This window comes from Rhodopseudomonas infernalis, assembly GCF_022271405.1.
Classification (GTDB): Bacteria; Pseudomonadota; Alphaproteobacteria; order Rhizobiales; family Xanthobacteraceae; genus Rhodopseudomonas; species Rhodopseudomonas infernalis.
Map to the genome: position 1 here is coordinate 55,988 of NZ_JAJNAL010000018.1, position 47,155 is coordinate 103,142.

General features: G+C 65.3%; 48 protein-coding genes and 1 tRNA gene (1 of these 49 only partly in view). 26 read left to right on the top strand and 23 right to left on the bottom strand.

Going from position 1 to position 47,155, the window contains the following annotated elements:
• Window positions 1-1,401, top strand: the 3' portion of a protein-coding gene (leuC, locus tag LPW26_RS13875) for a 3-isopropylmalate dehydratase large subunit (RefSeq protein ID WP_238735970.1). It extends 9 nt beyond the left edge of the window; only the last 1,401 of its 1,410 coding nucleotides appear in the window; the start codon falls outside the window, past its left edge; the stop codon is at window positions 1,399-1,401.
• A gap of 162 nt (window positions 1,402-1,563) precedes the next feature.
• Here the strand turns inward: leuC and LPW26_RS13880 are convergent, their stop codons facing one another.
• The 3 genes from LPW26_RS13880 to LPW26_RS13890 all read right to left on the bottom strand — a co-directional run bounded on the left by LPW26_RS13880 (window position 1,564) and on the right by LPW26_RS13890 (window position 3,076).
• The gene (locus tag LPW26_RS13880) at window positions 1,564-2,178 is read right to left on the bottom strand and encodes a hypothetical protein (RefSeq protein WP_238735972.1); all 615 of its coding nucleotides are present in this window, start codon (window positions 2,176-2,178) and stop codon (window positions 1,564-1,566) included.
• Window positions 2,179-2,337: 159 nt separating this feature from the next.
• Window positions 2,338-2,664 (bottom strand): hypothetical protein, encoded by a 327-nt coding sequence (locus tag LPW26_RS13885; RefSeq protein WP_238735974.1) that lies wholly within the window; start codon window positions 2,662-2,664, stop codon window positions 2,338-2,340.
• Between the two features lie 121 nt (window positions 2,665-2,785).
• The gene (locus LPW26_RS13890; protein ID WP_238735976.1) at window positions 2,786-3,076 is read right to left on the bottom strand and encodes a hypothetical protein; all 291 of its coding nucleotides are present in this window, start codon (window positions 3,074-3,076) and stop codon (window positions 2,786-2,788) included.
• A gap of 251 nt (window positions 3,077-3,327) precedes the next feature.
• Between LPW26_RS13890 and LPW26_RS13895 the strand changes: the two genes are divergently transcribed.
• Window positions 3,328-3,537: a hypothetical protein gene (locus LPW26_RS13895; RefSeq protein WP_238735978.1), complete on the top strand. Its 210-nt coding sequence runs from the start codon at window positions 3,328-3,330 to the stop codon at window positions 3,535-3,537.
• Window positions 3,538-3,546: 9 nt separating this feature from the next.
• On the opposite strand, the gene LPW26_RS13900 is transcribed toward LPW26_RS13895, so the two are convergent.
• Window positions 3,547-3,867, bottom strand: a complete 321-nt coding sequence (locus LPW26_RS13900) for a hypothetical protein (protein ID WP_238736044.1) — start codon at window positions 3,865-3,867, stop codon at window positions 3,547-3,549.
• A gap of 114 nt (window positions 3,868-3,981) precedes the next feature.
• Here LPW26_RS13900 and LPW26_RS13905 point away from each other — a divergent pair, with 114 nt between their 5' ends.
• Window positions 3,982-4,383 (top strand): metallopeptidase family protein, encoded by a 402-nt coding sequence (locus LPW26_RS13905; protein WP_238735980.1) that lies wholly within the window; start codon window positions 3,982-3,984, stop codon window positions 4,381-4,383.
• Between the two features lie 98 nt (window positions 4,384-4,481).
• Window positions 4,482-5,087 (top strand): 3-isopropylmalate dehydratase small subunit, encoded by a 606-nt coding sequence (gene leuD / locus LPW26_RS13910; RefSeq protein ID WP_238735981.1) that lies wholly within the window; start codon window positions 4,482-4,484, stop codon window positions 5,085-5,087.
• Between the two features lie 223 nt (window positions 5,088-5,310).
• On the opposite strand, the gene LPW26_RS13915 is transcribed toward leuD, so the two are convergent.
• A complete protein-coding gene (locus LPW26_RS13915; RefSeq protein WP_238735983.1) occupies window positions 5,311-6,189 on the bottom strand; it encodes an HpcH/HpaI aldolase/citrate lyase family protein in 879 nt (292 codons plus the stop codon).
• Between the two features lie 192 nt (window positions 6,190-6,381).
• Here LPW26_RS13915 and LPW26_RS13920 point away from each other — a divergent pair, with 192 nt between their 5' ends.
• Window positions 6,382-7,026, top strand: coding sequence for a carbonic anhydrase (locus tag LPW26_RS13920; RefSeq protein ID WP_238735985.1), 645 nt, complete (start codon window positions 6,382-6,384; stop codon window positions 7,024-7,026).
• Window positions 7,027-7,209: 183 nt separating this feature from the next.
• On the opposite strand, the gene LPW26_RS13925 is transcribed toward LPW26_RS13920, so the two are convergent.
• From LPW26_RS13925 to LPW26_RS13935, 3 genes are read right to left on the bottom strand one after another with little or no spacing between them, the layout of a single operon-like run.
• On the bottom strand, window positions 7,210-8,766 hold the full coding sequence (locus LPW26_RS13925) for a DHA2 family efflux MFS transporter permease subunit (protein WP_238735987.1): 1,557 nt from the start codon (window positions 8,764-8,766) through the stop codon (window positions 7,210-7,212).
• A gap of 3 nt (window positions 8,767-8,769) precedes the next feature.
• Window positions 8,770-9,966, bottom strand: a complete 1,197-nt coding sequence (locus LPW26_RS13930) for an HlyD family secretion protein (protein WP_238735989.1) — start codon at window positions 9,964-9,966, stop codon at window positions 8,770-8,772.
• Window positions 9,959-10,438, bottom strand: coding sequence for a MarR family winged helix-turn-helix transcriptional regulator (locus LPW26_RS13935; protein ID WP_238735991.1), 480 nt, complete (start codon window positions 10,436-10,438; stop codon window positions 9,959-9,961). The genes LPW26_RS13930 and LPW26_RS13935 overlap by 8 nt, the downstream gene beginning before the upstream one ends.
• 210 nt (window positions 10,439-10,648) lie before the next feature.
• Here LPW26_RS13935 and LPW26_RS13940 point away from each other — a divergent pair, with 210 nt between their 5' ends.
• The 3 genes from LPW26_RS13940 (at window position 10,649) to ispG (ending at window position 13,553) form a co-directional block, all read left to right on the top strand.
• On the top strand, window positions 10,649-11,134 hold the full coding sequence (locus LPW26_RS13940) for a Fur family transcriptional regulator (protein WP_238735993.1): 486 nt from the start codon (window positions 10,649-10,651) through the stop codon (window positions 11,132-11,134).
• A gap of 129 nt (window positions 11,135-11,263) precedes the next feature.
• Window positions 11,264-12,175: a DMT family transporter gene (locus LPW26_RS13945; RefSeq protein WP_238735995.1), complete on the top strand. Its 912-nt coding sequence runs from the start codon at window positions 11,264-11,266 to the stop codon at window positions 12,173-12,175.
• Between the two features lie 82 nt (window positions 12,176-12,257).
• On the top strand, window positions 12,258-13,553 hold the full coding sequence (gene ispG, locus LPW26_RS13950; protein ID WP_238735997.1) for a flavodoxin-dependent (E)-4-hydroxy-3-methylbut-2-enyl-diphosphate synthase: 1,296 nt from the start codon (window positions 12,258-12,260) through the stop codon (window positions 13,551-13,553).
• 24 nt (window positions 13,554-13,577) lie between these two features.
• Here the strand turns inward: ispG and LPW26_RS13955 are convergent, their stop codons facing one another.
• The 3 genes from LPW26_RS13955 to LPW26_RS13965 form a co-directional block, all read right to left on the bottom strand.
• Window positions 13,578-14,132, bottom strand: a complete 555-nt coding sequence (locus LPW26_RS13955; RefSeq protein WP_238735999.1) for a cytidine deaminase — start codon at window positions 14,130-14,132, stop codon at window positions 13,578-13,580.
• 118 nt (window positions 14,133-14,250) lie between these two features.
• Window positions 14,251-14,742 (bottom strand): hypothetical protein, encoded by a 492-nt coding sequence (locus LPW26_RS13960; RefSeq protein ID WP_238736001.1) that lies wholly within the window; start codon window positions 14,740-14,742, stop codon window positions 14,251-14,253.
• A 116-nt stretch (window positions 14,743-14,858) separates the two neighbouring features.
• The gene (locus LPW26_RS13965) at window positions 14,859-16,466 is read right to left on the bottom strand and encodes a Na+/H+ antiporter (protein WP_238736002.1); all 1,608 of its coding nucleotides are present in this window, start codon (window positions 16,464-16,466) and stop codon (window positions 14,859-14,861) included.
• A gap of 301 nt (window positions 16,467-16,767) precedes the next feature.
• On the opposite strand from LPW26_RS13965, the gene LPW26_RS13970 reads away from it, so the two are divergent.
• Window positions 16,768-18,399: a putative bifunctional diguanylate cyclase/phosphodiesterase gene (locus LPW26_RS13970; protein ID WP_238736003.1), complete on the top strand. Its 1,632-nt coding sequence runs from the start codon at window positions 16,768-16,770 to the stop codon at window positions 18,397-18,399.
• Window positions 18,399-18,842, top strand: coding sequence for a BLUF domain-containing protein (locus LPW26_RS13975; RefSeq protein WP_238736005.1), 444 nt, complete (start codon window positions 18,399-18,401; stop codon window positions 18,840-18,842). The genes LPW26_RS13970 and LPW26_RS13975 overlap by 1 nt, the downstream gene beginning before the upstream one ends.
• A gap of 3 nt (window positions 18,843-18,845) precedes the next feature.
• On the opposite strand, the gene LPW26_RS13980 is transcribed toward LPW26_RS13975, so the two are convergent.
• On the bottom strand, window positions 18,846-19,532 hold the full coding sequence (locus LPW26_RS13980; RefSeq protein WP_238736007.1) for a DUF1345 domain-containing protein: 687 nt from the start codon (window positions 19,530-19,532) through the stop codon (window positions 18,846-18,848).
• Between the two features lie 7 nt (window positions 19,533-19,539).
• On the bottom strand, window positions 19,540-20,466 hold the full coding sequence (locus LPW26_RS13985; protein ID WP_238736008.1) for a polyprenyl synthetase family protein: 927 nt from the start codon (window positions 20,464-20,466) through the stop codon (window positions 19,540-19,542).
• A gap of 161 nt (window positions 20,467-20,627) precedes the next feature.
• Here LPW26_RS13985 and mtgA point away from each other — a divergent pair, with 161 nt between their 5' ends.
• The 3 genes from mtgA (at window position 20,628) to LPW26_RS14000 (ending at window position 22,551) form a co-directional block, all read left to right on the top strand.
• Window positions 20,628-21,308, top strand: a complete 681-nt coding sequence (gene mtgA, locus LPW26_RS13990; RefSeq protein WP_238736010.1) for a monofunctional biosynthetic peptidoglycan transglycosylase — start codon at window positions 20,628-20,630, stop codon at window positions 21,306-21,308.
• A 137-nt stretch (window positions 21,309-21,445) separates the two neighbouring features.
• Entirely contained in the window at window positions 21,446-21,628 is a 183-nt protein-coding gene (gene rpmF, locus LPW26_RS13995) for a 50S ribosomal protein L32 (protein WP_011439415.1), read from the top strand.
• Between the two features lie 263 nt (window positions 21,629-21,891).
• Window positions 21,892-22,551 (top strand): hypothetical protein, encoded by a 660-nt coding sequence (locus LPW26_RS14000; RefSeq protein ID WP_238736011.1) that lies wholly within the window; start codon window positions 21,892-21,894, stop codon window positions 22,549-22,551.
• A 14-nt stretch (window positions 22,552-22,565) separates the two neighbouring features.
• Here the strand turns inward: LPW26_RS14000 and LPW26_RS14005 are convergent, their stop codons facing one another.
• Window positions 22,566-22,853: a hypothetical protein gene (locus LPW26_RS14005; protein WP_238736013.1), complete on the bottom strand. Its 288-nt coding sequence runs from the start codon at window positions 22,851-22,853 to the stop codon at window positions 22,566-22,568.
• A 206-nt stretch (window positions 22,854-23,059) separates the two neighbouring features.
• Here LPW26_RS14005 and LPW26_RS14010 point away from each other — a divergent pair, with 206 nt between their 5' ends.
• The gene (locus LPW26_RS14010; protein ID WP_238736014.1) at window positions 23,060-24,811 is read left to right on the top strand and encodes an EAL domain-containing protein; all 1,752 of its coding nucleotides are present in this window, start codon (window positions 23,060-23,062) and stop codon (window positions 24,809-24,811) included.
• Window positions 24,812-25,063: 252 nt separating this feature from the next.
• Here the strand turns inward: LPW26_RS14010 and phaR are convergent, their stop codons facing one another.
• Window positions 25,064-25,657 (bottom strand): polyhydroxyalkanoate synthesis repressor PhaR, encoded by a 594-nt coding sequence (gene phaR / locus LPW26_RS14015; RefSeq protein ID WP_238736019.1) that lies wholly within the window; start codon window positions 25,655-25,657, stop codon window positions 25,064-25,066.
• A gap of 298 nt (window positions 25,658-25,955) precedes the next feature.
• Here phaR and LPW26_RS14020 point away from each other — a divergent pair, with 298 nt between their 5' ends.
• From LPW26_RS14020 to yddG, 3 genes are all read left to right on the top strand, one after another.
• Window positions 25,956-27,134, top strand: coding sequence for an acetyl-CoA C-acetyltransferase (locus LPW26_RS14020; RefSeq protein ID WP_238736020.1), 1,179 nt, complete (start codon window positions 25,956-25,958; stop codon window positions 27,132-27,134).
• 188 nt (window positions 27,135-27,322) lie between these two features.
• Window positions 27,323-28,048, top strand: coding sequence for an acetoacetyl-CoA reductase (phbB, locus tag LPW26_RS14025; RefSeq protein ID WP_238736021.1), 726 nt, complete (start codon window positions 27,323-27,325; stop codon window positions 28,046-28,048).
• An 85-nt stretch (window positions 28,049-28,133) separates the two neighbouring features.
• Window positions 28,134-29,009 carry an aromatic amino acid exporter YddG gene (yddG, locus tag LPW26_RS14030; RefSeq protein WP_238736022.1) on the top strand — a complete coding sequence of 292 codons (876 nt, stop codon included), beginning with the start codon at window positions 28,134-28,136 and terminating at the stop codon, window positions 29,007-29,009.
• A 33-nt stretch (window positions 29,010-29,042) separates the two neighbouring features.
• On the opposite strand, the gene LPW26_RS14035 is transcribed toward yddG, so the two are convergent.
• Complete coding sequence (locus LPW26_RS14035; RefSeq protein WP_238736025.1) at window positions 29,043-29,555, bottom strand: TIGR02281 family clan AA aspartic protease; 513 nt, start codon at window positions 29,553-29,555, stop codon at window positions 29,043-29,045.
• 146 nt (window positions 29,556-29,701) lie between these two features.
• Window positions 29,702-32,305 (bottom strand): ATP-dependent helicase HrpB, encoded by a 2,604-nt coding sequence (gene hrpB, locus LPW26_RS14040; protein ID WP_238736026.1) that lies wholly within the window; start codon window positions 32,303-32,305, stop codon window positions 29,702-29,704.
• Window positions 32,306-32,477: 172 nt separating this feature from the next.
• Here hrpB and LPW26_RS14045 point away from each other — a divergent pair, with 172 nt between their 5' ends.
• Window positions 32,478-33,533 (top strand): acyltransferase family protein, encoded by a 1,056-nt coding sequence (locus LPW26_RS14045; RefSeq protein WP_238736027.1) that lies wholly within the window; start codon window positions 32,478-32,480, stop codon window positions 33,531-33,533.
• Window positions 33,534-33,575: 42 nt separating this feature from the next.
• On the opposite strand, the gene LPW26_RS14050 is transcribed toward LPW26_RS14045, so the two are convergent.
• The 3 genes from LPW26_RS14050 to LPW26_RS14060 form a co-directional block, all read right to left on the bottom strand.
• Entirely contained in the window at window positions 33,576-34,553 is a 978-nt protein-coding gene (locus tag LPW26_RS14050) for a DUF4268 domain-containing protein (protein WP_238736028.1), read from the bottom strand.
• Window positions 34,554-34,651: 98 nt separating this feature from the next.
• Entirely contained in the window at window positions 34,652-36,214 is a 1,563-nt protein-coding gene (locus LPW26_RS14055) for an acetyl-CoA hydrolase/transferase family protein (protein ID WP_238736029.1), read from the bottom strand.
• A 791-nt stretch (window positions 36,215-37,005) separates the two neighbouring features.
• Window positions 37,006-38,502 carry a porin gene (locus tag LPW26_RS14060; protein ID WP_238736030.1) on the bottom strand — a complete coding sequence of 499 codons (1,497 nt, stop codon included), beginning with the start codon at window positions 38,500-38,502 and terminating at the stop codon, window positions 37,006-37,008.
• Window positions 38,503-39,010: 508 nt separating this feature from the next.
• Between LPW26_RS14060 and LPW26_RS14065 the strand changes: the two genes are divergently transcribed.
• Complete coding sequence (locus LPW26_RS14065) at window positions 39,011-39,520, top strand: MarR family winged helix-turn-helix transcriptional regulator (RefSeq protein ID WP_238736031.1); 510 nt, start codon at window positions 39,011-39,013, stop codon at window positions 39,518-39,520.
• Window positions 39,521-39,535: 15 nt separating this feature from the next.
• Here the strand turns inward: LPW26_RS14065 and LPW26_RS14070 are convergent, their stop codons facing one another.
• Both LPW26_RS14070 and LPW26_RS14075 read right to left on the bottom strand, forming a co-directional pair.
• Window positions 39,536-40,285, bottom strand: a complete 750-nt coding sequence (locus LPW26_RS14070; protein WP_238736032.1) for an alpha/beta hydrolase family protein — start codon at window positions 40,283-40,285, stop codon at window positions 39,536-39,538.
• Between the two features lie 301 nt (window positions 40,286-40,586).
• A tRNA-Leu gene (locus LPW26_RS14075) sits at window positions 40,587-40,671 on the bottom strand.
• 199 nt (window positions 40,672-40,870) lie between these two features.
• Between LPW26_RS14075 and LPW26_RS14080 the strand changes: the two genes are divergently transcribed.
• The 4 genes from LPW26_RS14080 to LPW26_RS14095 all read left to right on the top strand — a co-directional run bounded on the left by LPW26_RS14080 (window position 40,871) and on the right by LPW26_RS14095 (window position 44,030).
• A complete protein-coding gene (locus LPW26_RS14080; RefSeq protein WP_238736045.1) occupies window positions 40,871-41,386 on the top strand; it encodes a disulfide bond formation protein B in 516 nt (171 codons plus the stop codon).
• Window positions 41,387-41,554: 168 nt separating this feature from the next.
• Complete coding sequence (locus LPW26_RS14085) at window positions 41,555-42,760, top strand: sensor histidine kinase (RefSeq protein WP_238736033.1); 1,206 nt, start codon at window positions 41,555-41,557, stop codon at window positions 42,758-42,760.
• Between the two features lie 75 nt (window positions 42,761-42,835).
• Window positions 42,836-43,234 (top strand): response regulator, encoded by a 399-nt coding sequence (locus tag LPW26_RS14090; protein WP_238736034.1) that lies wholly within the window; start codon window positions 42,836-42,838, stop codon window positions 43,232-43,234.
• Window positions 43,235-43,298: 64 nt separating this feature from the next.
• Window positions 43,299-44,030 carry a PRC-barrel domain-containing protein gene (locus LPW26_RS14095; protein WP_238736035.1) on the top strand — a complete coding sequence of 244 codons (732 nt, stop codon included), beginning with the start codon at window positions 43,299-43,301 and terminating at the stop codon, window positions 44,028-44,030.
• Window positions 44,031-44,072: 42 nt separating this feature from the next.
• Here LPW26_RS14095 and LPW26_RS14100 read toward each other — a convergent pair whose 3' ends face one another.
• Window positions 44,073-45,152: an AbrB family transcriptional regulator gene (locus LPW26_RS14100; RefSeq protein ID WP_238736036.1), complete on the bottom strand. Its 1,080-nt coding sequence runs from the start codon at window positions 45,150-45,152 to the stop codon at window positions 44,073-44,075.
• A gap of 168 nt (window positions 45,153-45,320) precedes the next feature.
• On the opposite strand from LPW26_RS14100, the gene LPW26_RS14105 reads away from it, so the two are divergent.
• The 3 genes from LPW26_RS14105 (at window position 45,321) to LPW26_RS14115 (ending at window position 47,039) form a co-directional block, all read left to right on the top strand.
• Window positions 45,321-45,839 carry a hypothetical protein gene (locus tag LPW26_RS14105; RefSeq protein ID WP_238736037.1) on the top strand — a complete coding sequence of 173 codons (519 nt, stop codon included), beginning with the start codon at window positions 45,321-45,323 and terminating at the stop codon, window positions 45,837-45,839.
• 97 nt (window positions 45,840-45,936) lie between these two features.
• A complete protein-coding gene (locus LPW26_RS14110; RefSeq protein ID WP_238736038.1) occupies window positions 45,937-46,320 on the top strand; it encodes a CidA/LrgA family protein in 384 nt (127 codons plus the stop codon).
• Window positions 46,317-47,039: an LrgB family protein gene (locus LPW26_RS14115; protein WP_238736039.1), complete on the top strand. Its 723-nt coding sequence runs from the start codon at window positions 46,317-46,319 to the stop codon at window positions 47,037-47,039. Before LPW26_RS14110 ends, LPW26_RS14115 begins: the two co-directional genes overlap by 4 nt.
• Window positions 47,040-47,155: the final 116 nt, after the last annotated feature.

The window sequence follows — 47,155 nt, forward strand, 5'->3', positions numbered from 1 at the left end:
AAGCCCACCACGCTGTACGACAAGATCTGGAACGACCATCTGGTCCACGAGGCCGACGACGGAACCTGCCTGCTCTACATCGATCGCCATCTGGTGCACGAAGTGACGTCGCCGCAGGCGTTCGAGGGGCTGCGCACCACCGGCCGCAAGGTCCACGCGCCGGAGAAGACGCTGGCGGTGGTCGACCACAACGTGCCGACCAGCGACCGCTCCAAGCCCAATCCCGATCCGGAAAGCGCCGAGCAGATCGCCGCGCTGGCGGAGAACGCGCGTGACTTCGGCGTCACCTACTACAACGAATTCGACAAGCGGCAGGGCGTGGTGCACGTCATCGGCCCGGAGCAGGGCTTCACCCTGCCCGGCACCACCATCGTGTGCGGCGACAGCCACACCTCGACGCACGGCGCGTTTGGCGCTCTGGCGCACGGCATCGGCACCTCCGAGGTCGAGCATGTGCTGGCGACCCAGACGCTGATCCAGAAAAAGGCCAAGAACATGCGCGTGACCGTCGACGGCAAGCTGCCGGACGGCGTCACCGCCAAGGACATCATCCTGGCGATCATCGGCGAGATCGGCACCGCGGGCGGCACCGGCTACGTGCTGGAATACGCCGGCGACGCGATCCGCGCGCTGTCGATGGAAGGCCGCATGACGGTCTGCAACATGTCGATCGAAGGCGGTGCCCGCGCCGGCCTGATCGCGCCGGACCAGCAGGCCTACGACTTCCTCAAGGGCCGTCCGATGGCGCCGAAGGGCGAGCTGTGGGACGCGGCGGTCCGCTATTGGGACACCCTGCGCTCCGACGAGGGCGCGCATTTCGACCACGAGCTGCGGCTCGACGCCGCCAAGCTGCCGCCGATCGTGACCTGGGGCACCTCGCCCGAGGACGTCATCTCGATCACCGGCAAGGTGCCGAATCCGGCCGACATCGCCGACGAGGCCAAGCGGCTCTCCAAGGAGCGGGCGCTGGCCTATATGGGCCTGACGCCGGGCACCAAGATCACCGACATCAAGATCGACCGGATGTTTATCGGCTCCTGCACCAACGGCCGCATCGAAGACCTGCGCGCCGCCGCCAAGGTGGCCGAGGGCAAGACCGTCAACGGCAACGTCAAGGCCATGATCGTGCCGGGCTCCGGTCTGGTGAAGGAGCAGGCCGAGGCCGAAGGGCTCGACAAGATCTTCATCAAGGCCGGCTTCGACTGGCGCGAGCCGGGCTGCTCGATGTGCCTGGCCATGAACCCGGACAAGCTGGCGCCGGAAGAGCGCTGCGCCTCGACCTCGAACCGCAACTTCGAAGGCCGCCAGGGCTTCAAGGGCCGCACCCATCTGGTGTCGCCCGCGATGGCCGCCGCGGCCGCAATCGCCGGCCACTTCGTCGATATCCGGGACTGGCACTAACTGCGCAGCGAATTCATCACCGTCGTCATTGCCGGGCTTGCCCCGGCAATCCATCTTCCAAAGAAGAATGGACCGCCGGGTCAAGCCCGGCGGTGACGATCGGGGATTAGCCGATGCACGACTGGCGCCCGATCGGGCGCCTGTCTGCGTTTCGGCTGCGTCTTACCAGTACACACGCCAGGCGCGGTGGTGGCGATGATGGTGGCGCCAGTGATGGCGATGCCAATGATGCCGCCAGGGACGGAACTGGCAGACGCGGCGCGGGCCGTAATGAGTGTAGATCACGCGGCAGAACCTGCGCGGACCATAATAGCGCGGGCCGTAATACACCGGCGCAATGTAGCGTCGCCCGACATAGCCATAGGAGCGCGGGCCATAAAACCGCGGGCCGTAGGCGTGCCGGCGGAAGCCGTCGTGCCGATGGCCATAGAACCTTGGACCACCGCCGAAGTGCCGGTGATGATAGATCGCCCTGCCGCCGAACTGGCCGCCGCGGAATCCGCCGCCATGAAACCCGTGGCGAAATCCGCCGCCATGGAAACCCCCACCGCGAAAGCCGCCGCCACCGTGAAAGCCGCCGCCATGATGGCCGCCGAAATGTCCACCGCGCACCTGAATAGCACGCTCGGGCACCGCCGCACGGACCGGAGCCGCGCCGACGCTCACCGGCGACAGCGCCTCGGCGCGCGGCGCCGCAACGATCGTCACAGCGAAGGCCGCGATCGCCGCGGCGCTCAGCACGCCAAGCCGGCGAACTAATCCAACGGGACGCGACATCAATCTCGTAACTGCGATGGCCATCCGTCCTCCGATCCGCCGTGAGCCGGCGATTGGATGCAAAGGATCTTGCATAGCAGCAAGGCTAGGCAGGCGATGGTGAACGCGCCATGAACGGCAGCGGGGAGCGCCACCGCGTCCGCCAACTACGCGATGCGCTTACCAGGACGGCTGGAAGCCGTAACCGCCGAAGCCGAAGGGAAAGAACGGCGCCATCCCGCCCGGGTGATAGCCGTAGGGCTGTGCGCCGTAAGCCGGGGCTGTGCGTGCGGCGCGGCGATAGCGGTGCCCGCTGCGATATTTGTGGCCGTGCACCGAGCGCTGCGCATGGGCGCGACCGCGATGCCGCGCGCTGAAATCGGTGGCCCCACGATCTTGGCCGAGCTGCGTCACGGTGCGGTGCGGCGCTTCCATCGCTTGCGCCATCATGGGAGTGAGTAGTCCGAATGCACCAGCCACGACCGCGGCGCCGATCCAGGTTCGCATCGCTTGATCCTCTCCTCGGGTGTCAACCCGCCTCGATGTTAGCGCGCCGCGCCCGCAAGCGACAGGCCAAAACAAAAACAGGCCCGCGACGCGGGCCTGTTTGCTGAACAATGCGTTGCGATCAGCGCCAGTGGCGGTGATGCGGACGCACGTGGCGGTGATACCCGTAGTGGCGGTGCGGGCGATGCATATGGCGGTACGCGCGCGGATGGTGACGATAGCCATGGTGATGGCGATAGCCGTGGCGGTGATGGCGATACTGTACTTCGCTCACGTTCGGCACGACGTCGCGCTGCACGCTGCTGGCGATGCCGGCGGCCGCGACCGGCGCAGCCTCGGCGCGCTGGGTCGGCGCTGCGATCATTAGCAGGCCGGCGATGGCGGCAAGGCCCGAAAGCTTCAGAAGGTTCATGATGAGGTTCCTCGGTTGGAGATGCGCTTCATCCGATGATGCGGACTTGTTAGTAGGGATCCGCAGAGCGACGGCGCCGCTTGTGATCATGCTGAAGCGCGGGACGTGAATGCGAAGTGAATGCGTCTGCATGCGCGAGTGAATGCAGCTGCGCAAAAGTCGTTCCCGATCGGCTGCTATTTACTTCGCACGCTGGGAAACAAACGGCGGGTTTGTGCGTATCCGCTGGCATTCGGTGAATGGAGACCAACATGACGCAGGCACGCTGGCGACGAAGCGTCGCAGCAACGGCGCTCGCGACGTGCGGCATTGTGGCGCTTGGCGTAAACGTCGCAGCCGCATCGCCGGCGATCGCGGCACCGGCCGCGGGCGAACCGGTGGAGACCGCGATGGCCTTCATGGTATACGGATCGATGGCGGTCGGAGTCGTCGCCGGCTTGATCAGCCGAGCCCAGCGCTGAGCCCGCAGCTCAGCCGCGGCGCCAGAAGCAGTTCATCCGCGGCGTGATCACGGTGCCGCTCGGCCGATATTCCTGCACATAGGTAGCGGTGCAGTCGCGCACCGCATTGGGGCCGGGATTGAAGCGCGGGTAGACGTCGTCGCCCGGCGCGACCCGCGGATAGATCCGCAGCTGCCGCGGTTTGCGGCGCTGCTGCGACGATACGTCGGTGCCGGCTGCAGAGATGGCCTGGGCGGCCGCCTGCGTCCTGGACTGCGCCTGTGCGGTAACCGGCGCCTGTGCGAGCAGCAGCGCCGCGCCGAGCCCCACCATCGTCATCCGTCCGATCATCGCCGCCGCCCCATCCAGGATCCTCGCCGGCACCGTCCCCGATCGGGCCGCTGCCGTCAACCGCAACCGCTTGCCGGCTTTGCCGAGCGCTCAATCATCCCCTACAACACGCCGATGTGGACCACCGCCAAAGCGCCCTCGCTCGACGACTTCGAAGCGATGGCTCACGACGTGTTCGGCAAGCTGCCGCAGGAGTTCCGCACCCTGTGCGAGGGCGTGATCATCCGCGTCGACGATTTCCCGACCGACGAGGTGATGGACGAACTGCAGGCGCAGACCGAGTTCGACCTGCTCGGCCTGTTTCAGGGCGTCGGCCTGCCTCAGCAATCGAGCCAGGACATCGCCCCGATGCCCAACATGATCTGGCTGTATCGCCGGCCGATCCTGGACTATTGGGCCGACCACGACGACACCCTCGGCGAGATCGTCCGCCACGTCCTGATCCACGAAATCGGCCACCATTTCGGCCTGTCAGATGCCGACATGGAAGAGATCGAGGCGCAGGGCGAGGGCTGAGCGCGGGATAAGGCCCGCGCAGAGCCACCTGCGCAACAAACGCCTTGGAACGCCGGCCCTGGCCGGCTAAAACCCGGCCTCAATCTGGGAAAATCGCCATGGACAAGTTCACCACGCTGGAAGGCGTCGCGGCGCCGCTGAAGATCATCAATGTCGACACCGACATGATCATTCCGAAGCAGTATCTGAAGACGATCAAGCGCACCGGCCTCGGCAAGGGGCTGTTCTCCGAGCAGCGCTACAACGACGACGGCAGCGAGAACCCGGACTTCGTGCTCAACAAGCCGGCCTATCGCAAGGCGTCGATCCTGGTCGCGGGCGACAATTTTGGCTGCGGGTCGAGCCGCGAGCATGCGCCGTGGGCGCTGCTCGATTTCGGCATCCGCTGCGTGATCTCGACCTCGTTCGGCGACATCTTCTACAACAACTGCTTCAAGAACGGCATTCTGCCGATCCGGGTGTCGCAGGACGAACTCGACAAGCTGTTCGACGACGCCGAGCGCGGCGCCAACGCCACCGTGACGATCGACCTCGCGGCGCAGGAAATCCGCGGCCCCGACGGCGGCACGATCAAGTTCGAGATCGACCCGTTCCGCAAGCACTGCCTGATCAACGGCCTCGACGACATCGGCCTGACGCTGGAAAAGAAGGCGTCGATCGACAGCTACGAAGACAAGCTCAAGACCGAGCGCGCCTGGGCCTAAGGCCTCCGCCCCACCGCGGTCATTCCGGTGCCTTCGCCCCACCCACCGTCATTCCGGGGCGCGAGCAGCGCGAACCCGGAATCCCGAGGGGTTCTGCGACTCCGCCGTTTCCACAACTGCGAGATTCCGGGTTCGCGAGCTGCGCCCGCGCCCCGGAATGACGTGCTTGGGCTGGCCAGCCACGAGCGCTGGCGTGACGGGGACGGCTCGCTTCGCTGTCCGTTTACTTCCCCGTGCGCTCGATCGCGTCGGCGATCGCGATGGTCTTCTTGGCGATCTCGGCGTGCAGGCGTTCGACCATGCGGCCGTCGAGCTGGATGGCGCCGCGGCCCTGATTTTCCGGACGATCGAACGCCGTGAGGATGGCGCGAGCCTGGGCGATGTCGTCGGCCGGCGGCGTGAACGCGGCGTTGCAGGCATCGATCTGGCCGGGATGGATCAGCGTCTTGCCGTCGAAACCGAGATCGCGCGACTGGGCGCATTCGGCACCGAGGCCATCCACATTGGCGATGTCGCTGTAGGGCCCGTCGAGCACCACGAGGCCGTGGACGCGCGCAGCCAGGATGCAGTGCGTCATCATCGGAATCATGGTCGAGCGGCCCGGCAGCATGCGGATGCCGGTCTCGCGCGAAATATCGTTGGGGCCGAACACGAAGCCGGCCAGCCGCGTTTCGGAATCATGCACCTGCGCGGCCAGCTCCTCGGCGTGCAGCACGCCGCGCGCGGTCTCGATCATGATCCAGACCCGGATCGCCATGTCGGCATTGAGATCCGACAGCCGGGCGGCGATCGCCGCGAGGTCTTGCACGCTGGACACCTTGGGCACCAGAATGCCGTCCGGCTTGACCTTGGCGGCCATCGCGATGTCGTCGAGCCACCACGGCGAATCCAGCGCGTTGATCCGCACCAGCACCTCGCGATGGCCGAAGCCCTTGGCCGCCACCGCCGCGGCGATCTGCTCGCGCGCCTGCGCCTTGGCGTCCGGCGCCACCGCGTCCTCGAGGTCGAGGATCAGGCCGTCGGCCGGCACCACCCGCGCCTTCTCCAGCGCACGCGCGTTCGATCCGGGCATGAATAGCAAGCTGCGGCGCGGTCGGATCATCGGGGCCCCCCAAAATCAGGAAAATCGGCCGAGCCGATAACATTTCGCCGCCCGCGCCGGAAGGCTTGTTCGTTGCGGCGACCTGTGTTTATGCGTGCGGGATCAGGCGCGCGCGGATCCTGGTCGCATCACGTCCCCGCATCCGCGCAATGTTGAAGCTCACGATCCTCCAGCCCTAGAGAGACCGCGCCGATGGCCGCCTTCCCGACCTCCCTGATCTCCGGATACGAAGCGTTTCGAACCCAGCGGCTGCCGACCGAACAAAGCCGCTTCCGCGAGCTGTCCGAGCGCGGCCAGTCGCCCGAGGTCATGCTGATCGGCTGCTGCGACTCGCGGGTGTCGCCCGAGGTGATCTTCGACGCCGGCCCGGGCGAGATGTTCGTGGTCCGCAACGTCGCCAATCTGGTGCCGGTCTACGAGCCCGACGGCGGCGCCCACGGCGTCTCGGCGGCGCTGGAGTTCGCCGTGCAGGTGCTGAAGGTGAAGCACATCGTGGTGCTCGGCCACGCCCAATGCGGCGGCATCCGCGCCTTCGTCGAAAAGCCGGCGCCGCTGACGCCGAGCGACTTCATCGGGCGCTGGATGTCGATGTTCACCAAGCCGGGCGAAGTGGTCGAGCAGCGCGCTGCCGAGACCATGCAGGAGTTCGTCACCCGGATCGAGAAGGCCGCGGTGTTCCGCAGCCTCGAGAACCTGATGACCTTCCCGTGCATCAAGATCCAGGTCGAGCGCGGCAAGATCCAGCTCCACGGCGCGTACTTCGGCGTCGCCGATGGCGAACTCTCGGTGCTTGACCAGGAAACCAAGCAGTTCGTGCCGGCCGTCAAGCCGGTGTGAGGCTCGATCGAGCCTGGCCCGAAGCCAAGCCGATCAGCACCGCTTCGGCACGCGCCCTATGAGTCGAAGAATCCGTCATTGACGGGCTCCGTCACCGCCGACATCGTCTTAGCCCAGACCACTGCTGGACGACGCGGATGCCCGGGCCAAGGCCCGCGCATCGGTCGCGCGCGACCCGGGCTGCTACTCGATCACGGCCGCATGATCCGGCGCCTGGCTTTGCTGGCGGAGCGCCGCTTTGGTGGAGCCGATGATGATCGCCATCGGCACGGCGGCGGCGGTGAGGAACATCACCAGCGCGTAGTCGTGCGAGAACGCGATGATCTGCGCCTGCATGGTGACGATCGAATCCATCATCGCCTTGCCGGTGGTGGTCGACAGATCGATCATGCCGGTGACGTTCGGCATCTGCAGCGCGTTGTTGAACGGGTTGATGTGCTCGACCAGCACCGCATGGGCCGCCCGGGTGCCGGAGGTGAGCTGCGCGATCACCACCGAGATGCCGATCGAACTCCCGACGTTGCGCACCAGCGTCAGCATCGACGTGCCGTCGGTGCGCAGATGGCCCGGCAACGTCATGAACGCCACCGTCGACAGCGGCACGAACACCAGACCGAAGCCGAAGCCCTGCACGATGCTGACCTGCACGATGGTCGCCACGCTGGTCTGGTCGGTCCAGCCGGTCATGACGTAGAGCGACCCGCAGGTCAGCGCCAGACCGGTGGCGATCAGCGTGCGCGCCTCGACGTGGCGCATGATCCGGCCGACGATCATCATCGCCACGAAGGTGCCGCAGCCGCGCGAGGCGAGCAGCAGGCCGGCCGTCATGATCGGGTAGCCGATCACGTTCTGCAGATAGGGCGACGACAGCGCCATGGTGGAGAACAGCACCAGCCCCATCACCGCCATGAACACCACGCCGCCGATGAAGTTGCGATCCTTGAAGATCGCGAACTGGATGAACGGCCGCTCCGTGGTGAACGAGTGGGCGAAGAAGTAGTAGAAGCCGACCGCCGAGATGACCGATTCGATGATGATCTCCGGCGAATTGAACCAGTCGAGCTGCTCGCCGCGGTCGAGCGCGAGCTGCATCGCGCCGATGCCGACCGCGAGCGCCGCGAAGCCGAACCAGTCGAACCGCAGCTTGTTGTTCTGTTCGGTCTCGTCCATGAAGAACGCCAGACCGAGCACCGTGAAGGCGCCGAACGGCAGGTTGACGAAGAACACCCAGTGCCACGAATAGGTCTCGGTCAGCCAGGCGCCGAGCGACGGGCCCATGATCGGCCCCATCATCACGCCCATGCCCCAGATCGACATCGCCTTGGCGCGCTCGTGCAGCGCGTAGCTGTCGAGCATCACGGCCTGCGACAGCGGCACCAGCGCGGCGCCGAACACGCCCTGCAGCAGCCGGAACGCCACCATCTGGGTGATATCCTGCGCGAGGCCGCACATCACCGACGCGACCGTGAAGCCGGCCGCACAGATGATGAAGATGCGCTTGCGGCCGAACCGGTTGGCGATCCAGCCGACCGGCGCCGTCATGATGGCGGCGGCCACGATATAGGACGTCAGCACCCAGTTGATCTGATCCTGCGAGGCCGACAGCGAACCCTGCATATAGGGCAGCGCCACATTGGCGATGGTGGTGTCGAGCGCCTGCATGATCGTCGCCGTCATGGCGCAGATCGTCACCATGGTCCGGCGCAGGCCCGGGACCGCGGCTGTAGGGGCGCTCGACATCGCTTACTTCGCCTCTGCCGCGGCTTCAGGCTGCGCAGCGTCAGGCTGCGCGGCTTTGGCCGGGCCGAGGCCGAGCAGGCCGGCGAGCGAGCGCTGGTGATGGGTGTCGATCGCGACGTTGACGCTCATGCCGGCCTTCAGCCGGCGCACCATCGGGTCGTTGTCGTCGAGCGCGATCCGCAGCGGCACGCGCTGCACCACCTTGACGAAGTTGCCGGTGGCGTTCTGCGGCGGCAGCACGGCGAACTGCGCGCCGGTGCCGGGCGACAGCGACGACACCGTGCCGGCGAACTGATGATCCGGGAAGGCGTCGACGTCGAGCGTCACCTTCTGGCCGACCGCCACATAGGTGAAGTCGCTTTCCTTCGGATTGGCGTCGACCCACGGCGCATTGGTGTCGATCACGCTGAACACCGGCGTGCCGGCGGCGACGAAGCGGCCGAGCTGAATGTTGTCGACCTGGGTGGCGGTGCCGTTCATCGGCGCCCGGATGGTCGAGAGGTCGAGATTGCGCTGCGCGTCGTCGAGCGCCGCCTTGGCCTGCATGTAGGCGGGGAATTTCTCCAGCGGCAATTCCGGATCGCCGAGCAGCTGATTGAGCGCGGTCGAGCGCTGCTGCATCACCAGCTGCAGCTGTGCCTTGGCGGTGACCAGCGCGGTGGCGGAATTGTCGAGATCGAGCTGCGAGCCGGCGCGGCTTTGTACCAGGGACGATTTGCGGTCGACGTCGCGCTGCTTGAGGTCGATGCCGGCGTTCACCAGCTCGATGGTCTGACCGTAGATCTTGACGTTGGCGACGAGGTTGTCGTGCGTGGTCTTGGCGTCGGCGAGCTTGGCCTGCGCCTGAGCCAGCGCGAGCCGGAACGGCACCGGGTCGACCTGGAACAACTGATCGCCGGTCTTGACCTGCTGGCCTTCCTTGACGGTGACGCTGACGATCTTGCCGGCGACGTCCGGCGTGATCAACACCTTCTGGGCGCCCACATAGGCGTCGTCGGTGGTCACATAGCGGCCACCCGACAGATAGAACGCAATGCCGGCGATCAGCACGACGATCGGCAGAACCACCAGCAGCAATGGTCGCCGATAACGGCGCAGCGCGCCGCCGAGGCCACGCTTCGGACCCTGGCCGACCGGCACGGGGACGTCATTCGACGCGCCTTTCTGTTCGGCAGGAAATTTGAGGACGGGATCAGCCATAACGCTGTTCCTTTCGGGTCTGGTCGGTGCAGGATTGAATGGCGGTGCGGACGTTTTCCTTGATGGTTTCCATCTGCGTCAGCAGCCGCTGCGCATCCGCCGGGCTGATTCCGGCGAGCGCGGTCGCGGTGAGTTCGGAGCGCAGCCCGGCCAGTTTTCCGAGCAGCGGGCGCGCGGCCTTGCGCAGATGCAGACGCTTGACGCGGCGATCGCTGTCGTCGCTGCGCCGCTCCAGCCAACCGTTGTCGCACAGCTTGTCGATCAGCCGCGTCAGCGTGATCGGCTGCATCTCCATCTGCTCGGCGAGCTCGGATTGCTTGAGACCTTCGCAGCGCTCCACTTTCGCCAGCACGGCCCACTGCGCGCGGGTGATGCCATGACGCGCCGCCTGGCGATCCGCATAGGCGCGCAGCAGCCGCTGCACCTCGGCCAGTGTGAACATGAAATGTTGATCGACAGACCCACGGGTCATCGGACGTCTCGCTCCCTGAGTTGGCTTAAATTAAGCTAGCTTATGAATAGGGGCAGTATCATTGTCCGCATGAGGCGTTGTGACGCGCGCATGGCTGTCCGGTCGCGGAACCCGAACTGTCCGGACGGGACTTGTCGGCGAAAGCAGCGTAGACTACCCATCATCGCGCCGCGCGGGGACAGCGGCCATGCTGCAGCGTTGAGGCCACCGATGACAGCTTTGAAGCCGGCCTTTCCGGCGCCCGGTCATGATCATGATCGTTGTGCGGCCGAAGGCCTCGAATACGCCGAGCGGATCTGCGCCGACCGGTCCCAGAACCTGACCCCGATCCGCCGCCACGTGCTGCGGGCGCTGCTGTCGAGCCACCGTCCGCTCGGCGCCTATGAGGTGATCGAGGAACTGGCGCGGGTGATGCCGCGGCCGGCGCCGATCACGGTGTATCGCGCGCTCGACTTCCTGATGCAGAACGGCCTGGTGCATCGCATCGAAAGCCGCAACGCGTTCCTCGCCTGCGGACGCGCGCACGACGACGCCGCGGTCGCATTCCTGATTTGCGAATGTTGCGGCTCGGTCGGCGAGATTTCGGCGTCCGCTGTGGCGCAGGGCCTGAGCGAGGCGGCGCGCCAGACCGGCTTCACGCCGAAGCTGTCGGTGGTGGAGATCACCGGCATCTGCGGGCATTGCCAATCCACCTGACGCGGTCTACGCCTCATTGATGGGGAGGAGCGCTGCTCGCCGCGCGAGCGCGCCCGAAGCAACACGGCGACAAGCCGGAGACGCAATGTCCATTTTGATCGATCATTTTCGCCCGCAGACCATCGTCCGATGGCGCATCCGATAGACGGCGCGGTCGCCCGGCCGCTGACAGCGGGCGCCATCCTGCTGATGCTGGTGTGCTGCTTCAGCTGGGGCTTCAACCAGATCGCCGTCAAACTGACGTTGCAGGAAATTCCGCCGTTCCTGCAGGCGGCGATCCGCTCCTGTGTCGGCCTGGTGGTGCTGCTGATCATCGCCTGGGCCCGCGGCGTCAAGATGTTCGAGCGCGACGGCACCTTGAAGGCCGGGCTGTTCGCCGGCGTGCTGTTCGGCCTGGAATTCGTGATGATCTATCGCGGCCTGATGCTGACCACCGCGACCCGCGGCGTGGTCTTCCTTTACACCGCGCCGTTCATCGTGGCGCTCGGCTCCTATCACTTCCTCGGCGAGCGGCTGAGCACCCTGCAATGGTCCGGACTGGCGCTGAGCTTCGCCGGCGTCGCGCTGGCGATCGGGGTTCCGCAGCCGGATGTCGACGCCACGGTGCTGCTCGGCGACCTGATGCTGGTCGGCGGCGGCGCGCTGTGGGGCGCCACCACCCTGATCGTCAAGGTGACCCGGTTGCAGAAGGCCCCCGCCGAGAAGGGCCTCGGCTACCAGATCGCGGTCTCGATCCCGCTGCTGTTCGGCGCGGCGCTGATTTCGGGCGAATCCCTCGACAAAATGCCTAGCCCGACCGCCGTGGGCCTGATGGCCTACCAGTCGGTCTGGGTGGTCGGCCTGACCTTTTTGCTCTGGTTCAGCCTGGTGAAGACCTATTCGGCCAGCAAATTGTCGGCTTTTTCATTCATTACCCCTTTATTCGGGGTGGTGGCGGGCTATGTCATCATGCACGACCCGCTGACCCCGGCCTTCGGCTTCGCGGCGCTGCTGGTGATTGCCGGCCTGTATCTCGTCAACCGGCCGGCGAAGGCCGCTTGAGGACCGGTTCCAGGCCCTGTGGAGGGTTCCTGCGCCGATTGATCGATTGCTGAATGTCATCGAAACCTGATATTTGGACGCCATGAACAAGCTCGAAAATCCGCTGCTGAACGACGTCGCCGGCCCCGCGCCGCGGCACAAAACCACCCAGGTCATGGTCGGCGACATCGCCGTCGGCGGCGGCGCGCCGATCGTCGTGCAGTCGATGACCAACACCGATACGGCGGATATCCAGGGCACCATCCAGCAGGTTGCGGCACTCGCCCGCGCCGGCTCCGAGATGGTCCGGATCACGGTCGACCGCGAGGAGGCCGCCGCTGCCGTCCCGCATATCCGCGACGGCCTGCGCAAGCTCGGCCTGACCACGCCGCTGATCGGCGACTTTCATTATATCGGCCACAAGCTGCTGGCCGACTATCCGGCCTGTGCCGAGGCGCTCGACAAGTACCGGATCAACCCCGGCAACGTCGGCTTCAAGGCCAAGCGCGACACCCAGTTCGCCGACATCGTCGAGATCGCCATCAAGAACAACAAGGCGGTCCGGATCGGCGCCAATTGGGGCTCGCTCGACCAGGAGCTGCTGACCCGGCTGATGGACGACAACGCCGCCAGCGCCACCCCGCGCGACGTCCGCGCCGTCACCCGCGAGGCGATGGTGCAGTCGGCGCTGCTGTCGGCCGCCCGCGCCGAAGAGATCGGCCTGCCGAAGACCAAGATGATCCTGTCCGCCAAGGTCTCGGCCGTGCAGGACCTGATCGCGGTCTATCAGGATCTCGCGTCGCGCTCGGACTATGCCATCCACCTCGGCCTGACCGAGGCCGGCATGGGCTCCAAGGGCATCGTGGCCTCGTCGGCCGCGCTCGGCATCCTGTTGCAGCAGGGCATCGGCGACACCATCCGGATCTCGCTGACGCCCGAGCCCGGCGGCGACCGCACCAAGGAAGTCCAGGTCGCGCAGGAACTGCTGCAGACCATGGGGTTCCGCACCTTCGTGCCGCTGGTCGCGGCCTGCCCGGGCTGCGGCCGTACCACCTCGACGACGTTCCAGGAACTGGCGCGTTCGATCCAGGACTTCATCCGCCTCGAAATGCCGACCTGGAAGACCCGCTATCCGGGCGTCGAGAATCTCAACGTCGCGGTGATGGGCTGCATCGTCAACGGCCCGGGCGAGAGCAAGCACGCCAACATCGGCATCTCGCTGCCCGGCACCGGCGAAACCCCGGCCGCCCCGGTGTTCGTCGACGGCGAAAAATTCCGCACCCTGCGCGGCGAGAATATCGCCAGCGACTTCAAGGCACTGGTGATCGACTACATCGAACAGCGTTATGGCGCGGCCCCGAAGCCGGGCGCCGCCCAGATGGTGCCGGCGGCGGAGTAGGCCGATGCGGCCGAGCTGACTCGATTATCGCTCGAGAGCGATACTGACGTCGGCATCGACCGCTTCAAGGTCTTGGACGCTGCGGGCAAGCTCTGCGCGCAGCGTCGGCCAGATCTCCCTCAGTCCCAAATTGGCCGGCCCAAATGCCTCGGGAAGCATTTCCGAAATCGTCGACTGACGGATCTCTGCGAGATCGCCGCTGCAGGAAAAGATCGTGACGTCGGCCCGCGTAATCTCTCCCGCCTCGAAGATCAATTGCCGACATCGGCCACATGGCGTCACAACGCGAGTGGCGTCTTTTGGCGATGTAAACTTCAAGCCCACCACGGCAATTGTGGTAATTTCGTAGTCGCCCGCCGAATTGGCGGCGGTGATCGCACCGACCTCCGCGCACATGCCCACGCCGTAAGCGGCATTTTCCAGATTGGCGCCGGAATAGATACCGCCGGTACGGGTCCGCACGGCTGCTCCAACGGCAAACCCGGAATACGGCGCATAGGCATTCATCACAGCGGCGCGCGCGATCTTGATGAGGCGCTGATTTGGGGTGGCGAGCTCGCCGAACGTCCTGCGTTCCATAGGCACCTCGATCTAGCAGGGCGACGATATCGCAGCCTTTGCCAAATTGATACCGAGCCTTTTCCAGATTGATACTTGTGTCCCTGGCGCCCATCCCCTTCTTATCGCGATCGAACGATCAGACCTTCCGTCCCAAAAAGGCGTCGAGCAAGATCAGGCCGGAGATAAACGAGGCGGCAAGCGTGAGATACCATGCGATGAGATAGTAGTGCGTCCTGTCGTCGGCAACATTGGCGAGGCGCTGAGCCTCGCTTTCGAAGTCGTAGGATGCTCCGACCTTCCTCACTTCGCCAAGAAACCTCCAAGCCACCCGGACGACGAGAAAGCAGAAGAACATCGAGGCTATCACCAGGGAAAGCACGAGCTTTGCTGCGCCGCTTTCGGCATTTGTCAGCAGTTCGTAACCGGCGCGTTGCGCGCCGAAAAAGAACAGCAGGATCGTAATGAAAGCGCCATTGACGCGCATCAGGCCGTTGGCCTTGGCGTCGAGAATATTCAGCACGCCATACCACCACGTCATCATGTCTTTGTCCGTGGTTGCCAAGCCACGACTCTTGTCGAGCGCCTCGAGCCCTCGATACCGCCCAAAAAATAGGAAATCATTACGCATCGCGAAACACGCCAGCGAAAAATGAACTAAAAAATCAACCTGAAATGCAGATCGCAGCCTAAATCAAATTCGCGCCCGAGTCGATCCAATCCCGGGGGCGCACAGAGCCGCCACCCTCACGCCGTCGCCTTTCCATACTCCCTATTCGCCAGACTCGCCTCTTCGAGATCCAGATCACGCTCGATCCTGCGCCGCGCTTCGTCGGTGATCTTGCCGTCGCGGAGCTGGGCGTGGATGAACGCGCGTTCGACGGCGATTAGTTCGCGGACCAGCGCGCGGGCGTTGGCGGTGGCCTCGTAGGCGTCGTCGTCGAGCGACGAGGGCAGCTGGTTGGCGCGGCTTTCGTGGCGGGCGCGGAGCAGCTTGACCACTTCGTCGGACAATTCGCGATCGTTGGTCATCGCATCCAGGGACGCGAACGCTGCGGCGAGCGCATCGCGCCGCGCGGCGATCTCGTTCTCGTGCTCGAACACGTGTTCGCTCTGGCCGTCGCGCGCGACGCCGAGCGCCTTCACCAGCGCCGGCAGCGTCAGCCCGAGGCCGACCAGCGTGATCAGGATGACGCCGAAGGCGACGAACAGAATCAGGCCACGGTCGGGAAAGCCGCTGCCGTCCGGCAGGGTGAACGGCAACGCCAGCGCGGTCGCCAGCGAGACCGCGCCGCGCACCCCGGTGAAGCCGACCACGAAGGTGGCGCGCCATGACGGCGCGGTTTCGCGAGCCCGCACCCGCGGGCTCAGCAGGTGCGGCAGGTAGGTCGCCGGGTACACCCAGAGGAATCGCGCCAGGATGACGATGGCGGCGACCAGCACCGTCGCCACCAGGATGTCGTCGAGCGGAAAGCCTTTCGAGCGTTCGACGATCGCCCGCATCTGGAAGCCGGTGAGCAGGAACAGCAGCCCCTCGATCAGGTAGATCACCAGGTCCCAGAAGAACACGCCCTGCAGCCGCGTCGCTGCCGAGATCAGCAGCGGACCGTTCCACGAGATAAAAAGCCCGCACGCCACCGTTGCGATCACGCCCGAGCCGCCGAGATGCTCCGGGATCCAGTAGGCGATGTAGGGCGTCAGCAGCGACAGCGTGATCTCGATCTGCGGGTCGCGCGCCCAGCGCCGCAGCCGCAGGCTGAGCCAGCCGATCGCGAGGCCGAACACGATCTCCCCGGCCAGGATCGCCACGAAGGTGCCGGAGGCCTTGGGCAGCGAGAACACGCCCGTCATGATGGCCGCCAGCGCGAAGCGGTACAGGATCAGCGCGGTGGCATCGTTGGCCAGCCCCTCGCCTTCCAGCACCACGATAATCCGCCGCGGCAGGCCGAGCCGGCGCGCGATCGCCAGCGGCGCCACGACGTCCGGCGGGGCCACGATGGCGCCGAGCAGAAAGCCGACCGCCCACGGCAGCCCGATCAGATAATGCGTCGCCACCGCCACCGCGCAGGCAGTGAAAATCACGCAGCCGATCGCCAGCAGCCCGATGGCGCGCAGGTTGAAGCGGAACTCGCGCCAGCTCATCGCCACGCTGGCCGAGTAGATCAGCGGCGGCAGCACCAGCAGCAGGATCAGATCCGGCGGCAGCTCGATCGCCGGCATGCCCGGGATGAACGCCATCGTGATGCCGACCAGCATCAGCAGGATCGCCGGCGCGATCCGGACGCGCCGCGCCACCAGCGAGGTTGCCGCCAGCACCGCAAGCAGGATCAGGAAGATCTGAAATTTGGCTTCCACGGGACCGCGATGTTGGTGAGCCGGCTGCGATCTGTCACCCGAGGACAGAACGAGGTCAAGCCGGGCGGCTCCCGATGGCCGCGGAAGGACGGCGGGGCAACCCTCTGCTCCATGGCATTTGAATCAAGGATACTTCGGAGTTGCACACGTCCGCTAACTCGCCATTCACTGTCGGCTGACGGGAATACCTCTGGTTATAGCTTTGGCAAGATTCGAGGGCTTTTCTATCCGCATGGGTCCGGTGCACTCCATTCCACCAGCGGAGAAGTCGCGTTCACAGACGCGAGGCGTACCGCGCCCGGTGTCGGGCAAACAGGCGGCCGCGCTGGCGCTGTCGGCGTTCACCACGATCGACTCCGGCCTGGCGATGATCGCGCCCGATGGCCGAATGCTGATGACCAATCCGGCGTTCGCGCGACTATTCGGCGAGACGTCCTCGGACGATCTGCTGGCACGGCTGCAGCTCTCGGCCTGGACAGAGGCCGGCGCTGCGACTCCGCCGCTGTCGGTGAACGGTCGCACCGTGCAGATCCGTGTCAAGGCGGTGCCGCAAGGCTACGTCCTCAATTGCGAAGACATCACCGCTGAATCCGAGCGGACCGCGCGTGACACCAGGCAGGCCCGCACCGACCGGCTGACCGAGCTCGGCAACCGGCTTCTGCTACGCGAACGCCTGCAGGAATTGCTCGCCGGTCCGTCCGCTATCCGCGACGATTGCGCGTTGCTGACCATCGATCTCGATCGCTTCAAGGCGGTCAACGACACCCTCGGCCGCAACATCGGCGACGCACTGCTGGGGTTGGTGGCACGCCGGATCCGAGCCACGGCGACCGACGAGGACATCGTCGTCAGAGTGTACGGCGATCAGTTCGCCATCATCCAGCAGGCCCGGCCGCAGCCGGACTCCGCCATCCAGCTGGCCAAGCGGCTGCGCGATCTGCTCAGCCGGCCCTATATGCTGGAAGGGCAATTGATCGACATCACCGCCAATGTCGGCATCGCGCCGCTGGCACAAGCCGTCACGGATGTCGATCAGGCCATCAAAAATGCCGATCTGGCGCTGCGTTGCGCCAAACAGGATCACTCGGTCGATTACTTCGTCTTCGAATCCAGTCTGGACGAGACCGTGAAGGCGCGCCGGGCGCTCGAGACCGATCTGCGCCGGGCGCTGGCGCTGCGCGAATTTGCACTGGTGTATCAGCCGCAATTCGATCTGCAGAGCTGCCGCGTCACCGGGCTCGAGGCGCTGCTGCGCTGGAATTCGCCGACCCGCGGGCCGGTGTCGCCGATGGACTTCATCCCGCTCGCCGAAGAGACCGGGATCATCAGTCCGATCGGCGAATGGGTGCTGCGCACCGCCTGCCGCGACGCCGCGAATTGGCCGGACGACATCACCGTGGCGGTCAACATTTCGGCGGTGCAGTTCGCCAATCGGGCGCTCGCCACCATCGTGCTGTCGGCATTGGCGGACAGCGGTCTCGATCCGCGGCGGCTGGAGCTCGAGATCACCGAAAGCGTGATGCTCGATGCCCGCGGCACGGCGCTCGGTGTGCTGCAGCGGCTGCGCGCCACCGGCGTGAGCGTCTCCCTCGACGATTTCGGCACCGGCTATTCGTCGCTCGGCTATCTGCGCAGCTTTCCGTTCGACAAGATCAAGATCGACCAGAGCTTCGTGCGCGGCGCCGCCGAGGACCCGGGCAACCGCGCGATCGTGCGGGCGATCGCATCGCTCGGCCAGAATCTCGGCATGGCGACGGTCGCCGAAGGCGTCGAGACCGCCGAGCATATGGAGCGGGTCGCCGCCGATGGCTGCACTCATGTGCAGGGCTACCTGATCAGCCGGCCGTTGCCCGCCGAGCGAGTTCGAACGTTTCTCGGACTGAGCGAGGCGGCCCCCGGACCAGGTCTGTCCGACCACTTCAAGGTCGCGTAGTGCCGATCCGGCCGTATCGCTGCGTGTATTGGAGCAAGCACCGGATCGACGGTGAAGCGGGCGAGATCGACGCTGGCCTCGGCGCGATCCTGAGCTCGGCGCGCCGCAACAATCGGCTGCTCGGCGTCACCGGCGCGCTGGTGTTCGATCGGGGTCTGTTCGCCCAGTTTCTCGAAGGCGAGATTCGCGCGGTCGAGCTGGTGTTCGAGAACATCCAGCGCGACGAGCGGCACGGCGACACCCAGGTGCTGTCGTTCGGCGTGGCGGCCGAGCGCGCGTTTCGCCCCTGGCCGATGGCGTTTCTTGGACGCACCGACGAAGAGCATCTGCGATTTGCCGATTGCGGCGACGAGGCCGGCGCCAGCATGCGCCGGCTCGAAGCCGAGAGGCTGCGCGACCTCGTTCGCACTCTGGGCGATGAAGGCCCGATGCAGCGCCGCTGACGCTCACAGCGCGCTGGCGGCGATGTTGACCATCAGGGCGACCAGCGCGGTATTGAACACGAACGACGCCACGCCGTGCGCCGTCGCGGTGCGGCGGATGGTCTTGTCGGTGATGCCGACGTCGGACACTTGCGCCGTCATGCCGATCACGAACGAGAAGTACACGAAGTCCCAATAGTCGGGTTCGGAATCGTCGCCGCTTCCGGGAAACGCCAGGCCGCCGACCTGGCTGCCGCGGTAGTACTCGTGCGCGTAGTGCAGCGCGAACGTGGTGTGCACCGCCGCCCATGACAGCGCGATGGTCACGATCGCCAGCACCAGCTCGGCTTTGCCGCGATGGCCGCCGCCGAGTTCGAACACGATCGCCGCGATGCTGGCGAACGCGCCGGTCGCCGTCACCAGCAGGATCAGGAAGCGGCCGTCGTCCTGCCACACCGCGTTGCGGCGGATGTAGTCGACGCCGCAGCGCGCCATCATCGCAAATGCCAGCGTCAGATAGACGACGATCGAGACGTCCCAGGCGATCAGCGCCTGCGTGCCTGGTCGCAGCCACGCCGGCAGCAGCAGTGCCGCGATGACGCCGACGATGATCGAGATGAACAGCCGCGGCCGCGAATACACCACGCGCACCGCGCGTGGCAGCTTTTGGAAGCGCAGGAGGCGGCTGTCCTCGGGCGCTTCGCGGCTCATGCCGCGGTCAGTTCTTGCGCTCGGCGACGAACCGGGCAGCAGCACGCAGCACGTCGCCCCTGGCACCGAACGGCGCCAGCGCCTCGTCGGCCTTCGCGATCAGGTCGCGCACGCGCTGCTTGGCGCCGTCGACGCCGAGCTGGGTGACGAAGGTGGTTTTGCCGAGCGCGGCGTCGGCGCCCGCCGGCTTGCCGAGCGCCGCGGCATCGCCTTCGACGTCGAGCAGATCGTCGGCGATCTGGAACGCCTCACCGAGCGCGCGGCCGTAATCGTCGAGCGCGCGGTACTGGTCTGCCGTTGCCTGTCCGAGGATGGCGCCGGCAACGCAGCCGTAGCGCAGCAGCGCGCCGGTTTTCATCTGCTGCAACTTTGCCACATCGACCGGCTCGCGGTCGCCGAACCGGCCTTCGCCGGCGAGATCGAGCATCTGGCCGCCGACCATGCCGCCGAGCCCGGCACACCGCGCCAGCACGCGATTGAGATCGAGCCGCACCTTGGCGTCCTGATGCACTTCGTCGCGGGTGATGATGTCGAACGCCAGCGTCAGCAGCGCGTCGCCGGCCAGAATCGCCGTGGCGTCGTCATAGGCCTTGTGCAGCGTCGGCCGGCCGCGACGCAGATCGGAATTGTCCATCGCCGGCAGATCGTCGTGGATCAGCGAATAGCAATGGATGCACTCCAGCGCAGCGCCGACCAGCAGCGCACCGGCGCGATCGACCCCGAACACCGCGGCACTTTCAACGGCCAGGAACGGACGCAGCCGCTTGCCGCCGCCGAGCGTCGAATAGCGGATCGCCTCCATCAGCCGGCGCGGTCGGGCGATCTCGTCGGGCAGCAGGTCGTCGGACAACAGCCGCCCGAGCAGGGCTTCGGTCTCCTCGGCGGTGGCGTCGAGCCGTTTGGCGAAATCGATCGTGGACGTGCCGGTGGCCATTCGAAAGTGCTCCAGATAAAATTCGGCCGGACCATTTCACCATGGCGCCGGCTTCGTCAATTCGGCGCTGTGCTGGGGTGGTGTATCAGGGGAGCTGAACCGATGCCGGGCACTGTGACCATCGTGGCCCAGCGCCGCGGCCGGGCGGCGGGTGGGGCCGTATGAAACGCCTGATCCGTGCCGCCTTTGTGGTGCTGCTTCTGCTGCTTGCCGCGCCTTATGTGCTGACGCTGGCTTACAGCGCCGGCCATCCGGTCTCGACCCTGATGATCTGGCGCAGCCTGACCGGCGCGGCGGTGACGCGCGACTGGATCGACATCGAACGGATTTCACCCGCGTTGCCGCGCAGCGTGGTCGCCTCCGAAGACGCCAAGTTCTGCAGCCATCGCGGCATCGACTGGGATTCGGTGCGCGACGTCATCGACGACATGCAGGACGGCGAGGCGACGCGCGGCGGCTCGACCATCACCCAGCAGGTCGCCAAGAACCTGTTCCTGTGGCCCGGCCGCAGCGTCGTGCGCAAGGCGCTGGAGTTTCCGCTGGCGCTGTGGATCGACTTCGTGCTGTCGAAGCAGCGCGTCCTCGAACTCTATCTGAACATCGCCGAATGGGGCCCGGACGGCCAATTCGGCGCCGAGGCCGGTGCGGCCTATGCGTTCGGCGGATCGGCGGCCCGGCTCACCGCGCAGGAAGCCGCTCTGATGGCAGCAATCCTGCCCAACCCGCGGATTCGTAGCGCCAAAAAGCCCGGGCCGGGGGTCCGCCGGTTGGCCGCAACCTATGTGGCGCGGGCTCGATCCGCCGAATTGCAATCGTGCTGGCGCGAAAATAGCGGCTCCTGAGACGATTTAGGCCGCCCGGTGGTCTAGCCATCCTCCACAGCTTCCGTTATAAGCCCGGCCTTAGCTTTCCGCCTGCGCGCGAGTGCCGGGCCGTCCCGCTGTGGACGACGACATCAATCCCGTCAAGGATCAACGATATGGCCGTTCCGAGAAGAAAAACTTCGCCCTCGCGGCGTGGCATGCGCCGGTCGGCGGACGCGCTGAAGCGCCCGACCTACGCGGAAGACAAGGATTCCGGCGAACTGCGCCGCCCGCATCATCTCGACCTCAAGACCGGGATGTACAAGGGCCGCCAGGTCATCAAGAAGAAGGACGCCTGAGCTTCGCTCAGGTTTGATCGGCGCGGCCTCGCCGCGTCGATTTTGCGGCTATGCCGACCAGTTCGCTCGACTGCGATGCTGATCCGGCGGATGCGATCGCGGAGTTGCGCGACGCAGGTGGATGCGACTCTTTGATGATCGCTGCTCTCTGATGATCGCTGCCGACGCCCGAATCTGCTCCAACTGTTGCGTTAGAGAGTAGCCCGCGGCCACCCGAACGGGGCGCCTCGGTGTATGGTCTTTCTGAACAACGGGCTTTGCGGATGTCGATCATCGGTTTCCCGCTGCTGCTGATCCCGATCGCGATCTGCAACATCGTTATCTTCATGATGCCCGGCGTCGGCTTCGACGCAGCGCTGACCCGTGTGCCGCTTCCCTCAGGCGCGGTTTGGACGATCAGCGGCGGCGACATGCTGGTCGCGTTCGGTGTGCTGCTGCTGCTGTTCGAAGTCATCAAGGCGGGGCGGCCGGGCGCCAAATATCTCACCGATCATCTGCTGTCGCTGCTGGTCCTGGCCGGCACCGTCGCCGAATTCGTCCTGCTGCCGCAGTTCGCCAACCCCACGGTGTTTTTGCTGGCGACACTGATGCTGGTGGATTTCTTCGCCGGCATCGCGCTGCGCCGCCGTCCGCAGCCTCGCGTTGCGCACCAAGCCGCGGAGGTCGAGCCGGAGACCGCTCCAACCGAACCGGCGACCGCACCCGCCGCATCGCCCGAAGCATCCGCTAAATCGACATCGTCTGTTGCATCGGCTTCCGCTGCGGCCACCGCGTCTTCGGCTTCGAGTTCTGCGGCGTCGATCGCCGAAGCCGTTCTCCTCGACCGCCCACAGCCGGTGGCGGCGCCCACTGGCTCGCCGCGTGTGACCTCGCCGGCACTGCAGCCTGACGGCGACGCTGCCGGCGCTCAGGCCGAGCGCTGAAGCTCGAATTTACATCAGGACATCCGCCGGGTACGCCCGGCTGCATAGACGGGCGCTGACCGGTAGGCTGCGGTTGCCTCGTCCGGCTCTGCACGAAACACGCCACGGGTCTGCGGGTAGCCGCCTTCGATTGCCAACAATTGTGCGATGAAGTTGGCCGAGGGCCGGACAGGACGGTCGGTGTAGCGCGTCCGCGACGGTGACGACATCACCGGCACCGGCTCGATCAGCTCGGCTTCGACCGCCTCGGCTGCTCCGAAGCCACCGATGTCGTCGTCTTGGTCGATCCGGATGCCTACCATCGTCGTTCAACCTGCACCGCGCCGGGACACCTGCCTCGCTACAAAGGTACCTTCGCAAGGATTATGCCCGGCGGCCTCGTAACGTTCCCAGGTCAGGGTCAAACAGGGTTTCCGGATTGTTAACGATCTCGGCCTAGCCTGAACAGTCAGCGGCGCTCTATTCTGCGGTGGAGAATCATCTGATCCCGTCCCGAAACGAGGCAGTTGTGCCAGCCGCCGATCCATCGCTCGACCCGCCGGCAGCGCCCGCCGAAGCGATCCGCCCGGAGCCGGCTAGAATCCTGTCGGCGCTCGGGCAGGCTGCTTTCGTGTGGGATCTAACGACCGACGCGATGATCTGGACCGAGCGCGCGCCGGACCTTTTTCCAGACATCCCCGCCGACACTCTTGCGACCGGTGGCGCTTTCGCCATGCTGATCGAACCATCGCGGGGAATTCGAAGCGACGCTTTGCTGAGCACCGCGGCTGCGGCCGGCGCTCACTGCGTGCCTTACCGCATCGAATATGGCGTGCGGGCGACGACCTCGGCGCCGATCACCTGGATCGAGGAAAGCGGCTGCTGGTACGCGGGCCCGGACGGGCGGCCGGCGCGGGTCGATGGTCTGGTCCGCATCAACAACGAGCGTCACGCCCGCGACGAGCAACTGCTGAAGCTTTCGCAGCACGATGCTCTGACCGGCGAACTCAACCGCACCCACCTGGTGGCGGCGCTCGCCGAAGCGATCGAAGAGGCGTCGCGCTTTCGCAACGGCCTGTGCTTCATGCTGATCGGCCTCGATCATCTGGCGCGCATCAACGACTCGCTCGGCTTCGACGTCGCCGACGAAGTCATCGCCACCATTGCGCAGCGAATCCGCGCGCGGCTGCGCGCCGGCGATCAGCTCGGCCGCTTCTCGGGCAACAAGTTCGGGTTGATCCTGAAGAACTGCACGGCAGACGACGCCCAGGTGGCGGCCGAGCGCTTCCTCGCCGCGGTGCGCGACGACATCGTGCCGACGCGCTCCGGCCCGGTGTCGGTGACGGCGTCGATCGGGGCCGTGATCTCCCCGCGCTACGCCCGCACCACCGACGAGGTGATCAACCGCGCCCAGGAGGCGCTGTCGACGGCGAAGCACCGCCGCTGCGGCAAGCAGTCGATGTGGCGGCCGAATGTCGAGCGCGATGCCCAGCGCCGGGTCAACATCCGCGTCACCGACGAGATCGTCACCGCGCTCAACGAGCGCCGCATCGTGCTGGCCTATGAGCCTGTCGTCGATGCCGCGACGCGGGCACTGGCCTTTCACGAATGCCTGGTTCGCATGATGCAGAGCGACGGCCAGATGTTGCTGGCGCCCGACATCTTGCCGGTCGCCGAGCGGCTCGGACTGATCCGGCTTGTCGATCATCGCGTGCTCGAACTGGTAGTGGCCGAACTCGCGGCCGCGCCGCAGACCACTCTCAGCCTGAACATTTCGCCGGACAACACGATGGATGCAGACTGGTGGGCCGGCATCGAATCGCTGATGCTGGCGCATCCCGGAGTCGCCGACCGGCTGATCGTTGAGATTACCGAGACGGTGGCAATCCAGGACATCAATGAGGTGCGCGGCTTCGTCACCCGGCTGAAGAAGCTCGGTGCAAAGATCGCGATCGACGATTTCGGCGCCGGCTACACCTCATTCCGCAACCTGCGCAGTCTCGGCGTCGATATCGTCAAGATCGACGGTGCCTTCGTGCAGAACATCGCGCGCTCGGCGGACGATCGCGCCTTCGTGCAGACGCTGATCGATCTGGCGCGACGGCTCGGCATCAGGACAGTGGCCGAGTGGGTGCAGGACGACGAGTCGGCGCAGCTGCTGCACGATTGGGGCTGCGACTACATCCAGGGACGCCTGATCGGCCTCGCCTCGGAGCACCGCCCCTGGCTTACAAGAGACGTGGCGAAAGACGACGTCGTTCGAGAGCGTCTGGCGAAGTAGCCGGGTGTCACAAGGCTTTGCCGGATGACTCAAAGCCCGGCCGATGGAATCAGTTATCGCCTCGCCCGACGCCATGCCGGCCAGTGCCGCGAATCCACGTCTTGCCGAGACGTTCGCGCTGAAGCCATCAATGACCGGGACGAGCCCGGCCGAAACTGAATGACTGGCTTTGGCCAGTTGCCTGAAGCAGCAGGCGACAGTCCCAGATGTCTCCGCGCGGTGCGTCTCGACTCCGCGCGGCTGACGTCTGGACTACTCGTCCTTCTTCGGCTGTTCGAGCGACATCCGATCGAGCCGATCCTGCATGTCCTTCATCTGCCGACGAAGATCGTCGATCGTGTCGGCCTCGCGTGCCGGCTCGCCAGGAGTGGCTTCGCCCTCGACATCGAGGCTCGACTTGCGCGGCACGAACATCGAGAAGGTCTGCTGAAACAGCTCCATGTTGCGGCGGACCGTTTCCTCGAGCGGCGCGAACGGCGTCATGCTCAAGGTGCTGCTCATCTGCTTGCGGAATTTCTCCTGCTCGCGGGTCAGCGAATCGATCGATTGCTCGAGATATTTCGGAACCACCATCTGCATGCTGTCGCCGTAGAAGCGGATCAGCTGGCGCAGGAAGGTGGTCGGCAGCAGGTTCTGCCCGGCCTTGTTTTCCTGCTCGAAGATGATCTGGGCCAGGACCGACCGTGTGATGTCATCCCCGGTCTTGGCGTCGTAGACGAGGAAGTCTTCGCCGTCTTTTACCATCGACGCGAGATCTTCGAGGGTCACGTAGGTACTGGTGCCGGTGTTGTAGAGTCGCCGGTTCGCGTATTTTTTGATTGTGGTTGGTTGGTCTGATTTCGCCATGGCACCCACACGCATGGAGGAAAGGAACCCGCCGCTCCCTGACGACGGGGCTGAGACGCAATGCAATAAAGTAAGCACTTCCAATGCGGTTCGGCTACCGTTTTGTGCGACAGCGATGAAACGGCAGGCACCGGGTGCCTTGAACCGTGCCGACGGCGTGACTTTATAAGCAGGAAAGCCGTGTCCCCGATTGACACGCCGGGGCCGCATTCTCAGGATGGCCGCCGACGCTGGCCGATCCAACCGGCACCCGCCGTCCAAACAATCGTTCAATCAACTCGAGCCCCAGGAGATGTCCATGTCGGACGATGTCGTCATCGTCAGCGCTGCCCGCACCGCTGTCGGAAGCTTCAACGGCGCCTTCGCCAATACGCCTGCGCACGATCTCGGCGCTGTCGCCATCAAGGCGGCGCTCGAGCGCGCCGGCATCGAGCCTGGCCGCGTCTCCGAAGTGATCATGGGCCAGATCCTCACCGCGGCGCAGGGTCAGAACCCCGCCCGCCAGGCCTCGATTGCGGCCGGCATTCCGGTCGAAAGCCCGGCCTGGGGCGTCAATCAGTTGTGTGGCTCCGGCCTGCGCACCGTGGCGCTCGGCTATCAGGCGCTGATGAACGGCGACTCCGATGTCGTCGTCGCCGGTGGCCAGGAATCGATGAGCATGGCGCCGCATGCCCAGTATCTGCGCGGCGGCGTGAAGATGGGCGGCGTCGAGTTCATCGACACCATGATCAAGGACGGTCTGTGGGACGCCTTCAATGGCTATCACATGGGCAACACTGCCGAGAACGTCGCAAAGCAGTATCAGATCACCCGTCAGCAGCAGGACGAGTTCGCGGTCTCATCGCAGCAGAAGGCCGAGGCGGCGCAGAAGGCCGGCCGGTTCAAGGACGAGATCGTCCCTGTGACGATCAAGACCCGCAAGGGCGATATCATCGTCGACACCGACGAGTATCCTCGCCACGGCGCGACCATCGAGGCGATGACCAAGCTGAAGCCGGCGTTCGAGAAGGACGGCACCGTCACCGCGGCGAATGCATCGGGCATCAACGACGGCGCCGCCGCGGTCGTGCTGATGAAGGCGAGCCAGGCCGCCAAGGAAGGCAAGACACCGCTGGCCCGCATCGTGTCGTGGGCGCATGCCGGCGTCGATCCCAAGATCATGGGTACCGGTCCGATTCCCGCCTCACGCGCGGCGCTGAAGAAGGCCGGCTGGAATATCTCCGATCTGGATTTGATCGAAGCCAACGAAGCCTTCGCGGCGCAGGCCTGCGCGGTGAACAAGGATCTCGGCTGGGACGTCTCGAAGGTCAATGTCAATGGCGGCGCGATCGCGATCGGTCATCCGGTCGGTGCATCGGGCGCACGCGTGTTGGTAACTCTGCTGCACGAGATGCAGAAGCGCGATGCGAAGAAGGGACTCGCGACGCTGTGCATCGGCGGCGGTATGGGAATCGCGATGTGCCTCGCTCGCGATTGAAGCAACGTCGCGCCGCTGATGCGGCATGATGTTGCAACACGCGTAGCAAGGTGCAGTGCATCAACGAATGTTCAAACGCCCGGCAGATTGCCGGGCGTTTTTGCTTGATGTTCGTCAGCGGGCAGATTTTATTCGAGACGACACAAACGAAATCTAGAAAAGAATGAGCATTGCGGAGGGAGTTTGAAATGGCGCGTGTGGCGTTGGTAACTGGGGGAACGCGCGGTATCGGTGCGGCAATCAGTAAGGCACTCAAGACCGCAGGTCATGCGGTCGCGGCGACTTACGCGGGCAATGATTCGGCGGCGGAGCGCTTCAAGGACGAGGCAGGTATTCCAGTATACAAGTGGGACGTGAGTTCGTTCGATGCTTGCGCGGCAGGCGTGAAACAGGTCGAGGCCGATCTCGGACCTGTCGACATTCTGATCAACAATGCCGGCATCACGCGCGACGGCGCGTTTCACAAGATGACGCTCGAGCAGTGGAACGCGGTGATCAACACCAATCTCGGTTCGCTGTTCAACATGACCCGGCAGGTGATCGAAGGCATGCGGGCGCGCAAGTTCGGCCGCATCGTCAACATCTCGTCGATCAATGGTCAGAAGGGCCAGTTCGGCCAGGTCAACTATTCGGCCGCAAAGGCCGGCGACATCGGCTTCACCAAGGCCTTGGCGCTCGAGAACGCGCGCGGCGGCATCACGGTGAACGTGATCTGCCCGGGCTACATCAACACCGAGATGGTGCAGGCGGTGCCCAAGGACGTGCTGGAGAAAGCGATCCTGCCGCTGATCCCGTGCAACCGGCTCGGCGAAGCCGACGAGATCGCCCGCGCGGTGGTGTTCCTCGCCGGCGAAGAGTCCGGTTTCATCACCGGCTCGACGCTGACCATCAATGGCGGCCAGTACATGACGTGAGCCAGCCACATTGTGCAGGTGCCGAAGGCGGACCGCATCACGGTCCGCCTTCTCGTTTTGAACGATCTTTGACGATGATCTCGCCATGACGCCGCGTACCGCCACTCTGATCGGTCTATCCGCCATCCTGATGTGGTCGCTGCTCGCGGTGCTGACGGTGGGGACCGGAACCATCCCGCCGTTCCAGCTCGCCGCAATGACGTTCGCGATCGGCGCGCTGGCGGCGTCGACCGGATGGACCGTGCGCCCCGCCGCGATGCGGGCGCTGCGCCAGCCCGCATTGGTGTGGGCCGTCGGCGTCGGCGGACTGTTCGGCTATCACGCGCTGTATTTTCTCGCGCTGCGACTGGCGCCCCCGGCCGAGGCCGGGCTGCTGAACTATCTGTGGCCGCTGCTGATCGTGCTGTTCTCGTCGGCGCTGCCCGGCGAGCGGCTGAAGCTGCACCATATCGTCGGCGCCCTGCTGGGGCTCGCCGGCACAGCCCTGCTGCTGCTCGGCAACGGCGCCGCGCTCGACCAGGCGCACTGGCCCGGGCTCGCGGCGGCGTTCGTGGCCGCCTTCGTCTGGGCGACCTATTCGGTGTTGTCGCGGCGCCTGAAGGCGGTACCCACCGATGCGGTCGCGGGCTTCTGCTTTGCGACCGCGGGGCTCGCCGCACTCGTGCACGGCGCGATCGAAACCACGGTCTGGCCGCAGAGCGCGTCGCAATGGCTCGCGATTTTCGCGCTCGGCATCGGCCCGGTCGGCGCGGCCTTCTACGCCTGGGACATCGGCATGAAGCGCGGCGACATCCGCGTGCTCGGCGCAGCGAGCTACGCGACTCCGCTGCTGTCGACGGGCTTTCTGATCATCGCCGGCTATGCGCAGCCCACCACGACACTCGCGCTGGCGGCGCTGCTGATCGCGGGCGGCGGCCTGCTCGCTGCCAAGGACATGCTCGGGGCGACGCCAATCGATTAGACGTGGGGACGAACGAAAGCGCCGCGCCGACGGCTATTGCTCGAGAACCATCTGGCCATTCGCATATTCGAAGCGCTTCAGCTTCGACAGAAATGACAGGCCCAGCAGATTCTCTGATAGCGCTTCGTCCGGCAGCACCATGGCGTCGACGTCGCGCACGATCAGTCCGCCGATATCGAGCATCGCGATCCGTGTCCGCGCGGCCTTCACGGTGCCATTGGCGGTCGTCACCTTCGCGGTGTAGTCCGCCGGCCGCGGCCGCAATCCGAACTGCGCGGCCGAGCGCTCGTTGAGCGCGACCACGGATGCGCCGGTGTCGACCATGAAGGCGAGGCGTTGGCCGTCGATCCGTCCGTTGGTCTGGAAATGGCCGCGCGGATCGCGCGGGATCGCGAGGCTGCGGGTGCCCGCCTGTGACGACAATCCGACCGTCGCCTTGTTGGCCACGCTGGCCTGTGCCGGCGCCGGCATCATCCGGTCTGCCATCTCGGCCATCGCAGTGCCGAGAATCGCCAGCACCGCCGCGATCATCAAGATGTTACGCATCACGCATACCCACACCAGCCAAGGCCGCGCCATAGAATCACGCGGGCGCGGCGTCTGCGACCGATGCGGTCGCCGCTGCCGGCTATTTTGACCAAAAGGGTGAGCGAAGCCTTAATGACCGGCGCGGCAACGCATGCGCCGGTGTGTCATGTGCCGCGCGGCTTGGCCCGGCGGGTCGGCGGCGCGCTGGCCGGATCTTCCGGCCAGGGATGGCGCGGGTAGCGGCCGCGCAGATCGGCCCGCACCCCCGCATAGGAGCCGCGCCAGAATCCCGGCAGGTCGCGCGTCACCTGCACCGGGCGATGCGCCGGCGACAGCAACTCCAGCACCAGCGCGACCTTGCCGCCGGCGACCGAGGGGTGCGTGGTCAGCCCGAACAATTCCTGCAGCCGTACCGCGATGGTCGGCCCTTGCTCGGCCTCGTAGTCGATCGGCAGATGCGAGCCGGTCGGCGCTTCGAAATGCGTCGGTGCCTCGCGGTCGAGCCGGGCGCGCAGATCCCAAGGCAGCAGACTCATCAACGCGTCGGACAGATCGGAGGCGGAGATGTCCTTGAGACCAGTTTTGTCGAACAAGGCCGGCACCAGCCACGCCTCACGCTGCGCGGCCAGGCCCTCGTCCGACAGATCGGGCCACGGATCACCTTCGGCCTTGCGCAGGAACATCACCCGGCCGCGCCATTGCTGCAGCTGCTTCGACCACGGCAGCCGGTCGAGCCCGGCGGCGATCAAACCATCGGCGAGCACCCGGGCGGTGTGCTCCGACGTCGTCAGCGACAGCGGCGCCTCGCTGAGCGTGATCGCATGCAGGGCGCGCCGCCGCCGTGCCCGCAGTGCCATCGCGGCGCGATCGAAGGAGACCTCGTCGGCATCGACGATCTGATGGCCAAAGTGCCGCTCGATCTCGGCGAGCGTGATCGGCGCAGCAAGCAGAATGCGCCCCTGCGCCGCGGTGCCGGTGAGTTCGCCGACCGCCAGATAGGGCGCCCGCGCCAACGCCGACGTCTGCTCGATCGCCGCGCCGCGTCCATTGGCCAGCACGAACGAGCCGTTGCCACGATTCCTGGCGACGCGATCGGGAAACGCGAAGGAGAGGAGCACGCCCGTGGAGAGCGCTAGATCTGCTGCTGGTTGTTGTGCACCGCGCGCCGTCGAGCCGCGGCCTGACTCCCCTCCCCCTTGCGGGGAGGGGGTGGGGGTGCCCCGAATCGCAGCCGTGCCCGTGGCCCCCCCACCCCGACCCTCCCCCGCAAGGGGGGAGGGAGAAGAAGAGGACGCCTGCCCGGCCCACCTTTGCGCCATCTGCCGGGCGCTGCCGGCGCGCTGGGAGCGGTCGCGGCGAAAGCCGTCGCGGCGCGCGTCGAGATCGGCGCTGTCGCCGCCGAGGCCACGCTCGGTGAGGATCGCGGCGATTTCGGCAGCCTCCTCGGCGTGATCCCAACGCGCCGCATCGACGATCATGCGGGCCAGCCGCGGCGGCAGCGCCATCGCGCGTAAGGCCCTGCCCTCGTCGGTAATGCGGCCATCGGGGTCCAGCGCGCCGAGCTCGCGCAGCAGTTCGCGCGCCTCCTTCAGCGCCGGCGCCGGCGGCGGATCGAGGAAGGCCAGCGTCGCCGGATCGCTGACGCCCCATTGGGCCAGATCGAGCAGCAGCGACGACAGGTCGGCGGACAGGATTTCCGGCTGGGTGTAGGCCGGCAGCGACGCGGTCTGCGGTTCGTCCCACAGCCGGTAGCAAACGCCCGGCTCGATACGGCCGGCACGGCCGCGGCGCTGATCGACCGCGGCGCGCGAGGCCCGGACCGTTTCCAGCCGGGTCAGCCCGAGATCCGGCTCATAGCGCGGCACGCGCGCCAGCCCGCAATCGACCACGATGCGGACGCCTTCGATGGTCAGCGATGTTTCGGCGATCGAGGTGGCCAGCACGACCTTGCGCTGCCCCTTGGGCGCCGGCTGGATCGCGCGGTCCTGCACGGCGGCGTCGAGCGCGCCGAACAACGGCACGATCTCGACCGAGGGGTCCTGCACCCGCTCGCGCAGCATCGTCTCGGTGCGGCGGATCTCGGCGGCGCCGGGCAGGAATGCCAGCACCGATCCGGCATCGCTGCGCAGCGCGGCCGCGATCGCCTCGGCCATCTGCCGCTCCATCGGCGCGTCGCTGCGGCGGCCGAGATAGCGGGTGTCGACCGGAAAGGCGCGACCGAGACTCTCCACCACTGGCGCCTCGCCGAGCAGCCTGGCGACGCGGGCGCCGTCGATCGTCGCCGACATCACCAGGATGCGCAGGTCTTCCCGCAGCCCCTGCTGGGCGTCACGCGCCAGAGCCAGCCCCAGATCGGCGTCGAGCGAGCGCTCGTGAAATTCGTCGAACAGCACCGCTCCGACGCCGCTCAGTTCCGGATCGTCGAGGATCTGCCGGGTGAAGATGCCCTCGGTGACGACCTCGATGCGGGTGGCGCGCGACACTTTCGAGCCGAACCGGACGCGGTAGCCGACCGTCTCGCCGGCCTTCTGGCCGAGCGTCTTCGCCATCCGCTCGGCGCTGGCCCGCGCGGCGATGCGGCGCGGCTCCAGCACGATGATCTTCCGGCCCAAAAGCCACGGCGCGTCGAGCAGCGCCAGCGGCACCCGCGTGGTCTTGCCGGCGCCGGGCGGCGCCACCAGCACGGCGGTGCTGCCCGCGGTGAGCGCCGCGGCGAGATCACCGAGGGCGTCGTCGATCGGCAGCGGCGTGTCGAAGGTGCGGGGCAAGGATCACTCGGAGGCAGGGGAACGGCGCGATGGTTAACAGAAACCATAAAGCGCGGCAAAATCGCCGCCGCGCACCCAATTCCCGAAACCAGGCACATTCCTTGACCGGCGCAACACTAACGCAACCGATCTTGCCGAAGATGCGTATGAGCCGCATCAGACAGGAACAGCGATGACCGCGAACGGCACACATGCTCCCGCCCGCATGCATGGCGACCGGGTCGACTGGGTCGACTACGCCAAGGGCATCTGCATCATCATGGTGGTGATGATGCATTCGGTGCTGGGTGTCGAGGCCGCGGCCGGCCAGACCAGTTTCATGCACTACGTGGTCGAGTTCGCCAAACCGTTCCGGATGCCGGACTTCTTCCTGATCTCCGGCCTATTCCTGGCGGTGGTGATCGACCGCGACTGGCGGACCTATCTGGACCGCAAGGTGGTGCACTTTGCCTACTTCTACGCGCTGTGGGTGACGATCCAGTTCGCCATCAAGGCGCCCTCCTTCGCGGCCCAGGTGGGCTGGGCCGGCGTCGCCAAGCTGTACGCGCTGTCGTTCATCGATCCGTTCGGCACGTTGTGGTTCATCTATCTGCTGCCGATCTTTTTCGTCGTCGCCAAGGCGACGCGCGGCCTGCCGCCGCTGCTGGTCTTGGGCGCCGCGGCCGTCCTCGAGTCGCTGCATCTGCAGACCGGCTGGACGGTGCCGGACGAATTCTGCGCCCGGTTCTTCTATTTCTACGCCGGCTATTTGTTCGCCCGGCACGTCTTCGCGTTCTCGGACGCTGCCCGCGCCCGCCCAGCGCTGGCGCTCGCCGGACTCGCGGCCTGGGCGGTGGTGAATGCTGCGCTGGTGCATCTCGGCGTCAGCGAATGGCCTCTGATCTCGCTCGTGCTCGGCCTTGCCGGCGCCGGCGCCATCATCGCCACCGGCACGCTGCTGGCCGAGAAGCGCTGGCTCGACGGCCTGCGGTTCTGCGGCGAGCATTCGATCGTGATCTATCTGGCGTTCTTTCTGCCGATGGCGATCAGCCGCACGTTGCTGCTGAAGTTCGGCAGCTTCCTCGATCTCGGCGTGATCGCCATCCTGGTCAACATCGCCGGCGTGGTCGGCGCGCTGATCATCTGGTGGCTGGCGCTGAAGACCGGCGCCCGCTTCCTGTTCGACCGCCCGGACGCGTTCTGGATCGCGCCGCGCAAGAAGGAGGCGCGGCTGCAGGCGGCGGAATGAGCCACGCAGCTTTCGGCCGCCTCTGGCGCTAAGAGGCCCCGCCTACGCAGCTTCCTCAAGCCCCAACTTTGCAACCCGGGATGCGAAGACACGATGCAGATCATTCAACCGTTTTGCCAACCACTCATGTTGCCGCTGCCAATCTGCCTCATCGTCGGGATCGACATCGTGGAGATATGATGCCACGCGACTATCCCGCCTCGAAGGTAGCTCCTCCCATTCCAGCGGATAGCCAAGCTCCCCTTCAACAGCTTCTTTTTGGAGCAGCAATAGGCCGAGATTTGATTTAGCCTGCTCGCCGGCGATGTATAATTCTGCGCGGATCTGCCGTTTCGGTCGTATCATTACAGCGCTCAGATGGAAGCCCACTCGCCCGATCGGATAATCCATCCATGATTGAGCTTGAGGTTTCTTGTTGCCAGCCACTGCTCCCGCCAACCTCCTGAGTTGCCCTTGGAACAACTCCCAGTAGGAACGCTGCAGAGAACGGATTTCGGACAACTCAGCATCATCGATGACATGCGCCGCTTGAGCGACCGATTGGGTCCAATTGTTTGGCATCGAGACAATGTTGAATTTCGGCGCAGCTGGCGACGCTCCTATTCGCCAAAGCTCGACCTCCAACCCGAAAAATCGGAAACTCTCATCGGTGATTCGATTCAACCAATCCAGCGTCGACCTATGTTCCTCGGTGAACTTGGCGGCTATCCATACGATAGTTACGGCGTCAAGCCCCGATGCATAGGTCAGCAATTGACCAAGATGGCCATGATCCGTTCGCTCAAGCTGATTCTCTATGAGAACCCATCTATCGACGCCAATTTCTTTGCAGAGGATATCAGCGCGAAAAGGACCAACCTTGCGCTCATGAGCCTCGTACTCAATTTCTATACCGAGCGCTTCGGCCAGAATTTCCAAGTTTTCCTTTCTTGCTAACCAAGGCGTGAAGTCAGCAGATTCGGATGACCAAATACTGCGAAGATCAACCGATTCGAGGCGGCCCAATTCGCTCGTCGCCATTTTCTCCACCAGCTATTTTCGAATTCGTTTGAATCGAAGTCGGTCGTGCGGGATGTAAATCGCGACCGCTTTACTCATAAACCTATTTGACGCGTACCTCACCGCCAAACATCCGCCTGCACCACCGCATCTTCTCGCCAGGCTTCGCGCGCGGCCTTGTTGGCCATCCAGTTCGGCAGGAAGGTCAGCGCTTCATCGAGGATGTGGGGGGTGTGCAGGCCGGGCGAATATTCCAGCGCGCGCTTGTAGTATTCTTTGAGGGCCGGCCGGAAGGTCGGATGCGCGCAGTTCTCGATGATCACCTTCGCCCGCGCCTTGGGCGACAGCCCGCGCAAATCGGCGAGGCCCTGCTCGGTGACGATCACCTGGACGTCGTGCTCGGTGTGGTCGACATGCGAGGCCATCGGCACGATGCAGGAGATCTTGCCGCCCTTGGCGGCCGACGGCGTCATGAAGAACGACAGATAGGAGTTGCGGGCGAAATCGCCCGACCCGCCGATGCCGTTCATGATGCTGGTGCCGGTGATGTGGGTCGAATTGACGTTGCCGTAGATGTCGGCCTCGATCAGCCCGTTCATCGCGATCACGCCGAGCCGGCGGATCACCTCCGGATGATTGGAGATCTCCTGCGGTCGCAGCACGATGCGCTCGCGATAGAAATCGAGGTTGCGGAGGAATTCGTCGTAGCCGTCCGGCGACAGCGACAGCGCGGTGGCTGAGGCGAGTGTCAGCTTGCCCTTGCGGAGCAGGCTGAGCATGCCGTCCTGCAGCACCTCGGTGTAGGCCGTCATGTTTTCGAACGGCCCGTTCTCGAGCCCGGCCATCACCGCGTTGGCGACGTTGCCGACGCCGGACTGCAGCGGCAGCAGGTTCGGCGGCAGCCGGCCTTTCTTCACCTCATGGCCGAGAAATTCGAGGATGTGCTCGGCAATCGCCTGGGAGCTCTCGTCGGGCGCGGAGAATCCCGAATTGCGGTCCGGCAGATTGGTCTCGACGATCGCGACGATCTTGGAGGGATCGCAGCGCAGATATTGTTCGCCGATGCGATCGCCCGTGGCGAGGATCGGGATCGGCTTGCGGTGCGGCGGCAGCTGCGTGCCGTAATACACGTCGTGCATGCCTTCGAGACGGATGTCCTGCCAGGCGTTGACTTCGAGGATCACCTTGTCGGCGAGATCCAGCCAGGTCTTGTTGTTGCCGATCGACGACGACGGGATCAGGCTGCCGTCCTCGCGGATACCGGCCACTTCGACGATCGCGACGTCGAGCTTGCCGAGGAAGCCGAACCAGACGTGCTGGGCGACGTGGGACAGATGGATGTCGATATATTCCATCCGCCCCGCATTGATGCGCTTGCGACAGGTCGGATCGGATTGATATGGCAGCCGCATCTCAATGCCGTCGACCTTGGCGAGCGCACCGTCGAGTTCGGGGGCGGTCGAGGCGCCGGTCCAGACGCTGACCTTGAACTTCTGGCCGCGGGCATGGTGCGCGTTGATGCGTTCGGCAAGCGCAAGCGGCAGCAGCTTGGGATAGCCGGCACCGGTGAAGCCGCTCATGCCGACATTCGCGCCGGATGGGATCTGCGCGGCGGCGTCGGCCGCAGTCATGATCTTGGCACGAAGGTGAGGAGCGAGCACGCGAGAGCTTGGAAGGACCATCACGGTTCTTTCTGTTCGGGCTGGGGCGCCGGCACGGAACTGGTCCGATTCGTCTAACCGCTTGGCTGAAAAGCACCATCCGACCAATGGCTGACGCGGTGGTAGGTCGAGCGGCGGCGCGATTGGGAGCCTGCCATTGGTGCAGCGCAGCGCGGCCGAACGGCTACAAGACGCTCGATTTTTGAAGGGCTTCCGCCTTCCCAGTAGCTGTCGACCGCGTTACGCGGCAGCCATCGGACAGCGGACGTTGCTATGCGGCGATAGCAGTGCAGGCGCGCTTTTGTTGCAGGCCGGCTTTCGCTACCGCCACGGCCTCGTCAGCCTCGTCAACGCTGATCGCTGACACGGCCAATGATCCGCCAAACGATCATGATTCAACGTGAGGTGCGCCTGGTCAGGCCTGTGGCGCCGGTGGTCCGGCGGTGGCGATCCCTCCAGACTCGAAAACCTCCGGCAGGGCATTGCCGGAGGTTTCTTGGAGGTATTACAAAAGGAAAGAAGTCTTGGCGGCCTCCTTCGTTCAGGCACGGATAGAGCCTTCCGTGCACGCGAAGTATATGAGTCTGTTACGTGATAGCAATAGATGAGTTTGTCAGCAATCTGGAGGTGTGCGGGATGGAGGGACGCCGGGTGTCGTCAGGCTGTAACTGAGCCTTCAAAGGGGCCGCCGCTACGGGCGATCCAGCCCGGCGACGAGCACAAGCCACAAGCCATTCCGTCCAAGCCGGCCATCGCAAGCAAAAACCCCGGCGGTCGCCCGCCGGGGTTTGATCGTGTGTCTCGGAAAGGGATCAGAACGTGCGCTGAACGCGCAGATTGCCGCTCCAGACGCCCTGGTCCTTCAGCTCGTAGGTGACAGCGTTCGGCTTGGTGCCGCCGACCGCGTTCCAAGTCACGACGCCGGAGTGGCTCTGGTCAAGATAGGTGTACATGACTTCGCCCGAGAACGTCAGGTTCTTGACCGGCGTCCAGCGGGTGACGGTGCCGATCTGGGCAATGCGGAAGTCCGGATTGCAGGCCATGCCGACCGGATTGCCGATCGCGCCGCAGATCATCGCTGATGCGGTGCCGTTGTAGTCGATAGCGGTATACGAACCGAACAGCGAGCTCGACCAGAAGGGGCTCCAGTTGTGGTTGAACGCACCACGGACGCCCCAAGCGGTGGTCTTCTGGATCGCCGAGCCGACGATATTGTTCAGGCCGTTGAAGACGCCGTCAGCCGCACCGGCGAACGCCATGCTCTGATAGGTGCCGGGGATGCTGTTGTTGCTGAAGATCGCGAACGAGGTCGGGCTCACGCCGCCGATCACGTAACGGGTGGCGCCGTTCGAATAGGTGGCGGTGATGTTGAAGCTGTCGCCGGGGCCGGTCGGTAGGTTCTTGAGCGACAGGGCACCTTGCACGGCGTAGCCCCAAGTGTCGCCCGGATGGCCCGAGGTCTCGAGCGTCGGCGTGTAGTAGCTGGCGCGAACCTGATGCGCCGCGGCCGATACCTGGAACAGACCCCAAGCCTGGTCGACGCGGATCTTGCCGACGATGTCGGGGACCTCGACACCGGCGTAGGAGTTGGTGCCGTAGATACCGGCCGGGTAGAAGTTGTTGATCTGAGTGGCGGTCAGACCCGGGTTGCTGGTGTTGTACAGCCCCGATTGCAGGTAGGACGACGGATCTTCCAGCGAGACCGAGGCCGACACGCCATTGCCGAATTCAGCGGTGTAGGAGATCTGGTTGATGCCGGTGACATCGTCATAGCCACCGATCAGGAACGAGGTGTTGTTGCCCGGATAGCCGGTCCACGGCGTGTCGAACTGCGACACCGCTTTACCGAACGTGAAGCCGGCGAACTGGATGAACGCGTAGTAGACGCCGAGCGTGCCGCCGGCGACTGCGTCGCCCGTAGTCCAGTTGAAGGTGGCGTCGAAATAGGTGCGAACCAGGCCGTATTCCGTGGCCGTCCGGGTATCGATGTTGATATCCTGGCGCGAGCGGAAGATGAAATTGTTGGCGACACGGTTCTTTTGGCCGGCGTTGCTGGCCCATGCCGGCGCGTTATAGGCGCTGGATCCATACAGCGTCGCGTCAGCCCGCAGGTAGCCGCCGAGCTTGATGCAGGTGTCGGTACCGGGGATGTAGTAAAAGCCGGCGCCGTAGATCGAGCAGACCTTGACGTATTCGACGGCCTTGGCCTTCAGCGGAAGATCCGCCGCTTGGGCGCTCCCGTAGGCGAGAAACGCGGCGGCCGAGGCCAGCGCCAATGTTCTGATCGATGTGGTCTTGATCGGTTTCATTACAGCCCTCCAGAGCGATTAGCGAAAAGGTCAGGCCCTGCAGGTCCTTGCCTCAGGCGACCATTACTTCGATGAGTACCGGCCGTTGCGAGCCGATCACACGTCTCAACGGGACGATTTGTATGTGCCCCACCCGTCGGCTATGGATCATGCTTGATTTCATTAGTTGATGGAAATCCTTTATCTCATCATCTAATTGTTTGCTCGTCGTCGTTGTATTTACGCAACAGGCATAATTGACCCGCCAAAACGACTGACGGAGTGCTACGCCGCCGACGTCTTGTTAGCGAACGGCGATTTTGCTGCACGGTCGAGAACCATCGCGAACGTCCCAGATCAGCGCTGACGGAAGCACAGGGCCCGCGGCTCTCGGCGACCAGCCTGGCTTACTCCGGCCTCATGACGCATTGCGGCCGTCGCCTCACCGCCTCATTCCAGTACCAATGTTTGATATAGAAACCGATGTGCAAAAGGTGATATGATCCGCCATCGTTAGCTCGGAGGATGAATGCCCAAGAAGGCGAAGCTTGGTTTGGCGGTTCGATCGGCTGCGGTCGATGCCGTGACGGCCCGTGAGTTCAGCACGATCATCGGCAGCCTGGCTGTCCATCTGGATGAGATCCGGCACTATCGCGCCAAGAGTCTCGGCATCAGCGGTCCGCAATTCGCGATCCTGATGACGATCAGGCGCCTCGATGAAGGCGATGGGGTATCGGTCCGTCATGTCGCGGGGGCGCTGCATGTCGATTCGTCGTTCATCACCACTCAGTCCAAGGTGCTGGAAAAGAAGGGCTTGCTGGGTCGGCAGACGGACGAAACGGACGCCAGGGTGGTGAAGCTGTTCCTCACCGACAAGGCCGAGAAGCAGATAACCGGCCTCGCGGCCGGGGAGCGCTCGCTCAACGCGTTCATCTTCGGTGGTTTGACGAACGACGCTGTTGCCGAACTCACCGACCAGCTCACCGAGTTGAGCGGCCGGCTCGAGAAGGCGTGCCTGAAGATCGCCGGCGGCTTCTGAGCCGCCGCCTCGGCGTCATCGGATCCTCTCGCGAAGCCGGTCGCGCACCCAATCGAGAATCGATCCGGCCGGGAGCCGGGACTGAGCGGCCGCAAGGCCGTCGCCGAGATCGACCCGTCCGGATCCATCCTCTCCCCACCGTTGCGGTAGGCGGGACGCGAGCAGACCCCGCGCGTACGTCCGATCGATATCTTTGGCGGGGCGAAGCGGGATCAAGGTCGGGCAAGGCATTGCGAAGCCGAGCGGCAGCATCGCGTCAGCAAGGAATATCGGCGACGGCGAGGCATGATCGCCGGCCCAGCGCTCCCACAATCCGCCGTCGCAGACTGCCGCGGCGGCACGACCGTCGAACGCAATTCCACGCGCCACCAGCGACGAGGCGGTGCCGTCGCTGATCACGGCGATTCGTGCCGGATCGATCCCGGGCTCGTCAGCCAGATGGTCGATCATTGCCGAGATGCAGGTCTCCGGGCGGATCGATCCGCGCAGCGGCTCCTCCTCGGGGCCGCCCAGCTCGACACAGAGCAGAGCCAGCCCGCGCGCGCGCGACGGCCGAGCCATCAGCCGAAACAGAGCTTCCTTGCTGCGGGTCTCGCCGACGCAGACGACGCCCGGCGCCCCGGTCGGCTCGACGGCGCCGGGCGGCAGATAGTAGGCCTGAAGCTCGGCGTCGTCGCGCCAACTCACCGTGACGGCGCGGGCGGGCGGATCGAACCGCGTCAGGAAAGCGCTGATGCCGTCAGCCTTGCCCAGCTTGCACAACATTCGCTCCAGCAAATAATAATGAAAACGATCATCAAAAAACTAATTGATTCACTCATACAACAGATCGGATGTGTCAATTCGCTTATAGACGCACACTAGGCCGAATGGGTTGTCAGCGGTCAATGCCGCCTGCTGTCCGACCGCTGGCGCAACAAAGCGCCCGAACGCCGCGGCGGATCGTCAAGCTATCGCCCGGGCCCCGCTCAGCGGGGTGGCCAACCGGTCGACAAGGAGCCGCTAGTGGCGGCGAGCAAGAAAAGGGGGGCGGCGGCCGACAAGATCTGCCCCGGCAAGCCGAGAATGGTGCCCCTGGCCGGAATCGAACCAGCACTCCTTGCGGAACTCGATTTTGAGTCGAGCGCGTCTACCAGTTCCGCCACAGGGGCCCGCGCCGCCGAGCGAGCCGGCGGCGAAGCGGCGGGGACTATAGCGGCCGGGGAGTCGGGGTCAACCCGGCGACGCTGCCCGCGCCGCGGCTCCTACACCGCGGTTTGATCGGCGGCGATCTCGACAGCCGCTCGGCGCCGCGATACGACGCCGAAACTGGAGATCACCGTGACGGCTCCCTCTGTCCACCAATACCGAATCGGCGCCCGGCTGGACCGCGGAACGCGCGTCGCCCAGAACGTCGCGCTGGCCTATGCGGTGATCGCCGCGGCGGCGCTCGGCGGCGCCTGGTATTTCCAGCTGGCGCTCGATCTGCAGCCCTGCCCGCTCTGTCTCGAGCAGCGCTATGCCTATTACGCGGCGATCCCGCTCGCGGCGCTGGTGGCGGTCGCGGCCTGGCGCGAGGCACCGGTGTCGCTGCTGCTCGCCGGCCTCTTGGTGCTGACCCTGCTGGCGCTCGGCAATGCAGGGCTCGGCACCTACCACGCCGGTGTCGAATGGAAGTTCTGGCCGGGGCCGAGCGACTGCAGCGGCCCGGTGCTCGATCTGAGCAAGGCCGGCAGCCTGCTCGATCAGCTCGACAAGGTGAAGGTGGTGCGCTGCGACGACGTCCAGTGGCGCTTCCTCGGCCTGTCACTGGCCGGCTACAACGTCCTGCTGTCGGTGGGGCTGGCAGCGCTGGCAGGCTGGGGCATCGTCCGGATCCGGCGCTGATCGCCGTCGCACGCGCCCTCCGGAAGAAGTGGGCTGGCCTCCAGGAACAAGATTCCGCACGACGCGTTGTCGGGTGTCGTCACTCACGCGGTTGGTACGGAAGCTGATCGAGGCCTCCGTGTATGGCCAGCCATTTCGGCGCAGTGACCGCACCAGAATCGACAGCTTATGCCAACCGAACAGAGGCCAGTCTCTCAGACGGCCTCCCAAATCGTACACGATCATCTCCAGGACGAACTTCCCTACCGTCGCCGCCAGCAGGCTCTCCTTCGGGAGTTCGGTACGGCCGCGCTCCAGACGCGCGATTTTCAGCAGATTTTGCAGGAGGCGGCCAATCTCGCCGCACGCGGTCTGGGATGTGCTTACGCCAAGGTTCTTGAATACGATCCGGGCGAGAGACGTCTGGTGGTGCGGGCAGGGATCGGTTGGCCCCCCGGTACGGTGGACCACGTATCGCTCGGCGCCGACATCGAATCGCCTGCGGGCTATGCGTTTCAGACCGGGCAATCGGTGATTTCCAATCATCTGCAGAAAGAGACACGGTTCCGGACGCCGAAACTGCTGGCCGATCACGGCATCCGGCGGGCCATCAACGTGCTGATCCGACGGGGCGGCGAGGGCGACACGCCATTCGGGATTCTCGAGGCGGACACCCCCGATCCTGGGCAGTTCGACGACGCCGATGCGGATTTTCTCGCCGGCTTCGCCGGTCTGCTCGGCATCGCCATCGAACGTCAGCATGCCGACGCCAAGCTTCAGGCCGCGCTCGAGCACGAGGCCTTGCTGACGCGTGAGATGAGCCATCGGGTCAAGAACAGCCTGACGTCGGTTGTCGGCCTGCTCCGCGTCCAGGCCCGCGGCTCGGAATCGGCGGACGTCACCAGCGCGCTGGAAAATGCAGCGATGCGCGTCGCCTCGATCGCGGAGGTGCACGATCATCTGTGGCGGGGCAGCAAGGTCGGCTTCGTCGATCTATCGGATTTCGTCGGCCATCTTTGCAAAAATCTGCAGAGCTCGGCACCGGAGCATACGCTTCAATCCCGTTCCGACCGGATCATCCTGTCGGCCGACAAGGCGATCCCGTTGGGTCTGCTGGTCAACGAGTTGGTCACGAACGCCGTGAAGTACGCCTATGTCGACGGGCCCGGTGTGATCCGGATGGACGCCCGGGAAATCAACGGCCACCTGCTGGTCGAGATTTCCGATGAAGGCGCCGGCCTGCCAGACGGATTCGACATCAATGAGCCGCGCAAGAGCCTCGGCTTCCGGGTCATCCTCGGCCTGGTGCGACAATTGATGGGCGAGCTCAGGATCTCGAAGAACATCCCGCAGGGGGTTCTGTTTACCATCAAGTTTCCACTCGACCCGCCGTGAGCCAGGCGTGATGCGCGAACGCACTCCATCTCCCGGGAGCGGGCCATTCCACCAATTTTTGTGAGTCCTCATTACATGCCTTCAACCCCGCCTCGGATCCGCATTCTCGTCGTCGAAGATGAAACGTTCATTCGCATGGACGTGGTGGAGATCCTGATCGAAGCGGGGTTCGATGTCGTGGAGGCCGTCAGTGCGGCTGAGGGCATTCGGACGCTCGAGCGCGATCCCGACATCCGGCTGATGTTCACGGACATCGATATGCCGGGCACCATGAACGGGCTGAAACTGGCCGCGGCGGTGAGAGAACGGTGGCCGCCGATCAGGATCATCGCGACGTCGGGACAGTTCCAGCTGCAGGCCGGCGATCTCCCGCCCGACGCCCGATTCTTCGTCAAGCCCTGTCAACCGGCGCAGATCATCGACGCCGTTCGCGAGTTGACGCGCGGGACGTGGACACCCCGCCGTCTCGCCTGATCTCGGCCGCGCTGCGCGGCGTTCGCATGATGCCTGAAGGCTCGAGCCAGAAAGAACACTCCCAATGACGATCGCAAGACTCGTGATGGCGACCGCAATACTCAGCGCCATCGGTTTGACGGCAGCGCGGGCCGAATGCGAGATCGCAGACGCCAAGCTGGAGGAAGCGATACAGAACAATCCGCGGCTTCTGGGCCCAGCGAATAGTCAGTCCGTCCGCGATCTCAGAAGTTTGCGCGACGCCGCGCTGACGCTTCGGTCTTATGGCCGCCACGACGACTGCGAACGTCTCCTTGCCAATATTCGCGAACTCATTGCCGGACCGCCGATGGGATCACTGGGCGACAATGACGAGGAGCAGGCCGATCTCCAGAATGCTGCGCGCGAGCCGAAGGTCCGTCTCGGTGCTCCGTCGGGCAGCCGCGACAAGAAGGACGCCAAGCCGCTGATCCGGATCGACCAGCTGACGCCGGGACTACGAACCGATCAGATGATCGGGGCGGAAGTCCGCAGCGCCGACGACAAGATCGTCGGCGAGGTCCGCAACATCGTGTTCGGCACCAAGGACGGGCGGGACTACGCGATCGTCGCTTCGGGCGGCTTTTTCACCACCGGCACGGACAGCATCGTCGTCCCGATTCGATCCCTCAAGGTGACGCAGGATCGATCGAGCTTCTTCCTCCCGATCGACAAGGACGCCATGCAGAAGGTGCCTCTGATGCCCGATCAGGACTATAACTGGCTCACCGATCAAGCTTGGCGCGCCCGCAACGACGCGATCTTTGCCAAGCCCTGAGCGGTCGCGGCGCCGTGCCGAACCCGGCGCCTGCGCTGCTCGTCAATCGTCCAGATCGTCCGGGCTGCGGCCGAACCAGTGCACGATGCCGGGCGTCACGATCGACACGTAGATGAAGCGCGACAGATGATGCGCGCCGACGAACACCGGATCGATGTGCAGCGTCAGCGCCAGCGCCATCATGGCGTCCATCGCGCCCGGTGAGAACGCCACCACCAGGTCGGCCAGCCGCACCGGCGTGGTGAAGATGATGGCGACCACGAACACCGCCGAGATCGCGATCGCGACCGCGAACGAGCCGAGCGCGGCGCCGAGATAGCTGACGATGGTGCGCGCCTTGATGGCGCCGAACCGCGAGCCGATCAGCGTCCCGATCCCGACCAGCGCCGGCAGATAGGCCCATTGCGGCAGCGTGCCTTCGACCAGCCCGGAGCCGTGCAGCACCGACGAGCCGAGCATCGCGCCGAACATCCAGCTCGCCGGAAAATTGATCAGCCGCAGCAGCAGCGACGCCGCGATCGCCACCGCGGATAATTCGACCAGCACCAGCGGCGTCGCTTCCGGCCCGCGTGACGGCAGCGGACCGTGCGCCATCATCCCGGTCGCCGCCAGCAGCAGCGGCACCGCGCTGGTGAGGATAATGACCCTCATGATCTGCACCACGGCGATGCCCGGCACATTCGCCTTGCGCTCGGTTGCCAGCATGATGATCTGCGACAGCGCCCCGGGACTGCCGGCGAGCAGCGCCGAGGTACGATCCCAGCCGTGCACCCGCTGCAGATAGATGCTGCTGCCGAAGGTGGCGCAGAACGTCGCCACCGCCAGCAGCCCGATCGTCACCGGATACGACGACAGATTGTGGATCATCTGCGGCGACACCATCGAGCCGAGCGAGACGCCAAGCGCCATCAGCACGATGTGAGACAGCGGCGGCGGCAGACCCATCTTGCGCCCGGCGAGGCCGGCGGCGGCCACCGCAACCATCGCGCCGGTGATCAGTCCGCCGGGAAGCTGCGCCCAATATGACAACCCGCCACCGGCAGCGCCGATTGCGATTGTCTCGAGCACGTTCAAGGTCTTCGACCGCAAGCTCGGTGCGGTGAGGGCAGGATTTTCTGACACGCGACCTTATGGCAAATCAAAATACCGGCTGCAAATGCGAACCGCGCGCGCGGCTATGTCCGCGGCGCGGGGTAAGCGGTAATACGCGCGAGCTAATCAGTTGGCGATTGTCAGCCCTCACCCCGGCGCTAGGATGCGACGGCTTCATGATCGCAGGAGACCGGGACGATGAGAGATCGAGGACTGACCCAACTCACGGCCGGTATGGCCGGAACGATGCTGATGCTGCTGGCTTCCGCTGCGCCGGGCTATGCGCTGACCGCGCAGGAATGCAGCGCCAAGTATCAGGCAGCCAAAACAGCCGGCACGCTGAACGGCGAGGGCTGGAACGATTTCCGCAAGGCGCAATGCGCCGACGCCGCCGTTCCTGCGGCGTCCGACGACAAAGCTGCGGTGGCAGAGCCCAAAGCGGCGGAGACCAAACCCGCAGAACCGAAGGCGGCGGACAGCAAACCGGCGACGAAACCGAAGGCCGCCGCTGCAGCGCCCACAGCCCCGGCCGGCCCGGCCACCTTCCCCACCGCGGTCGATGCGAAATTCGCCAAGGAGCCGGCGGCGCGCGCCCGGCTGCATACCTGTGCCGAGCAGTGGAAGGCCAACAAGGCCGCCAACACCACCGGCGGCCTGAAATGGATCCAGAAGGGCGGCGGATATTGGAGCGAATGCAACAAGCGGTTGAAGAGCTGACCTTCCGGCCCGTGCCGAACACACCGCGCGGGACGTTGATTTGACACGCCCGCGCGAAGCGGCTCATCGCTGCCCTCACGCACATCCGGGGTATCGCATGATCGCCAGTATTGGTCTCATTCTGCTGTGCCAGCTCGCCGCCGAGGTGGTGGTCCGCGCGCTCGCGCTGCCGCTGCCCGGCCCGGTGGTCGGGCTGGTGTTCCTGCTGCTGTTGCTGCTGGCGCGCGACCGGCTCGGCTGGCTGGCGGTCGGACCGCTGCGCAATGACGGCGTCGAGAATGCCGCGAAGGGCATGCTGGCGCATCTGTCGCTGCTGTTCGTGCCGGCCGGTGTCGGCGTCGTGCAGCAGCTCGACATGATCGCCAGCCACGGCGTGGCGATGGCGCTGGTGCTGGCCGGTTCGGTGCTGATCACGCTGCTGGCCACGGTGGTGACATTCCTGGTCACCGCGCGGCTGCTGTCGATGCGAGGCTCGCGATGAGCAGCAATCCGTTCTCGCTATGGGTCTATCTGTCACAGACGCCGCTGCTGTGGTTGACCGTGACGCTGCTGGTCTATGCGGCGGCGGACGCGGTGTCGCAGGCCACCGGCCGCAATCCGCTGGTCAACCCGGTGATGCACGCGACGTGGATCATCGGGGCGTTTCTGTGGGTGACCGGCACCTCCTACACGACTTACTTCGGTGGCGCGCAGTTCGTGCATTTCCTGCTCGGTCCCGCCACCGTGGCGCTCGCGGTGCCGCTCTACGAAAACCGCCATCAGGTCGTCACCGCGATCGTACCGATGGCGCTGGCACTCGTCGTCGGCTGCGTCGCCGCGATCGTCTCGGTGGTGGTGCTGGCGCAGCTCGCCGGCCTGCCCGAGGTCGTGGTGCTGTCGCTGGCGCCGAAGTCGGTGACGGCGGGCGTCGCGATGGGCATCAGCGAATCGCTGCATGCCGATCCGTCGCTGACCGCGGTCGCGGTGATCATCACCGGCATCATGGGGGCGATCGTGGTGACGCCGCTGATGAACGCGATCGGCATCCGCGATTTCCGCGCCCGCGGCTTCGCGGTCGGCCTCGCCTCGCACGGCATCGGCACTGCCCGCGCCTTCCAGGTCGACGCCATCGCGGGCGTGTTCGCCGGCATCGCCATGAGCCTCAACGCCCTGATCACCGCACTGCTGGTCCCGGTGCTGATCACGCTGCTAGTGAAGTAGTTCGGTAAGGGCACGAGCCATCGCCCCACACAGAGAGGTCATCGCCCGGCTCGACCGGCCGCCCAGTATCCCAGGGCGCACGTGATCATCACCGACGCTCTGGAATACTGGGCCCT

Coding starts and splice junctions, on each gene's coding strand:
- LPW26_RS13925 (WP_238735987.1), bottom strand. CDS start 8,766: ATGTCGAGCGCCCCTACAGCCGCGGTCCCGGGCCTGCGCCGGACCATG.
- LPW26_RS13980 (WP_238736007.1), bottom strand. CDS start 19,532: ATGAGCCGCGAAGCGCCCGAGGACAGCCGCCTCCTGCGCTTCCAAAAG.
- LPW26_RS13900 (WP_238736044.1), bottom strand. CDS start 3,867: ATGATCGGACGGATGACGATGGTGGGGCTCGGCGCGGCGCTGCTGCTC.
- rpmF (WP_011439415.1), top strand. CDS start 21,446: ATGGCCGTTCCGAGAAGAAAAACTTCGCCCTCGCGGCGTGGCATGCGC.
- LPW26_RS14110 (WP_238736038.1), top strand. CDS start 45,937: ATGATCGCCAGTATTGGTCTCATTCTGCTGTGCCAGCTCGCCGCCGAG.
- LPW26_RS13895 (WP_238735978.1), top strand. CDS start 3,328: ATGACGCAGGCACGCTGGCGACGAAGCGTCGCAGCAACGGCGCTCGCG.
- LPW26_RS13890 (WP_238735976.1), bottom strand. CDS start 3,076: ATGAACCTTCTGAAGCTTTCGGGCCTTGCCGCCATCGCCGGCCTGCTA.
- LPW26_RS13930 (WP_238735989.1), bottom strand. CDS start 9,966: ATGGCTGATCCCGTCCTCAAATTTCCTGCCGAACAGAAAGGCGCGTCG.
- LPW26_RS14000 (WP_238736011.1), top strand. CDS start 21,892: ATGTCGATCATCGGTTTCCCGCTGCTGCTGATCCCGATCGCGATCTGC.
- LPW26_RS13985 (WP_238736008.1), bottom strand. CDS start 20,466: ATGGCCACCGGCACGTCCACGATCGATTTCGCCAAACGGCTCGACGCC.
- LPW26_RS14060 (WP_238736030.1), bottom strand. CDS start 38,502: ATGAAACCGATCAAGACCACATCGATCAGAACATTGGCGCTGGCCTCG.
- LPW26_RS13880 (WP_238735972.1), bottom strand. CDS start 2,178: ATGTCGCGTCCCGTTGGATTAGTTCGCCGGCTTGGCGTGCTGAGCGCC.
- LPW26_RS13935 (WP_238735991.1), bottom strand. CDS start 10,438: ATGACCCGTGGGTCTGTCGATCAACATTTCATGTTCACACTGGCCGAG.
- LPW26_RS13920 (WP_238735985.1), top strand. CDS start 6,382: ATGGCCGCCTTCCCGACCTCCCTGATCTCCGGATACGAAGCGTTTCGA.
- LPW26_RS14085 (WP_238736033.1), top strand. CDS start 41,555: ATGCCAACCGAACAGAGGCCAGTCTCTCAGACGGCCTCCCAAATCGTA.
- LPW26_RS13905 (WP_238735980.1), top strand. CDS start 3,982: ATGTGGACCACCGCCAAAGCGCCCTCGCTCGACGACTTCGAAGCGATG.
- LPW26_RS14095 (WP_238736035.1), top strand. CDS start 43,299: ATGACGATCGCAAGACTCGTGATGGCGACCGCAATACTCAGCGCCATC.
- LPW26_RS13940 (WP_238735993.1), top strand. CDS start 10,649: ATGACAGCTTTGAAGCCGGCCTTTCCGGCGCCCGGTCATGATCATGAT.
- LPW26_RS14115 (WP_238736039.1), top strand. CDS start 46,317: ATGAGCAGCAATCCGTTCTCGCTATGGGTCTATCTGTCACAGACGCCG.
- LPW26_RS14070 (WP_238736032.1), bottom strand. CDS start 40,285: ATGTTGTGCAAGCTGGGCAAGGCTGACGGCATCAGCGCTTTCCTGACG.
- yddG (WP_238736022.1), top strand. CDS start 28,134: ATGACGCCGCGTACCGCCACTCTGATCGGTCTATCCGCCATCCTGATG.
- LPW26_RS14020 (WP_238736020.1), top strand. CDS start 25,956: ATGTCGGACGATGTCGTCATCGTCAGCGCTGCCCGCACCGCTGTCGGA.
- leuD (WP_238735981.1), top strand. CDS start 4,482: ATGGACAAGTTCACCACGCTGGAAGGCGTCGCGGCGCCGCTGAAGATC.
- LPW26_RS14035 (WP_238736025.1), bottom strand. CDS start 29,555: ATGCGTAACATCTTGATGATCGCGGCGGTGCTGGCGATTCTCGGCACT.
- mtgA (WP_238736010.1), top strand. CDS start 20,628: ATGAAACGCCTGATCCGTGCCGCCTTTGTGGTGCTGCTTCTGCTGCTT.
- phaR (WP_238736019.1), bottom strand. CDS start 25,657: ATGGCGAAATCAGACCAACCAACCACAATCAAAAAATACGCGAACCGG.
- LPW26_RS13915 (WP_238735983.1), bottom strand. CDS start 6,189: ATGATCCGACCGCGCCGCAGCTTGCTATTCATGCCCGGATCGAACGCG.
- LPW26_RS14045 (WP_238736027.1), top strand. CDS start 32,478: ATGACCGCGAACGGCACACATGCTCCCGCCCGCATGCATGGCGACCGG.
- LPW26_RS13960 (WP_238736001.1), bottom strand. CDS start 14,742: ATGCGTAATGATTTCCTATTTTTTGGGCGGTATCGAGGGCTCGAGGCG.
- LPW26_RS14105 (WP_238736037.1), top strand. CDS start 45,321: ATGAGAGATCGAGGACTGACCCAACTCACGGCCGGTATGGCCGGAACG.
- LPW26_RS14055 (WP_238736029.1), bottom strand. CDS start 36,214: ATGGTCCTTCCAAGCTCTCGCGTGCTCGCTCCTCACCTTCGTGCCAAG.
- LPW26_RS14090 (WP_238736034.1), top strand. CDS start 42,836: ATGCCTTCAACCCCGCCTCGGATCCGCATTCTCGTCGTCGAAGATGAA.
- ispG (WP_238735997.1), top strand. CDS start 12,258: ATGAACAAGCTCGAAAATCCGCTGCTGAACGACGTCGCCGGCCCCGCG.
- phbB (WP_238736021.1), top strand. CDS start 27,323: ATGGCGCGTGTGGCGTTGGTAACTGGGGGAACGCGCGGTATCGGTGCG.
- LPW26_RS13945 (WP_238735995.1), top strand. CDS start 11,264: ATGGCGCATCCGATAGACGGCGCGGTCGCCCGGCCGCTGACAGCGGGC.
- LPW26_RS14065 (WP_238736031.1), top strand. CDS start 39,011: ATGCCCAAGAAGGCGAAGCTTGGTTTGGCGGTTCGATCGGCTGCGGTC.
- LPW26_RS14050 (WP_238736028.1), bottom strand. CDS start 34,553: ATGGCGACGAGCGAATTGGGCCGCCTCGAATCGGTTGATCTTCGCAGT.
- LPW26_RS13885 (WP_238735974.1), bottom strand. CDS start 2,664: ATGCGAACCTGGATCGGCGCCGCGGTCGTGGCTGGTGCATTCGGACTA.
- LPW26_RS14005 (WP_238736013.1), bottom strand. CDS start 22,853: ATGGTAGGCATCCGGATCGACCAAGACGACGACATCGGTGGCTTCGGA.
- LPW26_RS13955 (WP_238735999.1), bottom strand. CDS start 14,132: ATGGAACGCAGGACGTTCGGCGAGCTCGCCACCCCAAATCAGCGCCTC.